The sequence below is a fragment of the Rathayibacter tritici genome, from assembly GCF_001641005.1.
In the GTDB taxonomy this organism is placed as follows: domain Bacteria; phylum Actinomycetota; class Actinomycetes; order Actinomycetales; family Microbacteriaceae; genus Rathayibacter; species Rathayibacter tritici.
In genome coordinates this window covers 2,686,947-2,743,936 of record NZ_CP015515.1, presented here as the reverse complement: position 1 = coordinate 2,743,936, position 56,990 = coordinate 2,686,947, and the positions used below count along the sequence as shown (strand labels likewise).

Genomic DNA, 56,990 nt, shown 5'->3' with positions numbered 1-56,990 from the left:
CTCGGCCGCCGACGGCACGAGCGCCAGCCGCGCGCTGCGCAGCCGCAGAGCCACGGTGTCGCGGTCGGCCGGCCCCTCAATCAGCACGCGGTCGGCCAGCGGAGCCGCGGCGGCGCGCACCGCATCGAGGTACGACTCCCGTCCCGCAGCCGCCCCACCGACCAGCCGCAGCACCGGCCGCTCCGTCGGCGTCATCGCTGCGAGTGCCTGCACCGCGAGCAGCTGCCCCTTGAGCGGCTGGACCCGCCCGACCAGGACGACTCCCGAGCGCTCGCCCCCGCCCGGCCGGAACCGTGCGTCGACCCCCGGCGGCACCACGACCACCCGCGCCGGATCCGCGCCGTACCCGTCGACGACGTCCTTCCGCTCCGAGGCGCCCGCCACCACGATCGCGTCGGCCGCCGCGAGCACCGAGTGTTCCGCGTCAATCCTCTGCGGCGGCTCAGGGACGTCTCCCGGAGCGAGCCGGGCGTTCTTCGCCAGCGAACTGGAGTGCATCGAGTGCACGTGCGGCCGCCCGGTGAGCATCCCGGCGAGCCCGGACACCCAGTAGTGGGAGTGGACCACGTCCGCTCCCGCCGCGGCGCGCGCGAATTCCGGCGCCGTGGAGGCCAGCGCGTACTTGTCGCCCGGCGGCACGGGAACGCCGACCACCCGCACGCCGGGTGCGAGCATCCGCACGCCCTCGCCACGGGTCAGCACCTCGACCTCCCAGCCCAGCGCCGCCAACTCCGGCAGGATCGCCGCCAGGTAGACGTTCATGCCGCCCGCGTCGCCCGTCGAGGGCTGCTCGAGCGGGGAGGTGTGCGCCGAGACGACGGCCAGACGGGGCATTCCTCCATCGTAGGGACGGCCGTGCGTCCTCCGAGATCCCGCCCAGCGGCCCGCCGCGTCCCCGGGATCGGGTTGAATAGGCGGATGCGTTCGTTCGAGCGCGGAGAGCGTGAGGTTCATGGCCCGCCAGAGTCCCCCCGGTGAGGTGCTGCCGTCGGCCGCACCCGGGTCGGTGACCGCCGGCCACGAGCCCTTCTGGGAGCAGGACATCCGCGCACTCGTCGGCACCGCCGCGTTCGAGAAGGGCGCCGCCTACGCCGACGAGGGACGCGTCCGCGAGCTGCAGTGGTTCGGCGGCAGAACGCGCCTCTTCGGCCAGGTCCGCGGATCCGGTCGGCTGCCCTACGCGGTGAGCGTGCAGTTGCGCGACGAGGGCGAGCACTGGAGCCTGCTCGGCGGCGCCTGCAGCTGCCCGGTCAAGCGCGAGTGCAAGCACGTCGCGGCCGTCCTGATCGAGGCCCTGCGCCGCGAGCGCGAGGGCGGAGTGGCCGGCCCGTTCCCGGGTGAGGCCGCCGTCGACGCGGTCCCGGAGTGGCGCAGTGCACTCGCTCCGCTGCTCGCCGGAGCCGACCGCTCGCGGACCGGCATCCCGCTGGGCCTGCAATTCGAGCTGCTGCCCGGCGAGCCCGTGCGCCGCCCGCCCGGCCGCTACAACTCCTACCGCCCGCCGCCCGAGCCGCGCCCGCGCCTCGGCGTCCGCCCGGTGCGGATGGGCGAGCGCGACCGCTGGGTGCGCACCGGCGCGAGCTGGCGCGACCTCGGGTACCTGCATTACAGCCACGACTACGACGAGCGCCAGATCGACGTCGTCCGCGAGATGCAGGGCCTGCTCACCGGCCACAGCGCCTCCAGTTACTACTCGCCCGACACCTGGCTCTACCTCGACCAGTGCCGGAGCGAGGCGATTTGGGCGGCCCTGCACGGCGCCGTCCGCGCGGGCATCGGCCTGGTGATGGGTGATCGCGACCAGACGCCGCTGAAGATCCTCGACACCACGGCCACCGCCTCCATCGACGTCACACGCACCCCTGCGGGCCTCGAGCTGCGCTCGCTCGTCGCGATCGGTGACCACCCGGCCCCCGAGGAGTTCGGTTTCATCGGCGACCCGGCCGTCGGCCTCTACACCTGGGAGGGGGGCGATGAGCTGCGTGCCCGCCCGGTCACCCTCATCCCGTTCGCCGCGCCGCTGCTGTCCTCGGCGCGCACGTTCCTGTGGAGCCGCGAGGCCATCCGCATCCCGATGGCCGAGGAATCGGCCTTCCTCACCGAGCACTACCAGCGGCTGCATCGCCTGTTCGACATCGTCTCCCGCGACGGCTCCTTCGAGGCGCCCGCCGTGCCCGAGCCGCGGCTGGGGCTCACCCTCGAGCACACGGAGGGCGCGGGCCTGCGCGGCTCGTGGTGGTGGCGTTACGCGGTGGAGGGGGCGCGCGGCGTCGACGCCGAGCGGCTGCCGCTCCGGGTCGGCGAGGACGCCGGCTACCGCGACCTCGACGCCGAGCAGCGCATCCTCGACTCCCTCGTCGGCGCGGGCCTGGACCCGGAGTCGACCCCCGCACTGGTCTCGCCGTCGAGCAGGCGCCTACGCCCCACTTTCGACCTGCGCGGCATGCAGACCGTCGGCTTCCTCGCCGGCGAGGTCGAGCGGCTCCACGAGCTCGGCACGGTCGAGATCGAGGAGATCGGCGAGAGAGTCGAGTACCGCGAGGCGCAGACGGCTCCCGTGGTTGCCGTGCAGACCGTCGCTCAGCCCGACAGCCGCGACTGGTTCAACCTCGAGATCTCGGTCACGGTCAACGGTGAGGCGGTCCCGCTCGCCGAGATCTTCCTCGCCCTCGCCCGCGGCGACGAGTACATGGTGCTGCCCAGCGGCGTCTACTTCGCCCTTGACGACGAACGCTTCGGCCGACTTCGCGAGCTGATCGCCGAGGCCCGAGAGCTCTCGGACGACCCCGGCGAGACCCTGCGGATCAGCCGCTTCCAGTCCTCACTCTGGGACGAGCTGGTCGAACTGGGCGTCGTGGAGGCGCAGGCCGCCGCCTGGCGCCGCTCCGTCGAGGGCCTCTCCGGCTTCACCGCGACCGGTGCCCTGGAGCCCCGCGTCCTCCCCGAGGGCTTCGCCGTCGAGCTGCGGCCCTACCAGCAGCTCGGCTACGACTGGCTCTCGTTCCTCTACGACAACCAGCTCGGCGGCGTACTCGCGGACGACATGGGCCTGGGCAAGACCGTGCAGTCCCTCGCTCTGGTCAGCCGGGTGATGCAGGAGCAGCGCGCCGCGGCCCAGGAGGCGGGCACCTCGCCGCGCCCGTTCCTCGTTGTCGCGCCCACCAGCGTCGTGCCCAACTGGGTCGGCGAGGCCAAGCGGTTCGCCCCGGACCTGCGCGTGGTCGGCATCGACGAGACGTCGAAGAAGAAGCGGAAGGCGCTCTCGAGCGTCATCGGCGAGGCGGAGCTGGTGGTCACCTCCTACGCCCTGTTCCGGCTCGACTACGAGTCGTATTCGGGCATCCAGTGGTCGGGGCTCCTCCTCGACGAGGCGCAGTTCGTCAAGAACCGCCAGTCGGCCACGCACCAGCTCGCGCGCCGCCTCGACGTTCCCTTCAAGCTCGCCATCACCGGCACGCCGATGGAGAACAACGTGATGGAGCTGTGGTCGCTCCTGTCGATCGTCGCTCCGGGCCTGTTCCCCTCGCCCGCCGGCTTCGTCGAGTTCTACCAGAAGCCGATCGAGCGCGAGGCCGACAGCGAGAAGCTCTCGCAGCTGCGGCGGCGCATCCGCCCGCTGATGCTGCGGCGCACCAAGGAGCTCGTCGCGAAGGAGCTGCCGCCCAAGCAGGAGCAGACTCTCGAGGTCGAGCTCGGCCCGAAGCAGCGCAAGGTCTACGACACCTATTTAGCGCGGGAGCGGCAGCGGGTGCTCGGCCTGATCGGCGACTTCGAGAAGAACCGTTTCGCGATCTTCCGCGCGCTGACGGTGCTGCGCCAGGTCGCCCTCGACGCGGCGCTGGTCGACGAGGCGCACGAGAGCGTCCCCTCCACCAAGCTCGACCTGCTCGACGAGCTGCTGGGCGACGCGCTCGGCGAGGGTCATCGCGTGCTGGTCTTCAGCCAGTTCACGCGGTTCCTCGGCCGGGTCCGCGGCCGGCTCGACGCGGCCGGCATCGAGTACGCCTACCTCGACGGAGCGACGAAGAAGCGCGACGAGGTCATCGAGCGGTTCCGCTCGGGTGAGGCGGGCGTGTTCCTGATCTCGCTCAAGGCGGGCGGCTTCGGGCTCAACCTCACCGAGGCCGACTACTGCATCCTGCTCGACCCGTGGTGGAACCCGGCCACGGAGTCGCAGGCCGTCGACCGCGCGCACCGCATCGGCCAGACCCGCTCGGTGATGGTCTACCGGCTCGTGGCGAAGGACACGATCGAGGAGAAGGTGATGGCCCTCAAGGAGGCGAAGGCCGCGCTCTTCGCGGCGGTCATGTCCGACGACGGCGCCGCTGCCACGGGCGGGATCACCGCCGAGGACGTGCGCGAGCTGCTGGGCTGAGCGCGGGCGCTACTCCCGCACCTGCTCCAGCAGGGTCGCGACGGCGAAGCGGGTGTCGGAGGCCAGGCGCCCCAAGCGGTGTGCCGCGCGGATCGACACGGGCCGGTGGGGATGCACGAGCCGCCGGGCCGCTGTGCAGGGCAGCGCGAAGGCGGCGACGATCCCCGCGTCGATCCCGTCCAGTCCGCCGTCGTCCCGACCGAACACGAGTTCGCGGCCTTCGCGGGCGAGAGGCTCGGGCAGGTCGGCCTCGCCGATCGGGAGGCGCAGCACGGCCAACAGGCCCGCCGCCAGCACGCGGCGGGGCAGCGGGCGGCCCAGACGTTCCGCCGCGTGCACGGTGAAGAAGTCGGCCTGCCGCTCCAGGACGCCGATGATCGCCTCGGCGAGGCGCTCCATCTCGGGGTGCAGCGAGAGCCGGGCGAGCCGACGGTAGCTGTGCATCGCGATTCGCGCATCCACCGCAAGCGCCAGCGCGATCGGACCAGGGAGGGCGGCCGCGACGCGGTTCACGAGTGGGCGCGACTCGACGGTCGGCTCCGGTGGCCGGACGTCGATGCCGCGGATCTGCGGCGAGGCTGCGAGCACGTCGCCCAGCGCGTCGGCGATCCGGTGCCGCTCGGCCGCCCAGACCGTCGCGAATGAGCGGACCTGGGCGTCGGGATGGGCGCGGGCGATCGGCAGCACCCGGGCGAGAGCGGCGTGCTCGATTGCGTGCAGGTACGCGGTGGCGACGATCGCCTCGCGATCCAGCGGCACCTCCTCGAACTCGCGCACCGAGAAGTGCTCGCGCAGGGTTCCCGGCGCATGACGGCGGTGGTCGTCGAGATCGAACGGTTCCGCGATGCCCACGTCGTGCTCCTCCGCTAGGGTCGTCCTTCCATCCTGGGCCCCTCGCGAGGGAGGCGGAAGAGCACGCGCCTCTCCCCGCGACACTGGGAGCCGGTCCTCAGGCGGACACCCCCGATTCGTCACGAACGGCTGCTCCGAGCCGCCGATCTCTGGTGGGATCGGCCCCTTCTCAACCGTGCGCGTCCTAGGGGAGTAGGTCGCCGTTAACGTCCATGATGTCGTCCGGGTTGATCGGCGCCTTCCCCGTGCTCACCTGCAACGGGATCACCGCGCCCCGCAGAGCCGTTTTGCCGGTACTCGGCGTGGTCGTCAGCACGGAACCCTCGGGGATCTTGGCGGACGCGGCCGGCTCCGTGATGCCGACGACGAAGCCCGCAGCCTCCAGGGTGGCTGACGCATCGGCGACGGTCTTCCCGGTCACATCCGGCACCTCGGCGAGGGTCGCGCCGCGCGGCGAGTTGGCGAGCATCGACGCGGGCGGATCGGCGAAGTTGTCGCCGCCGTATTTCTGATCGAGCGCCGTCATGATCGGCTTCCAAATGGCGTGGCGGGCGTTCGAGGCCTTGATCGATCCCGACTCGCCGGTGATGGTCGTGAAGCGCAGGTTCTGCTTGGTGTGGTTGTCGAAGCCCTTGATGCTGCCCACCCAGACGGCGAGCGAGGCCGCCCTGCTCGCGCCGGCGGTCCAGACGTCGGCCGCCTCGTCCGTCGTCCCCGTCTTGCCGATGTGCTCGATGCCATCGCGGGGGTTCGAGGCGGTGGCGGTACCCGAGGTCATCACTCGCTGCATCGCGTACTGCATACCGCGAGCGACCTCGGGAGTCACCGATGCTCGGCAGTTCGAGTCGGGGGTGGCGACAGCGGCTCCGTCGGAGTCGGTGATCCGGTCGATGACGACGGCGTCGCAGGTCGTGCCATCGTTCGCGATGCCCGCGTACGCGCTCGCCATAGTGAGCGGGGCGATCTCGTTGGTACCCAGGACGGCGGCCGGGCCGCTACTGAGCTCCTTGCCGTTCGCGCCGTGCACTCCGAACGATTCGGCGGTCGTACGGATGTCGCAGAGATCGAGCTTGTTGGCCATGCCCATGAAGCCGGTGTTGATCGAATTGGTCGTGGACTCGAGCGCCGTCATGGAGGAGGAGTCCTCGGACGGATCGTCGTTCCTCGGTGCGAACCGCTCGCCCTGGTAGTAGCCGCTCTCGACATTGCACTTCTTGGCGTAGGAGCCGAACCCCGACGTCGGCGACGGGAACGACTCGTTGATCGTGTGCCCCGCCTTCAGCCACTGCGCCAGCGTGAACACCTTGTAGGTCGATCCGGTCTGGACGCCGGAGCCGCCCCCCATGCTGAGGTCGACGTTGAGGTTGATGGCGCTGTAGCCGGGATTGGCGGTGAGGAACTGCTCGTCCTGGCTGTACTTCGTGTTCTGCACCATCGAGAGCACGCGGCCCGTCTTGGCCTCGACGGAGGCGGCGGTCGCGCCGAGCTGGAAGCGCGGGTCCACCGAGGGAACGTAGGCGTTCAACGCCGCCTGCGAGGCCTGCTGGATGTCGAGGTCGAGGGTTGTCACGACGTCGAAGCCGCCCTGGCGGATGCGCTGGTAGCGCTCATCGTCGCTCGCTCCGAAGACGGTGTCGTTGCGGAGGACGTTGAGCACGTAGTCGCAGAAGTAGGCGGCGTCCCCGGCCGTGGTGCAGCCGGTCGAGGGCTCGGTGATGTTCGGGGTGATCGGTTCGGCGACGGCGGCGTCGTACGCGGCCTGGTCGATTCGGCCGTGCTTGAGCTCCTCCGAGAGGATGTAGTCGCGACGCTCCTTGGTGGCGGCATAGCCGTTCGCGGCGCCGTTCGTCTCATCGCCCGGATTGTCGAAGCTGAACTTCACCGGGTTGTTCACGATCGCGAGCAGCGCCGCCGCCTGGGGGGTGGAGAGCTGGCTCGCGGGGATGCCGTAGTAGTAATTGGCCGCGGCCTCGATGCCGTACACCGTGCCTCCGAAGAGGGCGATGTTGAGGTAGCCGAGCAGGATGTCGTCCTTCGACGCCTCCTTCTCGAGCCCGATCGCGAGCCGCATCTCTTTCAGCTTGCGCTCCGGCGTCGGCGCGGTCGCCTCGTCGTAGGCCTCGGCGCGCTCGGCCTTGTCGGGGATCGACTCCGCCTTCTGCACGAGGACGTTCTTGACGTACTGCTGCGTGATCGACGAACCGCCCTGGAGGTCCTCGCCCGCCAGCGTGACGGCGATCGCGCGGAGCGTCCCCTGGAGGTCGATGCCTCCGTGCTGGTAGAAGCGCGGGTCCTCGCCGGCGACGGCGGCGTCCTTCGCGGACTGCGCAACGTCGTCCCAGCCGACCTCGACGCGGTTCTGGTCGTAGACGGAGGCGAGCAGGGTCGTGCCGTTGCTCGCGTAGATGTTGGTGCGCTGCATCAGATGGCCCACGTCGAGGTAGCCGGGCAGGTTCTGGAACATGCCGATCGTGTTACTCGTGGCGAGGCCCGTCAGCGCGAGGGCCGGAGTGACGCCGACGGTGATCAGGACACCCGCTACAGCACTCATCCCGATGAAGCCCATGACTGCCCGCAGTGACATCCCGAGCGGCCGGACGGAGCGGCGGGATGCAGTGGGGAGCGTCATGGAGGGTCGTCCTTTCGACGCGGCGAGCGGCCGCGGAGATGCAGGGGGGAGGGTGGCGAGAGCCTCGCGAACAGTCGCGCGATCCCCCGCGCTCATGGTACGTGACGCGCGCGCCCGGGCGGCGTCCTCCTCCCGGTGGAGATGCGAGCTGGCGGGCGATGTGCACGAGGGGGCGCGCCCGAGGTGCTGACCTGGAGTCACTGCATCCGTATCGTGGGGGATGCGCCTGCCCGGTGGGCGCTCCAGCACCTGTTCCACCGACGGCTCCGGGGCCCCGGTCGCCCGCCCCAGCAGAAAGCGCACATCATGGCACGCATTCACGACGACGTGACCCAGCTCGTCGGCAGGACACCTCTCGTCCGCATCAACCGCCTCGACGGCGCTGATCGGGCAACGGTCCTGGCGAAGCTCGAGTTCTACAACCCGGCGAACAGCGTGAAGGACCGGATCGGCGTCGCGATCATCGACGCGGCAGAGGCCTCGGGGGAACTGCCTCCCGGCGGGACGATCGTCGAGGGCACAAGCGGCAACACCGGCATCGCCCTCGCGATGGTCGGAGCCGCCCGCGGCTACTCGGTGATCCTCACGATGCCCGAGACGATGTCCGTCGAGCGCCGGGTCCTCCTCCGGGCCTACGGAGCCGAGATCGTGCTGACTCCCGGTAGCGAGGGCATGCGCGGTGCAGTCGAGCGCGCCCGTGCGATCGTCGACAGCACTCCCGGCGCCATCCTCGCCCGCCAGTTCGAGAACGCCGCCAACCCGGAGGTGCACCGCCGCACCACGGCCGAGGAGGTCTGGGAGGACACCGACGGCGAGGTCGACGTCTTCGTGGCCGGTATCGGCACCGGCGGCACCATCACCGGGGTCGGACAGGTGCTCAAGGAGCGCAAACCCGGTGTGCAGATCATCGGAGTGGAGCCGATCGACTCCCCGCTCCTCACCCAGGGGACCGCCGGTCCGCACAAGATCCAGGGCATTGGCGCCAACTTCGTCCCCGCGATCCTCGATCGTGAGGTCTACGACGAGATCATCGACGTCACGCTCGAGGACTCGGTGCGGGTGGCCCGGGAGATGGCCGCACAGGAGGGCATCCTCGGTGGCATCTCCTCCGGCTCGATCATGTGGGCCGCGCTCGAGGTCGCGAAGCGCCCCGAGAACGCCGGCAAGACCATCGTCGCCATCGTCTGCGACTTCGGCGAGCGGTACATCTCTACCGTTCTCTACGAGGACCTCCGCAGCTGAAACCCTCGAACCACGGCAGGACGCCCCGCCCCGGACGGGACCGCCGGCCGGAGCGCCGCGTCCTATCCGGGCCGGAGGCGCCCGGAGTGCTCGCCCGGCTCCGCGAGGACGTCCGCACCGCCCAGGAGCGCGACCCCGCCGCCCGCAGCGCGGTGGAGGTCGTCTTCGCCTACCCGGGCGTGCACGCGATCTGGGTGCACCGTGTCGCGCACGCCTGGTGGCGGCGCGGTCTGCGCCTGCCCGCCCGGCTGCTCAGCCAGGCGGCGCGGGCGGCGACCGGAGTCGAGATCCACCCCGGTGCGACCATCGGTCGGCGCCTTTTCATCGACCACGGCATGGGAGTGGTGATCGGGGAGACCGCGCGGATCGGTGAGGACTGCATGCTGTACCACGGCGTCACGCTGGGCGGGAAGTCGGCCAGGCGCGAGCGCCGGCATCCCACGCTCGGTGATCGAGTGGTCGTGGGGGCGGGCGCGGTCGTTCTTGGCCCGGTCATGCTCGGCTCCGATGTCAGCGTGGGCGCGAACGCCGTCGTGGTCAAGGATGCACCCGACGGAGCGATACTCGTCGGCATTCCTGCCCGCGATCTACGCGCGCAGGGCCGTGCCGAGGACGCGCTCGCCGCGTCGGGCTTTTTCACCGACCCGTCCCTCCAGCTCTGATCTGCGTGGATCAGTCGCCTCCGCGCGGCGTGATGTCGCGTGGAGCCCCCTTGATCTGAGCGAAAGCGTCGAGCGCGTAAGCCCGTGTCTCCTTCAGGTCGACGATCGGTGCAGGGTAGGCGTCAGGACCGCCAGCGAGCGTGTCCTCGAGCGTCCACGGCTCGTGCACGGCGGCGCCCTCCACCTCGCCCAGTTCGGGCACATTGTGGCGGATGTACACCCCGGCCGGATCGAACTTCTTCGACTGGGTGACCGGGTTGAAGACTCGGAAGAACGGCGACGCGTCGGCTCCGGAGCCCGCCACCCATTGCCAGTTCGCGGCATTACTGGCCGGATCCGCGTCGACGAGTGTGTCCCAGAACCAGTCCTCGCCCACCCGCCAGTCGACCAGCAGATTCTTGATCAGGAACGACGCGGTCACCATCCGAACGCGGTTGTGCATGTACCCGGTGCGCCAGAGCTCGCGCATTCCGGCATCGACCAGCGGGTAGCCGGTGCGGCCCTGATGCCAGGCGTCGATCGCCTCTTCGCCGGGGCGGCCCCACGGGAACGAGTCGAATCGGGTGTCGAAGTTCGCGGTCGCCAGGTCCGGCCAGTGGAACAGCAGGTGGTAGCAGAACTCCCGCCAGAGCACCTCGGACAGGAACCGGTCACTCCCATCGCCGCGGTGCAGCCCCTTCGCGTGCGCCTCCTCCAGCGCGTGCCACACCTGGAACGGACTGACCTCGCCCCAGCGCAGGTGCGGCGAGAGATTCGAGGTGGCGTCCTCGGCGGGCTGGTCGCGTCCCTCGGCGTAGTCGTCGAGCTGCTCGGCGAGGAAGGCGCGCAGCCGGTCGGTCGCCGCCTTCTCGCCGGGCGTCCAGCGTTCGCGCAGGCCCTGGGCCCAGTCGGGGTGCGTGGGCAGCAGCTCCCAGTCGTCGAGGGAGTCGGAGGCGACGTCGCCTGCGTAGCCCTCGAGCGAGCGCGGGCGGGGCAGCGGCGCGCGCGGCGTCTGCTTGGCGCGGCAGGCGCGCGCGAAGGGCGTGTAGACGGAGTAGGGGCCGCCCGCGCCGGTCTGCACCGTCCACGGCTCGAACAGCAGGGAGCCCTGGTGGCTCTCGGCCTCGCGTCCGCCGTCGCGGAGCGACTCCTTCACCGCCGCGTCGACGGTGCGTTCGGCCTTTCCGTAGCGACGATTCCAGTGCACGGCTCCGGCACCGATCTCGTCGGCGAGCTGCAGGATGACGGCCTCCGCCGGTCCTCGGCGCAGGATCAGCGTCGCTCCGTGCTCCTGCAGGTCGGCGGCGAGGGCTGCGAGACTGCCGTGCAGCCACCAGCGGGCAGCGCCCCCGAGTGGCCGGATCCCCGCCGACTCTTCGTCGAGCACGTAGCAGACCGCGACCTCGCCGCCCCGGTCGACCGCGGCGCGCAGGGCGGGGTTGTCGGCCAGGCGCAGATCGTCGCGGAGCCAGACGAGGGTGGGGGAGGCGTCACTCATGATGACCCCCATGATCCGCGAATCCCGCGCCCCGGCGAAGACCTGGTCGGGCGCTGCAGCCCGTGCTAGCGAGGCGGATCAGGAGGTGGCGATGCCGTCGCGGAGCTTGTCGCAGAGCGCGGTCAGCTGCCGCAGCTCGTCCTCGTTGAGTGCACCACCGACCTGCTCCGAGATGGTCGTCATGTGGGTGAGCGCGACGCGCCGGAAGAGCGCGTAGCCCTCGTCGGTGATGGTGATGATCGTGCCGCGCGCATCCGCCGGGTCTTCGCTCTTCTCCACGCAGCCGCGGGCGGCGAGCCGGTCGATCAGCCGACTGACGCTGGGCTGGGTCAGCAGGACGTGCCGGTTCAGGTCGCGCAGGCGTGCGCGCCGCTCGGGCTGACGAGTGAGGTTGAAGAGGACGTCGTACTCATTCATCGAGATCTCCCGCGAGGGGAACTCGGTGCTCAGGGCACGCATCACGTGGACCTGGGCGCGGAAGAGCGCCTCCCACGCAGCGACGGCCTCTCTCGACCCCACTGGTCCTCCTTCGTCGCGCCAAGGAAGCGGTTCCCTGACATCCAGACGCCATACAGCCTACGCCGCGGGCATTCAGGCGCAGCTGAGGAGGAGATGGTCGCCCGGGAACGACAGAAGGCCGACCGCTGAGGCGAGCGGCCGGCCTTCCTTCCCTTGCACCAAGAGTGTCCTGCAATCACTTTTCGCGCTTCTCCGCCACAGCAAACGGTTGACGCATCTGAACTATATAACGGCCGGGTAACGGCGCAACCACCTGTTTGCTGGGAGCTCTCTGAGCCCCTCCAGTAGCTGCCCGCCGCGCCGGGGTCGCGTCAGAACAGATCTGGCGACGGCGTCGACGCGTAGCGGATGGCGACGTCCGCGTGGCGATCGAAGCGGTAGCCGACGCCGCGGACGGTGCGGACAATCTCCTCGTAGCGGCCGAGCTTGGCCCGGAGCCGACGGACATGGACGTCGATAGTGCGCTCGTTCGGAGCGTCGTCGTCGGCAGCGCCCCAGAGCGAGGCGATGAGCTCGGCGCGCTCGATGGTGCGGCCCTCGCGGAGCACGAGGTACTGGAGAAGCTCGAACTCCTTGTACGTCAGGGCGGTGGTCTCGTCGTCGAGGATCACGCGCTTGCGCGAGATGTCGATGACGACTCCGCCGGGCGCCCGATCGAGGTCGGGTTCGGCGTCCGCGCGGCGCTTGGCAACGGCGGCCGGATCCTGGAGCGCGAGGCGGACGACGTCGACGTCACGGCCGCCGACGCCCTGCGGGGCGAGAGCAACGGAGGCGTAGGTTTCGGCGTCGGGCGCGAGTTGGGCCGTAATGCGCTTGAGCTCGTCGACCAGGCGGCCGAGGTCGACTCCGGCGGCGCGGGCCTTGGCTTCGTCAATGCCGACGTAGAGGGCGAATCCGCGGGCCTCCGTCCCCTGGGGGACGGCGCGGAGGCGGGGTGCGGCGGGGGGGTCGCCGACTGGCTGGAGGCGGGGAGCGCCTGTGGTGGCGGTGGTGGGGACGGTGCGGGGGTGGAGGAGGGTCATGACGAGTCCTTGGCTGGTCGGATCCGGGACGAGTGTCCGTGGGGGCGGATCCGGGTGTGCGCGATCGAGCCGATCCGCGAAGCGCGGTAACGGCAGAGACGGATGCAGGGCATCCAGGGGATCGTCCGCGCCTGCGACGCTCAGCTGATCGAGAGGATCAGCGGGCGGAGGCGATGCGGGGATCCGGCGAGGTCAGTTCCTCATGCACACATTCGACAGCACATGACGGGGCCACCGGCCATCATCATGCCGGCATTCCCGGAGGCCTCGAGGGAGGTCAGGGCGTGCAGGGTGTCAGTCATGCTCGACAGTAAAGCCCAGGCTGGTGCCGTGCGTCAACACGTCCGTGCGCGGAGGCGGCGCGCCGCGATGCATCGCGACGGCTGTCGCCAGCGCCGATGTACGCGTCATCCTGCGGGTTCCGCGGGTGCGACGGGCTCGAGGGTGTATTTCTTCTTCGGGTCCCAGCGGGGGATGGTGCCTTCGTCTCCGGGGACGACGATTCCGGCGGCGCGTTGCGCGTTGTCCTCCTTGAGCAGGGCGATGGCGTCGCCGGGCGCGCAGCGCGCGACGGCGCCGACCCGATAGGTGTCTTCGGCGGAATGGGTGTCGAAGTCGGCGCGGAGGACGGGGCCGCCTTCTCCGTAGACGGTGGGCCAGGGGGTGGAGTCGGCGATGCGGACGCTCATGCCGAGGGATTCCCAGTAGGTGGCAACCTTTCGGGCGTCGCCGGCGGGATCGGTTTCGCGGGGCGCCCAATGGTCGAAGCTGTAGCTGGCTCCTTTCTCTCCGCCGCCGAGTCCGCAGCTGTCGGGTGCCGCGCCGCCGGACTTGGGCCACCAGCCCGTGATGTCGAGCTGCTGGGTGGTGTCTTTAACGAACGCGATAATCGAAGCTCGTCCCTCGGTAGGTGTCGTGGTGGTCATCGGTGTCGGTTCCTCCGGATTCTCGGCTGCGCAGGCTGACGTCAGGAGCAGGACGACGGCGAGCCCGCCCGTTGCAACGATGCCACTTCTTCTCTCAGCTTTAGTCGCCATCAACAAGCTCTCCTACCCGTTTCTGCAACTCTGTGGGCCCCAGCGGCACGTAGTCAGTCACGGAGTCCAGATCGCCTCGCAAGATCCGGGCAACGTTGTTGAGTGACTCCGTTTTCACGTCGAAGTACCCCGCCCTGTCGCCCGTATCGCTCTCCACCGCCCCGTGGGCCGAGACCGGCCGACCGTTGTCGCCACCGTTCTCGACTCCGAAGACGTGGGCTCCGAACCCCGGCAGGACGGGATTCACATGGTGATCCTCACTCGCCCCCCCGTCCCACATAGGCCAGCTCGTCGCCGCTGCTGTTCTCTCCGGGGAACTTGGGGCGGCCCTGGCCGGCGTAGACGCCGTCGGCGTGAAGATCGGATGCGTTGTCGACAGAGTCGGGGAGCCCCGCGGAGCCGAGGGTGATCAGGGAGCCGAGCTGCACGTCCGGTCGGGTCGCCGCGACGGCGGCGACGGTGCTGCCGTAGGAGTGCGCGACGACGTTCGGGTGGGGGATCGAGTCCCCGCGGACGGCGGCGAGTCCGCCGAGAGCGGCGGCGAGGCGGGTGGCGCCTGCGACCGCGTCGTCCGTAGTGAGCACCGACATGTCCAGGTCGACGCCGATCGGATTGGGCGGCGTCTCGTAGCCGATCCAGGCGACGACCGCGTGCCCCGGCGGCAGCAGCGACTGCAGGTTCTGCGAGGCTCTCGTCCAGTCGGTCGTCGTCGCGGTCGTCTGCCCCATCCCGGGGACCGCGTAGGTGACGTCGGTCGCGGTGTCGAGGTCGCCGATCGAGACCGCGGCCAGGGGCGGGTCGTCGTCGGTCAGCGAGATCAGGAACCTGGGGTTCCGGCCTTCGAACGACGCCAGGGAATCGTGAATGTTCGCGAGGACGGCGAGTCGTCGCTCGATGTCCGCGAGAGCCGGCCCCACAGCGTCGGCACTGCCCGTGCCCGGAGTGATCGCGCGCAGGGCGTCCCGCTCGGCGGTCAGGCTCGCGAGCTCCGCCTCGAGGCGGAACGCGTTCGCCACCGACCGGGCACCGTAGGGAATGCCCTCGAGATTCCCGATCACCAGCGGCAGCGCCGTCAGCAGCTCGTGCTGGCGGGACGAGAACGGATCGACAGAGTCGGCTGCGGGGTCAAGGCTCTGCCACCACTCGTGTACGACGGCGGGTGGCATTCTCTGGATCTGCGCGGCCAGAGCGGGCGACGCCGCGAGCATCGCCGCGAGGTCTCCCGCGGGGACGGACGCGAGGATGGCGCGCAGCGCCTGATCGGTGGGGGGAGCGAACCGGGTTCGAGCGAGATCGAGACCCGGCGAGGAGAGCGAACCACCCCCGGCCGCGCGGAATGCGTCGGCGATCGCCTCGACCCAACTGGCCTCCTCGCCGTTCACGGTCACGAAGCGCTCGAAGGCGTTCAGGAAGGTGCAGTTCTCGATCGGGACCCAGGAGCACGCGTCCGTGAAAGACGCCCAGGAGGCGCGGACGCTGGTCAGCCGCTCCTGCATCAGCGCGCCGAACGCCCGCGCCGTCGATGCGTAGACGACGAGATCGTCCGGGTCGGCGGAGGTCCTGCCGTGCCCGAGTGGGCCCGAATGCTGCGTCGTCGTTCGCGGCGGCTCCTGGATCGCGAAGCCGGCGTTGATGACCGGCGCAGGAATCCGGTCCTCGGACGGACGCGGATCGACCAGCATCCCCTCGTCGGGCTGGACGCCGAGGCCGGCGAGCGGATGAGAACGTCGGCGCTGCTCCCGCTCGGCCTCGCGCACGTTCCAGGCCTCGAGTGCGGCGATGCGAGCCCGCTCCTTCTGAGCGGCGTACGACGTCTCGCAGATACGGTCGGCCAGGTCCCAGAGCGACCGGGAGAGGCCGACCCGGTTCTCGGAGCCGACGATGCAGGCGGTGCGGAACAGATCGGCGTACGGGCCGGTGAAGTGCTCTACGGCCGTGCCCATCGCGCCGCTCCAGGCGACTCCGTGATCCCTCAGCGAATCGCTGGCGTTGCGCAGAGTCTTCGCCAGGTCGTCGGCCGTCGCGTCGTCGAAACGGAACTCCATCGCGCCTCCTTCGTGAGTGAATGTCACGAGAATAGAGACGCACGGAGGACAGCGATCGATCTGGCGCGGAACGCGGCTCAGGGCTGGGCGAGGGGAACCGGGGCCCGGGCCGCTCGAGCGGAAGGTGCCTGACGCGGGCTCCGCAGCCCGCGGGGTCAGCCCGCCAGACCGTAGAGGCGGTCGCCCGCGTCACCCAAGCCCGGCACGATGTAGCCGAGCTCGTTGAGCTTCTCGTCGAGGGAGCCGAGGACGATGGTCACGTCGCGGTCGCCGAAGGCCTTCTCGACGGCGGCCAGACCCTCGGGGGCGGCGAGGAGGCAGACGGCGGTGACATCCACGGCCCCGCGGTCGAAGAGGAACTGGATGGCGGCAATGAGCGAGCCGCCGGTCGCGAGCATCGGGTCCAGGACGAAGCACTGCCGATTCGACAGGTCCTCGGGCAGTCGCTCGGCGTACGTGGTCGGCTCGAGGGTTTCCTCATTGCGCGCCATGCCCAGGAAGCCGACCTCGGCGGTCGGGATCAGCTTGACCATGCCCTCGAGCATGCCGAGACCTGCGCGGAGGATCGGGACGACGAGCGGCTGCGGGTCGCTGAGCGCGAGGCCGGTGGTCTGCGTCACAGGAGTGTCGATGGTGACGGTGCGGGTGCGGACGCCGCGGGTGGCTTCGTAGGCGAGGAGCGTCATCAGCTCTTCGGCGAGCTGACGGAAAGTAGGGGAGGGAGTGCGCTTGTCACGAAGCACGGTGAGCTTGTGGGTGATCAGCGGGTGGTCGGCTACGTGGACGCGCATAAGCTCAATCTACTGGCCGCGGTCGTACCGACCGGCCCGAGCGGGGCAGCGACCGCGGGAGGGGGGAGCGATGCGCGACAGCGATCTGCGCGTCCCCCCGCACTCCGACGAGTGGATGGGCCTGGCTCTCGACGAGGCGCGTCGGGCCTGCGGTTGGGGAGACGTCCCGGTGGGCGCGGTGGTGCTGGACTCGGAGGGCGCCGTGCTCGGGCTCGGGCGCAACGAGCGGGAGTTGCGCCGGGACCCGACGGCCCATGCCGAGGTGGTCGCGATCCGCGCGGCGGCCCAGGCTCGGGGCGACTGGCATCTCGAGGGCTGCACACTGGTGGTCACCCTGGAGCCGTGTGTGCTCTGCGCAGGTGCGATCCTCGCGGCACGGATCGAGCGGGTCGTGTTCGGAGCATGGGATGAGAAGGCCGGGGCGTCGGGATCGGTGCACGACCTCCTCCGCGACCGCCGGCACAATCACGTGGTCGAGGTATACCCCGGGGTGCGTGCCGAGGAGAGCTCGCGGCTACTGCTCGACTTCTTCGCCTCGCGCCGCTGACGGCGACCGCCCTCCGCTCGGAGCGCGCAGCCACTCGGCGAGTGCGAGCCGCGTCGCCGCGTGCATCCGCTCGAACCGGCCGACCGCGAGGTCGCCAGCGAGAACTGCCGCGTCGTAGCCCGCCGCTCCCGCATACTCCCCGTCGCCCTCGAGCCACTGCGCCGCCATCGCGCCGGTCAGCTCCGGGTGGAACTGCACGGCGAGCAGCCAGTCCTCGACCGCGAACGCCTCCACCTCGCCCGCCGGCGACGAGGCCAGCAGTGCGGCTCCGAGCGGCAGAGCGAAGGTGTCGCCGTGCCACTGCATGACGTCGACAGTGGCGAGGTGGCGCAGCGGGGAGCGCGCGCCCGCCTCCGTGAGCACGATGGAGCGGAAGCCGACCTCGCGGGTCGCTCCGGGGTGCACTGACTCACCGAGGGCCGACGCGATCAGTTGCGCACCGAAGCAGACGCCGAGGGTGGGACGGCGGTGGTGCAGCCGGTCCTGCAGGAGGGCGATCTCGGGGTTGATGAAGGGGTGTCGCGAGGTCTCGTAGACGCCGGCGCTGGAGCCGAGCGTGATGACCAGGTCGGGGGCGAGGATGTCGATCGCGTCGAGATCCGTCCCGGCGATGGCGTCGACCACGAAGCCCTCGGCCGTCAGCATCGGCTCGAGCGCGCCGAGCCCGGCACCGCGCTCGTTGACGATCGCCAGTGCCCGCCGCACGTCAGGCGCTCTCGTGCGGTGCCGGCGCGGTGGCAGCCGGCGGCGCGGCGGTCGGAGTCGCGGCGCTCGACTCGGCCGGTCGGGACGGCACCGTCGCCGTCCGCCCGAGGTCGACGTCCGGTTCGAGGTAGATCGTCGTCGCCGCGGGGACCGCCTCGCGGACGCGCTGCTCCGCCGCGTCGATCCCGGCGGCGACGTGCCCGAGGGTGTCGGCGGCCGGGAACGCGAGTTTCGCGGCGACGAGGATCTCGTCGGGCCCGAGGTGCAGGGTGCGCATGTGGATCACGCGCTCGACATCGTGCCCAGCCTCGAGCGCGGCGCGGATCGAAGCGACGTTGGCGGAAGTCGCCCCCTCGCCGACCACGAGGCTCTTCGTCTCGACGCCGAGGACGATCGCCACCACGATCAACAGGGTGCCGATCATGATCGTGCCGATCGCGTCGTAGACCGAATCGCCCGTGATCACGCTCAGCCCGACTCCGAGCAGCGCGAACGTCAGGCCGGTGAGCGCGGCGACGTCCTCGAGTAGCACGACCGGCAGCTCGGGCGCCTTCGCGCGGCGGATGAACGGGAGCCACGACTGCGAGCCGCGGACCCGGTTCGACTCCTTCACTCCGGTGCGCAAGGAGTAGCCCTCGAGGCAGATCGAGATCACCAGGACCAGGATCGGCAGCCAGGCGTTGTCGAGCTCGTGCGGCTCGGCGATCTTCTCGATGCCCTCGTACAGCGAGAAGACGCCGCCGACCGAGAACAGGATGATCGAGACGACGAAGGCGTAGACGTAGCGCTCGCGTCCGTAGCCGAACGGGTGCTCCTCGTCGGCGACTCTCCTGGATCGACGGCCGCCGAGCAGCAGGAGCAGCTGGTTGGCGGAGTCGGCGAGCGAATGCACCCCCTCCGCCAGCATCGAGGCGGATCCGGAGAAGAACCAGGCGATGAACTTCGTCAGAGCGATGCCGAGGTTGGCCGCGAGTGCCGCGATGATCGCGGTGCCGCCTCCGGATGCGCTCACGTGGTCTCCTCGGGCTCGCCGCTGGATGGTCGGGCCATCCTACGAGGCCCGGACCGGCCCCGGACCCCCTTGCTCGCGGGGCTGTTCGTAGGATGAGCGGCGTGATCGATGCGCCCGTGCTGCTCCCGTCCATCGCCGTCCTCGGCCTCGGCTCGATGGGGGGCGCGATCCTGACGGGCCTGCTGGATCCCGGCGTGCGCGTCGAGGGGGGCGTGCGGGTGACCAACCGCGACTCCGCGAAGGCCGCCGCCTGGGACGGCCACCCCGTGGTCACCGCGTTCGCCACCGGCGACGACACCGAGGCCAACCGGCGCGCGGTCGAGGGTGCGGCGATCGTGCTCGTGGCCGTCAAGCCGCACCTGGTGCCCGATCTGCTCGACGACATTGCGGACGCGCTCGCTCCGGGCGCCGTGGTGGTCAGCGTCGCGGCCGGAGTGACGGTGGCGACGTTCGAGCGGCACCTTCCCGCGTCGGTTGCCGTGCTCCGCTCGATGCCGAACACTCCCGCGGTCGTCGGCCGTGCCGTCACGGGACTCAGCGCGGGAACTCGGTCGAGCGACGAGGACCTGGCGCTCGTGCGCCGCCTGTTCGAGACGGTCGGCGAGGTGGTCGAGGTGCCGGAGTCGCAGCTCGACGCGCTCTCGACACTCTCGGGATCAGGGCCGGCCTACGTGTTCCTGCTGATCGAGGAGCTGATCGCCGCCGCGCTCGCGAAGGGCTTCACGTCGGAGCAGGCGTCGACTCTGGTGATCGGCACGTTCCGCGGCGCCGTCGAGTTGCTCGCCCACTCCGGCGAGGAGCCCGCTGAGCTGCGCCGCCGTGTTACGAGCCCGAAGGGCACCACCGAGCGGGCCGTCGCGGTCCTGCAGGAGGCGGACCTCGCCGCGCTCTTCACCCGCGCGACCGACGCCGCCCTGGCCCGCGCCCGCGAGCTCGCCGCCTCCTGACCCCGCTCCTTTGCCCTCCGCCCCTCCCCGCGAGATGCCACTTGTGAGGGCGACACGCCGGAGGAGGCGTGCGTAAGTGGCATCTCGCGGAGGGGGAGGGGAGGGGGCTAGGAGCCGAGGGCGGCGAAGCGCTCGATGTCGCTGGGGGTGCCGCTGACGACGATGAGGTCGTGGTTGGAGACGACGGTCTGCTCGGTCGCGTAGGTGAACGGCTTGCCGGGGCTCTTGACGCCGACGACGGTGACGCGGTGCTTGCGGCGCACGCCCGACTCGGTGAGGGTGAGACCGCGGATCGGCTTGGGCGGGTACATCTTCGCGAGCACGAAGTCGTCGTCGAACTCGATGAAATCGAGCATGCGCCCCGAGACCAGGTGCGCCACGCGCTCGCCCGCCTCCGCCTCGGGGTAGATCACGTGGTTCGCGCCGATCCGCTCGAGGATCTTGCCGTGCGAGCGCGAGATCGCTTTCGCCCAGATCTGCGGGATCTTGAGGTCGACGAGGTTCGCGGTGATCAGCACGGAGGCCTCGATCGAGGAGCCGACCGCGACGACGGCGACCTGGAAGTCCTGCGCGCCGATCTGCGCGAGAGCGTCAAGGGAGCGTGCGTCAGCCTGCACCGCGTGGGTGACCCGCTCCGACCACTTCTGCACGAGCCCGGCGTCGGCGTCGATGGCGAGGACCTCGCGGTCGAGACGGTCGAGCTGGCCGGCCGTGGCTGCTCCGAAGCGCCCAAGGCCGATCACCAGCACCGGGGCGTCGTACCTGATGCGGTCAACCAACGATGGGCCTCTCTTCCGGTCGTCTGAACAACTGCCTCCGCTGGCTGGCGGCGAGCGCAGCGGCGAGAGTCACGGTACCAACGCGGCCCATGAACATCGTCAGCGCCAGGATGTACGCCCCGGACGGCGGCAGCTCGGCCGTCAGCCCTGTCGACAGTCCGGAGGTGGCGAAGGCGGAGATGACGTCGAAGAGCACGTGATCGAGCGAGGCCTTCGTGATGTGCAGGATCAGGACCGAGGACACGGCGACCGTCGTCGCTCCCCACAGGACGACCGAGACGGCCAGGCGCAACACGTCGTTGGGGATCCGACGCCCGAATGCCTCCATATCGTTGTTGCCGCGCGCCTCGGCGAAGGCGGCCAGGAACAGGATCGCGAGGGTGGTGACCTTGATCCCGCCCGCGGTCGAGGCCGACCCGCCGCCGATGAACATCAGCATGTCGGTCACGAGCAGGCTGGACCCGTTGAGGTCGGGCACCGAGATCGTCGAGAACCCGCCCGAGCGCGTCATCGTCGAGAGGAAGAAGGACTGGAAGACGGTGTCTCCCGCGTCCAAGCTGCCGAAGGTCTTCGGGTTGTCGAACTCGAGCACGATGTAGAGGACTGCGCCGGCCACGAGCAGGATCACGGAGGTGACCAGCGTCAGCTTGACGTGCACCGACCACTTGCGCGGGCGTCTCCAGCCGCGCGAGAAGGCGTAGATCACAGGGAAACCGATGGCGCCGAGGAAAACGCCGACCATCAGGATCCCCAGAAACCAGTAGTCGTCCTCGAACGGTGTCAGGCCCGCGGCGTTGGGCGCGAAGCCGGTGTTGGTGAAGGCCATTGCAGAGTAGTAGAAGGAGTGCCAGACGGCCTCGCCGATCGGGATGCCGTCGATCAGCATCCGCGGGAACAGCAGCAGCGCGACGACGATTTCGATCGCGGCGGCGCTGATCGCGACGGTGGCGAGCAGGCCGCCGATCTCGCCCAGGCGCACGGCCTGGCCCTCGGCGACCGGCCCAGAGTGGATCCGCAGCGGGTTGGAGTCGCTGGCGACCATGAGCTTCGCGCGCAGTCCGAGGCGGCGTGAGATCGCCAGGCCCATGATCGAGGCGAGGGTCAGGACACCGAGCGCACCGATATTGACGCCGATGAAGATGATCGAGTGCCCGAACGCCGACCAGTGCGTCGCCATGTCCACCGTCGCGAGCCCGGTCACGCAGATCACCGACATCGCGGTGAAGAAGGCGTCGTGCAGCGGAGTGACGGTGTCGGTGGTGCTCGACACGGGGAGCGAGAACAGCAGGGTGAACACGAGCACGAGTGCCGAGAAGATGAGGATCGCGAAGCGGGACGGTGAGCGTCCGGCGAAGTCGTCGATCAGGTCGCGGGCCCGCTCGAATCCCGACCAGGGGGAGACGGGCGAGACGCCCACGGGGCTGCGGAACTGCTGCCGAACCACCACGGCGGATCCTCCACTCGATCGCGGCCATGCTACCCGCTCGGTGCCGCGTGACCGCGGCGCTGACTAGCCTGGGGGCATGGCTGACATCTTCGGGGTGATCGCGGACGGCACGCGCCGCGACATCCTCGCCCTGCTGCTCGAGCAGCGGCGCGAGGGCGCAACCGAGGGCATGAGTGTCTCGCGGATCGTTGCGCGTCTCGAACTGAGTCAGCCCACCGTCTCGAAACACCTCAAGGTGCTGCGCGAGTCCGGGCTCGTGACAGTGCGCGAGAGCGGCCAGCACCGCTTTTATACGCTCGAGTACGGGCCGCTGGCGGATGTGGAGGACTGGCTGCTGCCCTTCCTCGCCGAAGACGAGGCGGCCGGCGCGCTGCTTGACGCCCCGACCGCGGCCCGAGCGGAGTCGCTGGGCCGTGCCCTCGCCGAGCGGACGCACCAGGTCAGCACGGTGGTGCAGGACATTCAGCGCGGGGTCAGCGAGGGTGCGACGAAGGTGGCGGAGGCGTTGCGCCTGCGCAAGTGATGGGCGCGACGGGCCGGGACTTGCCCGGCGCTGCGTCGTGTAAGCTCGCGGGAGCCAGTTTTTCGTAAGCGGCCGCCCGTCGGGCGGTCGACCCCCTGAACGTTGTGAGGTCTTCGTGGGTTCTGTCATCAAGAAGCGTCGCAAGCGTATGGCGAAGAAGAAGCACCGCAAGCTGCTTCGCAAGACTCGCCACCAGCGTCGCAACAAGAAGTAGGCTCGCGCCTCTTCCGTCTCGAGCGTCCGCCCTTCCGGGGTCGGGCGCTCGTCTGCGTCTGCGTACCTCTCGGAGCCGTCGCCGTACACTGACCGTATGGTGGACGTGGAGCTGACGCTCGTGGGTAAGCCGGGCTGTCATCTCTGCGACGACGCACGGACCGTTATCGAGCAGGTCCTGGCCGACCTGGGCGACGAGGTCGCGGTGGCCGTCTCGGAGGTGTCGATCCTCGATGACTCGGAGCTGCACGAGCGCTATATGGAGGAGATCCCGGTGGTGCTGATCGACGGGCGCGTGCACACGTTCTGGCGGGTGGATCCGGAGCGTCTGCGCCGGGCGTTGCGTGCAATCGGGTGAGCGTCCGCTGAGCTGAGCGGAGGGGAGCGCGGCTGCGACGTACCTCTGATGGGGGACAGGAATCCTCGCGATAGCTCGCCTCTGGCCCGTACCCTCGTTACGGGGGGAGCGCATTCCTCCGTGCGCGGACGCAGATCGTCGCCCGCGGAGGAAGGACCCGCCATGTCGTCACCCCGCCGACTCGCCCTGCCCGTTCTCGCTCTCGCGGCGCTCGTCCTCGGTCTGGCCCTGCCCGGTGCGGCGGTCGCGGCGCCCTCCGGCTCGACGGTCTCGACCACCGTCGAGCAGCCTGCTGGGACGACGGTCCCGGGAGTGCCCGAGGACCCCGAGGAGCCGGGAGACGGCAGCTCCGATCCGATCCCCGGAGTGCCCGAGGAGCAGCCCGTGCCCGGCGTGCCCGAGGGGCCGACGGAGCCGGAGCAGCCCGCCCCCGTCGATCCCGCGCCTCAGGACCCCGCGCCCGTCGATCCGGCACCGGTCCAGCCCGCGCCCGTCGATCCGGCACCCGTCCAACCCGAGCAGCCGGCGCCTGTGCAGACGAGCCGGCCCTCCACGGGCGGAACGACGGGCGGCGGTCAGCAGGGCGGCTCGGGCGGCACCACCTCCGGCAGTGGTACCACCTCCGGCAGTGGTACCACCTCCGGCAGTGGTACCTCGGGCACCACCACGTCCGGCGGCACCGCCAGCGGCACCACCACGTCCGGCGGCACCGCCTCCGCCGACGCGGGCAGCGCCGCTCCCACCGCCTCCGCCCCGGGACGCACCGCGCTCGCCAGCTCCACCGAGGGCGCGCAGCCCGCGGCGGCCGGAGTCGCCTCGGCCTCCGTGTTCCTCACGCGCGCGACCGATGTCGATCCGGAGTCGCTCACCGTCGAGCTCGCTCGCTTCTACGGCGTCGGCTTCTCGTACACCGGTTTCGCGAGTGGCGAGAGCGTCTCGGCGGTCCTCCGCGATCCGAACGGCACCAAGACACCAGTGACGCTCGAGGCCGGGAGCGGCACCGCCACCATTCCGACCGCGCTGATCACCAAGTCTGGAGCCTTCACCGTCGACCTCAGCGGTGACCGGGGCTCCTTCGCCAAGGTCGGTTTCCGGCTCGCGACCTCCTCCGGTAACGGCCTCCTGCTCGAGCCTCGCGACCTCGGCGACGGCAGCACGGAGGCGCCGCGCGGCGCGGTCTGGGGCTTCGAGCCGGACGAGGAGGTCGCCGTGGGTGCCTTCCGAACGACGGGCGACCGCGCCGATCTGGCCGCGGGAGACGTCGCCGTCCAGACCGATTCCCTCGGCTGGGCCGAGCTGGCCCTGGGCGAGACGGTCGTCGCCGATCCGGATCCCTCCGTCTACTGCATGGTCGCCTTCGGCCGCGAGTCGCACCGCACGGCGGCCGTGACGCTCTCGTACCGCCCCAGCGGCGCCACGGCCGCGCCGTGGGAGGCGCAGCAGGTCTGCGGCACCGCTATCAGCGCGGCGCGCAATACGTTCATCACCACGGTCGCCTCGGCCGGACCGGCCGGCATCACGCCGACCACCGCGCTGATGATCGGCGGCGGCGCCGTCGCCGCATCGCTCGTCGCCTGCGCAGTCGTCCTGTTCGTGCTGCGCCGCCGTCGACAGAACACCGATCTCTTCATCGGTGGACCGCTGACGCACACGCAGGGCGACTGACCGGCCTCGCGGTAGTCGCCTCCGCCGTTGACGCGAGGGAACCCTGAACCGTCGAGGGAACCAGGTGTTTCTGGCGGTCTCGACTGTGAAGTCTCGGGACATGGGTGACGGTTCTGTCTCAGGACATCGGTGACGGTTTGGCGGATTTGGTGGTGACGGTTCTTTCGGTCGTGATCGTGGGATGGCTGCTGTCACCCCGATCTCCTCGTCCGTTCGTCTCGCTATCGTTCAGTGGCCACAGGACGCTCCGCGGGGCGCGGTGACAGCGTTCTGCGCGGAGTGCGGGATCAGCCGGAAATCGTTTTACGCGATCCGCGCGAGCGTGTCTGATGGTGTGTGTAAGGAGTGGGCCTCCTGATGGAAGGAATGACTCTGTTGGCTATCGATAGGGTGTCACGTGAAGCGCGGCGCAGGACCCAGGAGGCGGGCGCTGCGCGTTTGGTCGAGTCGGGCGTGATGGATGACCTGTTCGCGAAGATCGACGCGGGCGAGATCGAGTTGGAGGGCGCTGGAGGGCTGATCCAGCAGCTGATCAAGTCCGGGCTCGAGCGGGGGTTGCAGACGGAGCTGACCGAGCACGTCGGATACGAGAAGGGCGACCCGGACGCGGCGTTTCACGAGAACTCCCGGAACGGGTCGTTCCCGAAGACCGTCGCCACGAACGTCGGCGACGTTGAGCTGCGGATCCCGCGGGATCGCAAGGGAACGTTCACGCCTCGGCTGGTCCCGACGGGCAGCCGGCGGTTGTCGCAGTTGGACGAGATGATCGTGTCGCTGTATGCCGGTGGGATGACTGTCCGCGATATCGAGCATCACCTCGCCGCGACGGTGGGCACGGAGCTCTCGCGCGAGACGATCTCGAAGATCGTCGATGAGATCTCCGACGAGGTCCTCGCCTGGCAGTCGCGGCCGTTGGAGGCGTTCTATCCGGTGATCTACCTCGACGCTCTGATCGTGAAGGTCCGCGACGGCGGGCACGTGCGCAACAAGGCCGCGCACCTCGCGGTCGGCGTTGACATGGACGGCATCAAGCATGTTCTCGGGATCTGGGTCCAGCAGGCCGAGGGCGCGAAGTTCTGGGCGTCGGTCTGCGCGGAACTCGCGAACCGCGGCGTCCGTGACGTGCTCATCGTCTGCTGCGACGGGCTGACGGGGTTCCCGGAAGCGATCGAGGCGACCTGGCCGGACTCGATGGTCCAGACCTGCGTCGTGCACCTGATCCGCAATGCCGTGCGGTTCGTCGCCTACGGGCAGCGCAAGGCCGTCGCCGCCGCATTGAAGCCGGTCTATCAAGCGCCGACCGCGGACGCCGCCAGGACCGCGCTGGAGGCGTTCACGACGTCAGAGCTGGGGCGCGCGAACCCGCACGCGGCAGCGGTGTTCGAGAGCGCGTGGGAGCGGTTCACGCCGTTCCTCGCGTTCCCGCCCGAGGTGCGCCGGGTGATCTATACGACCAACGCGATCGAGTCGCTGAACTTCCAGCTGCGCAAAGTCACGAAGAACCGCGGACACTTCCCCAACGACGCGGCCGTGATCAAGCTGCTCTGGCTCGCGATCTGCGACATCGAAGACAAACGCGCCCGCGACCGAGCCCGCGACCGAGGACGCCCCGCCGCCGAACGTCGAGCTGAGGGACGCCTCGTCGAAGGACAAGTCGTCACGAATTGGAAGAAGGCTCTCGAGCAGCTCTCGATCGCGTTTCCCGAACGAATCCACCGCTACCTCTAAACCCCCGAGGACCACGCACTTACACACACAACTTGACAGGCTCATCCGCGCGCATGCTCGGGACGAGGGCCCGGTCCAGGCGCTCGCCCCGCGCTCGCGTCGACCCCGGACATCGCCCACGAGAACAGGGGAAGCTGTGATCGAGCAAGCGATTCGCGTGCGGGCATCGCTGGAGCAGTCAGGGCTGGACCACGGTCCGATCAGCGTCCACGACCGGATGGTGCAGCTGGGTCTTGCAGCGCCGTCGCGGGCAGCCCTCGCGCGAGCGTTCCAGGCGGCCGGAGTGATCGTGCCCGAGCCGAAGAAGAAGCCCCGTTCCGCGTATCGCCGATTCGTGTATCCGGCGCCGAACTGCCTCTGGCAACTCGACGCCACCCAATACGCGCTCACGGGCGGCCGGACGTGTGTGATCTTCCAACTCATCGATGACCACTCTCGCGTCGCTGTCGCCTCCCACGTCGCGTCCGGTGAAACCACGGAAGGCGCGCTGGCCGTGGTCCGCAAAGGGATCGCTGCGCGCGGAGTACCCCGGAAACTCCTCTCCGATAACGGTGCCGCGCTGAACCCGACCCGGCGCGGCGTCCGCGGCCAACTCGTCGACTACGTCACCGCGCTGGGCGTCGAAGCGATCACCGGGAAACCCGGGAAACCAACCACGCAGGGCAAGAACGAACGCTTCCACCAGACCCTGTTCCGTTGGCTCGACAAACAGCCCCTCGCCGCAACCCTCGACCAGCTACAGACGCAGGTCGATGAGTTCGATGACATCTACAACACCCAGCGCGGACACCAAGCCCTTCCCGGCCGGATCACCCCGCAACAGGCATGGAACGCGACCGACCCCATCGAACCGCCCCGACCCGCTCCCGCCCCCGACCTTCCCCAGCCGCTCACGAACACCTCGGGAACCGCGACCAGAACCGTCACCGCGAACGGCGTCATCGGAGTGGCCAGCACCCACGTCAAAATCGGCAAAGCCCACGCCAGAACGACCGTCCACGTCACCTGGAACCTCGACGCCATCACCGTCACCGACGCCCACGGCACCCACCTCGGGACCTTCCCCCGACCCCCCAAAGGCACCCGCTACATCGGCAACGGCAAACCCCGCGGCTTCATGGCCACCCACACACCGTCACCGATGTCCCGAGACACCAACCGTCACCCATGTCCCGAGACACAACCGTCACCCATGTCCTGAGACATCACATCTGGCGGTCTCGACGGGTCGGGGTTCCCTCGGTCGATGCTGCCTAGGGCAGCAGGCGGGTCGGGCCGCGGAAGAGGTAGGTGACCTCGCGGAGGTTCGCCTGGTTGAGCATCAGCATGATCACGCGCGAAAGACCCATGCCGAAGCCGCCGTGCGGCGGGACTCCATAGCGGAAGAAGTCGAGGTAGAACTCGATCTCCTCGGGGTCGAGCCCCTTATCGCGCGCTTGCTCGATCAGGACGTCGACGCGGTGCTCGCGCTGCGCTCCGGTCGAGATCTCGACGCCGTTGTAGATGAGGTCGTAGCTGTTGGTGATCGTCCCGTCGCCCTCGCGGCGCATGTGGTAGAAGGGCCGGATGCTCGACGCGTAGTCGGTGAGGAACACGAAGTCGTGCCCGAACTCCTCCTGCACATACGCCGCGATGCGGCGCTCACCCTCCGGGTCCATGTCGTCGTCGGCGCGGGGCACCTCGTAGCCGCGCTCGGCGACGATCCGCTTGGCCTCCGCGAGCGGAATGCGCGGGAACGGTGTCGTCGGGACCGTCAGGTCGATGTCGAAGAGCGCCTTCACCTCGGCGCCGTGCTTCTCGACGACGGCGGTGAGGCCGGCGACCATCAGCTGCTCGTGCAGCTCCATGACATCCTCGTGCGAGTCGATCCAGGAGACCTCGGCGTCGACACTCGTGAATTCGGTCGCGTGCCGGGAGGTGAAGCTCGGGTCGGCACGGAAGGCGGGCCCGACCTCGAAGACCCTGCCGAAGCCCGCCGGCTGCGCCATCTGCTTGAAGAACTGCGGGCTCTGCGAGAGGTACGCCTTCGTCTCGAAATACTCGACCTCGAAGAGCTCGGCCCGCGACTCCGAGGCGCTCGCCATGAGCTTCGGAGTGTGGATCTCGATGAAGTCGTGCTCGATCCAGTAGGTGCGCAGTGCGTGCTCGAAGGTGGTCTGCACGCGGGCGATCAGGTTCTGCTCGGGGCGGCGCAGGTCGAGGAAGCGCCAGTCCATCCGCTTGTCGATGCCCGAGTCGGGCGCGATCGGCGCCTCGGGGATCGAGGCGGTGACGACCTCCAGGGTCTCCAGCTTGACCTCGATGCCGCCGAGCTTGACGCGCTCGTCGTGCTTGAGCGCGCCCGTGACGGTGACGAAGGATCCCTGGGCCAGGCCCGAGATCGCCTCGGTGATCGCGAGGCGCTCGGCCGACGCGTCATCGCCCGCGACTGCCTCGCGCACGGCCGGATTCACCAGCTGAACGGCGCCGGACTCGTCGCGCAGGACGACGAACTGCACCTTCTTCTGGTCGCGCACGGTCTCGACCCAGCCGGAGACGCGGACGGGTCCGTCCTCGAGCGCAGCGAGCTTCTTGACGGTGGTTCGGGGGAGGCGGGTCTCGTCGGTCACGGTAGGGGAGTCTACTCGCGGGCTGTAGGGCGGGCGCGGGGTCGGCGACCGGGCGCGGGTCGACGCGGCCGGGGTGTGATCTGCAGGGGACGGTGCGATCTGCAGGGGATCCGCGCTCCGGTCGCGATTCTGCTCGACGATCCCACCGGAGGCGGGTCGATCCCCTGCGAATCGCACGTTCTCCTGCGAATCGCACGTTCTCCTGCGAATCGCACGTTCTCCTGCGAATCGCACGTTCTCCTGCGAATCGCACGGGCCCCGTCTGGTCGAGCGGCGGCGGGTAGCGTCGCAGCATGAGCACCGCACTGATCACCGGCGCGTCCTCCGGCATCGGGCTCGCCTTCGCTCGGGCGTTCGCGCGCCGCGGCTGGAGCCTCGTCCTCGTCGCCCGCAGCGAGCAGCGCCTCCGGGAGGCGGCGGCGGGCCTGCACGCGCTCGGCGCCGCAGCCGTCGAGGTCCTGCCTGCCGACCTCGGCGACCGCGGGCAGGTGGAGCACGTGCGCGCACGGCTCGTCGACCCGGCGCGGCCCGTCCGCGTCCTCGTCAACAACGCCGGCTTCGGGATCGACGGGACGTTCTCCGAGCCGAACGTCGCCGCGCAGGACCACGCGTTCGAGGTGATGGTGCGCGCGGTCGCTGTGCTCTCGGGCGCGGCCGCGGAGGCGATGACGGCACGAGGCCGCGGCGCGATTCTCACCGTGTCGAGTGTCGCGGGCTTCGTGCATCTCGGCCCCTACTCCGCGGTGAAGGCGTGGGCGACCGCGTTCGCGCAGTCGCTGGCCGTCGAGTTGCGCGGGACCGGCGTCCGCTCGGCCGCGCTCTGCCCGGGCTGGGTGCGCACCGAGTTCCACGAGCGGGCGGCGATGGACACCTCCTCCATCCCTTCCTTCCTCTGGCTCGACGCCGATGCAGTGGTGGAGGAGTTCCTCCGCGACGTCGCGCGCGGGGTGGTGGTCTCGGTGCCGTCGTGGCGGTTCGCCATCCCGATGGCGCTCGTGCGGCACCTGCCTGGACCTCTCGTGCGGGGGCTTTCGGCGGCGGTGTCTGCGCGCCGGTGAGCCGCCGCTCGGGAGCGGCCCAGGCGACCCTTTCCCGGCGCGCCCCCACGCCGCGTTCCGTACACTTGACGCTCGTGGTTGCCGATCAGATCCATCTCGTGCGGCACGGCGAGGTGTTCAACCCCGACCGGGTCCTCTACGGGCGACTCCCGAACTTCCGGCTCTCGGATCTCGGCCACCGCATGGCCCGCTCCGCCGCCGACGATCTGCTCGAGCGCAAGCGTCCGATCACTGCGCTGATCGCCTCGCCCCTCCAGCGCACGCAGGAGTCAGCTCAGCCGATCTCACAGGCGTTCGAACTCCTGATCCGTACTGATGAGCGCGTGATCGAGCCGAGCAACCTCTTCGAGGGCACGTCTCTCTCCGCCCGCAACTCCGCCCTGCGGAACCCCCAGCACTGGCCGTGGCTCCGCAACCCCTTCGAGCCCAGCTGGGGCGAGCCCTACCTTTCCATCTCGGCGCGGATGTACGCCGCGATCGAGTCGGCGTGGGAGAGCACCGCCGAGGGCGACGCCGCGATCGTCAGCCACCAGCTCCCCATTTGGACCGTGCACCGCGCCCTCGCGGGCGAGCGTCTGTTCCACGATCCGCGCAAGCGCCGCTGCTCCCTGTCGAGCATCACCACGCTCGAACGCCGCGGCGATGGCTTCATCGAAGTCGGCTACGCCGACCCCGCCGCCGGCCTGCAGGGCCTGGCCACCGATGTCGGAGCCGTCTGATGCGGCGGACGAAGCGCCTGCGTGCCGCGGGTGCCGTCGCGCTGGTCGCCGCGCTCGCGCTGACGGGCTGCACCAAGGATCCGCTCGCCGAGCAGTACCGCAACGGCAGCAACAAGGGCTACATCTCGGGCGACGGCACCGTCACGGAGATCGCCGTCGCTGACCGCGACGATCCCATCGTTTTCTCGGGTACTGACGAGACCGGTGCCAGCATCGAGTCCGCCGATCTCGTCGGGCGGGTCGTCGTCGTCAACTTCTGGTACGCCAGCTGCGCCCCGTGCCGCGCCGAGGCGGCCGACCTCGGTACGGTGAACACCGATTTCGCCGACAAGGGCGTCTCGTTCGTCGGCGTCAACGTGCGCGACCAGGCGCCCACCGCGGCTGCCTTCGCCGAGACCTTCGGGCTCGGCTACCCCTCGATCGTCGATACCGACTCCTCGGTGCAGCTCGCCTTCACCGGCACCGTCCCGCCCAACGCCGTTCCCACGACGCTCGTCCTCGACAAGGAGGGCCGCGTCGCGTCGCGCATCCTGGGCCAGCTTCAGGAGGCGTCCATCCTCTCGACGCTCGTGGGCGACACTCTCGCCGAGGGAGAGTAGCGGCGTGGGCGAGATCGTCCTCAGCGGACAGCTTCTGCTGGCCGTGCCGATCGCGTTGCTGGCCGGACTGGTGTCGTTCGCGTCGCCCTGCGTCCTCCCACTGGTGCCCGGCTACCTCGCCTACGTCGGCGGCTTCACCGACGCCGACGAGCGCGCCGCCCGCGGCCGCCGCCGGGTCGTCCTCGGCGTGCTGCTGTTCGTGCTCGGCTTCTCGCTCGTCTTCGTGCTGTACGGAGCGGCGGCGGGTACGGTCGGCTTCTGGTTGACGCAGTACACCGACCTGATCACCCGCGTCCTCGGCCTCGTCGTGATCGCGATGGGGCTGGTCTTCATCGGGCAGTTCTCGTTCTTGCAGCGCACACTCCGCCCGGGCATCCGCCCCGCGACCGGGCTGATCGGGGCGCCGCTGCTCGGCATTGTCTTCGGGGTCGGCTGGACGCCCTGCCTCGGCCCGACGCTGAGTTCGATCCTCGCCCTCAGCTATGGCGTCGGCTCGCCCTGGCGCGGCGCGCTCCTCGCCCTGGTCTACTGCCTCGGACTCGGCATCCCCTTCCTCCTCGTCGCCTTCGGCTTCAGCTGGGTGACCAGCACGCTCGCTTTCGTGAAGCGCCACATCCGCGTGATCAATATCCTCGGCGGCGCCGCCCTCGTCCTGATCGGAGTCCTGATGGTCACGGGCATCTGGAACACTCTCGTCTACGGCTCCCTCTCGGCGGTGATCGATGGCTTCCAGCCGGCGATCTGAGTCCGGGGAGAGCACGCGCCGCCCGGATGAGGCGACGCAGGAGAAGACCGACGCGTCGTTCCGTCCCGCTGACCACTACGACTCCGACGGCACCGTCACGCAGCCCGCGCTCGGCGTCACCGGGTGGCTGCGCTGGATGTGGCGCCAGCTCACCAGCATGCGCACCGCGCTGTTCCTGCTGCTGCTGCTCGCGATCGCGGCGGTGCCCGGATCGCTCGTGCCGCAGCGCTCCTCCGACCCCAATGGAGTGACGCAGTACTTCGTTGACAACCCGGATCTGGCGCCCGTGCTCGATAAGGTGCAGGCGTTCGACACCTACACCTCGGCCTGGTTCTCGAGCATCTACCTGCTGCTGTTCATCTCGTTGATCGGCTGCATCGTCCCGCGCACCCGCCACCACTTCCAGGCGATGCGCTCGCGGCCGCCGCGCACCCCCGCGCGCCTGCAGCGCCTCGCCGGTTACACCATCCGCGAGGTGGAGGGCGCGACAGAGGAGGACGCCGTCGCCTCCGCCCACGCGGTGTTGCGTCGCGCGGGCTACCGCGTCGAGCGCTACAACGACCCGCGAGGCCGGTGGTCGAGTGTCTCGGCCGAGCGCGGCTACCTCCGCGAGACGGGCAACCTGGTCTTCCACTCCGCTCTGGTCGGCATCCTCGTCGCCGTCGGCGTCGGAGGCGGGTTCGGCTACAGCGGGCAGCGGGTGCTGGTCGAGGGCTCGCAGGGCTTCGCCAACAACCTCGCGGCCTACGACTCGTTCAACCCCGGCCGCTTCTTCGACTCCAGCCAGCTCGACCCGTACCAGCTGACCCTCGACAGCCTCGACGTGAGGTACGAGGAGCAGAACCAGTCGGCGCTCGGCCAGCCTGTCGACTTCACGGCGAACGTCACGACGTCCGAACGCGGCGGGGCCACCGAGGGGCGCACCATCAAGGTGAACGACCCGCTCGGCATCGGCGGCACCAACGTCTACCTGCTCGGCAACGGCTACGCCCCGACGATCACCGTCCGCGATCCCTCCGGCCGCGCGATCTTCACCGACTCCGTGCCCTTCCTCCCGCAGGATGCCAATCTCACCTCGGTCGGAGTGGTCAAGGTGCCGGACGGGCTCTCGGAGCAGTTGGGCCTCACCGGCTTCTTCTACCCGACGGAGGACACTCTGGCCTCCGGGGCGTCGACCTCGATCTTCCCCGACCTGCAGTACCCCGTTCTCTCGTTGAACGTCTTCGCGGGCGACCTCGGCCTCGACAGGGGAGTGCCGACCTCCGTTTACGTGCTCAACACGGACTCGTTGACCCGGCTCACCGGCGGTACCACCGGAGTCGCGCCGATCACGCTCAAGCCCGGTGACACGGCCGAGCTCCCGAACGGGCTCGGCAGCGTGACCTTCGAGAACACGGGCGCTGACCCGACGCGCATCGGCACCGACAGCGTGAAGCGCTTCGCCTCCTTCGACATCCACCACGACGCGACCCAGGGCTGGGTGCTGCTTTTCGCGATCCTTGTGCTCGCGGGCCTGCTCACCTCGCTGTTCGTGCCGCGCCGCCGCGTGTGGGTGAAGGCGACGAGGCAGGAGGACGGCGGGCTGCTCCTCGAATACGCCGGGCTCGCCCGCGGCGAGGATCCGCAGCTCGTGCGCGCCGTGCGGACGGTCGCCGATCGGCACGCGCCGCTCGACTGAGCGTCCCTCCGGGCGGGAGGTCACATCCTCCTCCACAGGCGCTCGCGGCTGGGCAGGGACCGAGTCTGTGCAACCGCGAAGGGGCGGGGGAGGCCGCGAGCGATTAGCCTGGGGAGGTGATCGCGACCCTCTCGCAGTATTCGGTGCTGTGCCTCTCCTCCGCCATGGGTATCTACGCGATGGCGTTCGTCTTCTTCGCGATCGACCTCGCTCGTCGCGCCTCCCTGGCCGACGGCGAGTCGAATGAGGTCGTGCAGGAAGCGGAGCGCGTCGCTTCCGCGGCCGCCGCCGATCGCGGCGCCAGCGGTAAGGCCACCATCGCCTCCGGACGCACCGCGACCCTCTCCCGCATCGGCACCCGAGTCGAGGACGAGGTCCACCGAGCCCCCGAGCGCTCCACGACCCTGCGCATCGGGTTCTCCCTCACCCTCCTCGCCTTCGTGCTGCACCTCGCCGCAACCGTCCTCCGCGGCGTCGCCGCAGGACGCGTCCCGTGGGCGAACATGTACGAGTTCTCGATGACCGGGACGCTCATCATCATCGGCGTCTTCCTCGTGGTGCAGCTGCGCTGGGACCTCCGCTTCCTCGGCGCGTTCATCACCGGACTCGTCCTGGTGCTCCTCGGAGTCGCGACCGTCAACTACTACGTCGCCGTCGTCCCGCTCCCGCCGGCACTCCAGTCGTACTGGCTCGTGATCCACGTGCTCGTCGCCATCCTCGGCACCGCGTTCTTCGCCCTCGGCTTCGCGCTCTCGGTCACCCAGCTCCTCCAGGCCCGCCGCGAAACGGCCGGCGACAGCCCCCGCTCCCTCCTGAGCTTCCTGCGCACACTGCCCAGCTCCGCCACACTCGAGAACCTCGCCTACCGCGTCACGATCATCGGCTTCATCCTCTGGACCTTCACCCTCATCGCCGGCGCCGTCTGGGCCGAGAAGGCCTGGGGCCGCTACTGGGGGTGGGACACCAAGGAGGTCTGGACCTTCATCATCTGGACCATCTACGCCGGCTACATCCACGCCCGCGCCACCCGCGGCTGGCGTGGTACCCCCTCCGCCTGGCTCGCCATCGTCGGCTTCGCCGCCGTCATGTTCAACTTCGGCGTCGTCAATGTGTTCTTCAAGGGGCTCCACGCCTACTCCGGCCTCGACACCGGCATGTAATCGGCGGGGCCTGGTGGGGCCGCTCGCGGCGTTGTCGGCGACGACCGTAGCGCTGCTACGCCCGACGGCCCCACCAGGCCCCGCCGACCAATGAGGGAGACGTTTTTCGCTCGGTGGAGGGCTTCGGTTCGCGGTCGGGCGGGGCGGGGTGGTTCGCCGGAGCGTGCTGATCGAGGTCTCGGTGGCCGGATGAGGGGGGAGACGGCGAGGCCGGACGTGCGGGGAAACCGCCCACGTGACAGTCGAAGCAGTAGTCCAGCGCCTGCCCGACAGCCCGGGCGAGCGGGTCGGACGACGAGAGCAGCACGGGGCGGTGCTCCTCCGGCATCAGGTGGCGCCTCGTTGAGTCCAGCGGCACGAGCGTGAGGTCCCCGTCGGCCGCGACGACCTCGGTCGCGGCTGTCAGATCGTGCCAGGCGGTGGCCTCCGCGACGGCGGTGACGTTACCGGGGACCAGCGCGGCGGTCGGTGAATCCATTCTGCCGCTCGCCCGCTACGGCGTCCGACACCGGCCCTCAGAGCAGCGCGTGAGCGTCGCGGAGCCGAGCACGCCACCAGGCGAGGCGCTCCGGCGACACCGCGTACCGAGCCAGGAGCGCCTCCGAGACCTCGACGCGGCCGACGGGGATGCCGCCGTCGACCGGCCGCAGCGGCCGCTCCGTCACGTCCGCCGCGAGCAGGGAGGCCGTGCCGAGGCCGCAGTCGAAGGGCAGCTCGGGGAGAGCTGCGGCGAGGGCAGCGCCCATCGCGAGTCCGACCGAGCTGTCGATCGCACTGGAGACGACCGCGGGCAGGCCGGCCTCGGCGACGATCGCGAGCGCACGCCGGGTGCCACCGAGGGGCTGCGCCTTCACCACCAGCAGGTCCGCAGCGCCCGCCCGAGAGACCGCGAGCGGATCCGCGGCCTTCCGGACGCTCTCGTCGGCGGCGATCGGGATGCCCATGTACTTCACGCGATATCTCAGCTCGGCCAGTTCATCGACGCTCGCGCACGGCTGCTCGACGTACTCGAGATCGGATTCGGCGAGGGCGTGGACGGCGTGCTCCGCCTCATCCAGGTTCCAGCCGCCGTTCGCGTCCACGCGGAGGCGTCCCTCCGGGCCGAGCAGGCGGCGCACCTCGACGACCCGCGCCACATCGTCGGCGAGTGTCTGGCCGCGCTCGGCGACCTTCACCTTCGCGGTACGGCAGCCGTGGTAGCTCTCGAGTACCGCTGCGACCTCGTCGGGCGCGACGGCCGGGACCGTCGCATTGACGGGGATGCGGTCCCGGAGCGCGGCGGGCTGCTCGCTCCAGCCGTAGTCGATCGCGGCGCGGAGCCAGACGGCAGACTCTTCGGCGCCGTACTCGAGGAAGGGTGAGAACTCCGTCCAGCCCTCCGGGCCGCGCACGAGCGCGATCTCGCGGTGGTCGACGCCGCGGAAGCGGGTGCGCAGCGGCAGGGCGACGACGCGGAGTCCCGCATCGATCTCGCCGAGGGAGGGGAGCGGGGAGGCGGGCACGACATCGTCCATCCGGATATTGTCCACCGGCCGGCCGTGCGCACGTGCACGCATCCGACACCGCTGCACCGGCGGCCCGCAGAGGTGACAGACTGACGGGGCTGCCGTTGGAGCCCCAAGGAGTGCGATGAGCCAGATGCTGATGAGCCCGCCGCCGGCGCCCGCCCCGGGCCCGACGCAGGGCTCCGTGCCCTCCCACCGCCCGCTCGGCACCGGTGCCTGGATCGCGCTCGGCACGAGCATCCTCGTGGGCGTCGTCTACACCGGCGTGCTGGGCACTCTCCTCGCCATCGGAGTGGGCAGCGCATTCGACTCCGCCTCCGGCAGTGAGTCGCCGAGCGTTCCCGCCAAGCCGTTCGGCGATTCGTCGGACGACCCCTTCGGCAGCGGTGACCCGTCCGATCCTCTCTACGACTACCCGGGGTACCAGGACGGGGACGCCGCGACGATCCTCGGGCAGCCTTCTGCCGAGAAGGTTCGTGCCAGCGCTGAGCAAGCTGTCGCGGCCGTCGAGAGCGCCGTCCCCGAGGAGTGGACCTCGGCCGACGACGAGTACTACGAGCAGTCGCAGAACGCGTACGGCGGCCGCTCGCTCCTTTACGACTACATTTCGGCCACCGAGTACTCTGTCGCTGACGTCTCCACCGACGCCGACAAGCAGGCCGTGGTCGACCGTTTCGCCGCGGCGCTCGCGCCTCTCGGCTTCGACGAGATCGAGATCGCCGACACCCCTGATGAGTGGTCGGACGTGGGCTACGAGTTCGACGGCGATCTCTCCAACGAGGAGGCCTCGGCCGCCCTCTGGGTGGTCACCGCACGCTCGTCCGCCGACCTCGTGCCGGCGATCGAGCTGGGCCTGGTGGACCTCGACGCCGACCCCAGCGGTCGGGTGGCCGACATGCTGGACGGAGTCGGCCTCTCGCCGGAGCCGCAGGGCGCGTTCCTCGCGGGGTACGCGAACGGGATCCTCGAGGACGGCGATCGCGGCGCGTTCACCGACCGCCTCGCGAAGTACGGCGGCGTCGCAACGACCTGAGCGCGCGTTACAAGCAAGCCCGTCCGCCCGCAAGCCCACATCCGGGTACCGCCTGCGCTCTACGGTGAAGGAATGGCTGCACCCCGCTCGACCAGGCCCCTGCGCGACTACGCCGCGATCGGAGACGGGCGGACGGTCGCCCTGATCGCGAAGGACGGCAGTGTCGACTGGATGCCCGTCCCGGACCTCGGCTCCACTCCGGCTTTCGCCGCGCTGATCGACGCCGAATCCGGCGGCTGCGTAGAACTCGCCCCCGAGGCGCCTGCAGAGGTCTCGCGCACCTACATCCCCGATACGAACGTCCTGGAGACCACCTTCACCACCGAGTTCGGCACGGTCCGCGTCACCGACGCGCTCGTCACCGGGATCGCCGGCCGGCTCCCGTGGGCCGAGCTGGCCCGCCGCGTGGACGGCGTCGACGGCGAGGTGCGGATGCGCTGGGCGGTGCGCCCCGGGACCGGTCTCGGCCGGTTCTCCCCGTGGATCCAGAACGCCGACGGCCGCTCGCTCATCCGCGCCGGCGACATCACCATCGGCGTGACCGGCCTGGAGCACGGGCCGGACGGCGAGGAAGCGCCCTCCGGTGCCGGCGATGAGCTGACCGGATCCTTCGTGGTGACCGCGGGCAAGGACGCCGTGCGGCACGTTCTCGTCGTCTCGGCCACGCACGATGAGCCGCTGCACTTCCCGGTCGCGAAGAACGTCGACCGCGGTATCGACCGCACCATCCGCAGCTGGCAGGACTGGTCGGGGGAGTTCTCCTACGACGGTCCGTGGTCCGAGGCGGTCCAGCGCAGCGCCCTCGCGCTCAAATTGCTGATCTACTCGCCCACCGGGGCGATCGCGGCGGCCGCGACCACGTCGCTCCCGGAGTCGCCCAACGGCGGGAAGAACTGGGACTACCGCTTCGCCTGGGTGCGCGATGCCGCCTACACGGTGCATGCGCTGGTCCGCTTCGGCCTGCGCGAGGAGACGCACGCCGCGCTCTCCTGGCTCCTGCGCACGATCAAAGACCACGGCCCGGACCTGCACATCTTCTACGGTCTGGACGGCTCGATGCCGACCGAGCTGGAGGAGTTCGACGTCCCGGGATACGCCGGTATCGCCCCGGTCGTCTCCGGCAACGGGGCGCAGAGCCAGCTGCAGCTGGGCGTGTTCGGCGATCTCTTCGACATCTGCCGCATCTACGTCGACGAGGGCAACGTCCTCGACATCCAGACCGGACGCCTCCTCGCCCGCGTCGCCGACACCACCTGCGACCTGTGGCGCAATCGCGACGCCGGCATGTGGGAGCTGAAGGAGGAGCGGCACTACACCTCCTCGAAGATGGGCTGCTGGCAGGCGTTGGACGCGGCCGTACACCTCGCCGAGCTCGGCCAGGTGGCGGGCAGCCCCGACCGGTGGCGCTTCGAGCGCGACCGCATCCGCGAGTGGATCGAGGAGCACTGCTGGTCCCAGGAGCTCGGCTCCTACGTGATGTACCCGGGCAGTGAGGAGTTGGACGCCTCGGTGCTCCTGCACGCGCCGAGCGGGTACGAGCGCGGCGAGCGGATGATCTCGACCATTGACGCCCTGGTGACGGAGCTGGGCCGCGGCGCGCTGCTGTTCCGCTACTCCGGGATGGAGGGCGAGGAGCATCCGTTCGTCGCCTGTTCGTTCTGGCTCGCCTCGGCCCTGGCCTGCGTCGGCCGCCACGAGGAGTCGGTCGCTCTGATGGACGAGCTCGTGGCCACCGTGCCCAACGACGTCGGCATCATGTCCGAGATGATCGCCGTCGACGACCTCGCCTTCTGGGGCAACCTGCCGCAGGGACTCAGTCATCTCGCGCTGATCAACGCGGCCATCACCATCGAGGAGCTGGCGCCGGAGAAGGTCGGCCGCACGTAACCCCGGCCGCGGTCTCCGCGCAACCCGTTGAGGGTCGGAGCCGGGGAGCGTAGACCGGAGGCATCCCCTCGAACCGTACCCGTCCCTCGAACCGTACCCACCAGGAGCACCTCAGCATGGACCTCGGAATCACCGGCCGCACCGCCCTCGTCACGGGAGGCGACTCCGGAATCGGCTGGACCACCGCGAAGCTCCTGATCGCCGAGGGTGCGACCGTCGTGATCTCCGATCAGGACCAGGCGACTCTGGACGAGGCAGCGGCCCGGCTCGATGCTCCGGAGGGGCGCGTGCACGCCTTCGCCGCCGACGTCACCAGGACCGATCAGCTCGCCGAGCTGCACCGCCGGGTCGCCGAGTCGGTCGGCGAGATCGACATTCTTGTGCAGTGCGCCGGAGTGACGGGGGCGCAGGGCCTTTTCCACGAGATCGACGACGAGGGCTGGACCAGCACCCTCGAGGTCGACCTGCTCGGGCCCGTGCGGCTGGTGCGTGAGTTCCTCCCCGACCTCCGCTCCGGAGGCTGGGGCCGCCTGGTGCTCACCGCCTCCGAGGACGCCGTGCAGCCCTACGACGACGAACTGCCTTACTGCGCCGCGAAGGCGGGCGTCCTCGCCTTCGCCAAGGGCCTCTCGCGCTCCTACGCGCAGGAGGGCCTGCTGGTGAACACGGTCTCGCCGGCGTTCATCCGCACTCCGATGACCGACGCGATGATGAGCCGGCGCGCCGACCAGAGGGGTACCTCTCTCGACGAGGCGATCGCCTCGTTCCTCGACGAGGAACGGCCGTACCTGGAGCTCAAGCGCCGGGGCGAGGCGGAGGAGGTCGCTGCCGTGATCGCGTTCCTCTGCTCCGACCGCGCCTCCTTCGTGAACGGCTCGAACTACCGCGTCGACTCTGGATCCGTCGCCACGATCTGATCCCCGAACCACGGACCCCGTCCAGCGCACGTACCTCGCGCGTGCGGACGCCGTCCAGCCGAAGAAGCCAGACTCGGGGACGGGACACCGTCCCCGGCACTGCAAGAGAAAGGAACGGTCCATGACCACCACCCTCGAACGCCATGTCGAAGCCCCTGCGGGCTCCGGTGCCAAGACCAGCCGCCGTCAGAACGCCGAGAAGGGCTTCAAGGCCTCGAAGGAGCTGCTCGACAGCCTCCAGATCGTCCTCGTCGACCTGATCGAGCTCCACGTCCAGGGCAAGCAGGCCCACTGGAACGTCGTCGGTAAGAACTTCCGCGACCTCCACCTGCAGCTCGACGAGATCATTGAAGCCGCACGTGAATTCAGCGACGACATCGCTGAGCGTATGCGCGCCCTGCACGGGATCCCGGATGGACGCAGCGACACCGTCGCCGCGACCACCACGCTCCCCGAGTACCCCCACGGCGAGATCGACACGGCCGAGACGGTCGACCTGGTCACGATTCGCCTCGAGAACACCGCCGCCACCATGCGCGAGGTGCACGACCAGGTCGACGAGGAAGACCCGACCAGCGCGGACCTTTTGCACTCAATCATCCAGAGCCTGGAACAGTACGCCTGGATGGTGTCGGCTGAGAACCGCACCACCTCTGCCGCGAAGTAACAGCACCACTGCGAGAGGGGCTCCGCTGACGCGGGGTCCCTTTCCGCGTGTCCGGAGGGAGGAGGGAGGTGAGGGAGTCGAAACGCCCGACGGCCCGGATCGGTGCGGTCCGGATCGGTGCGGTCCGGATCGGTGCGGTCCGGATCGGTGCGGCCCGGATCGGTGCGGTCCGGATCAGTAGGGTCGAGGCATGAGCACGCAGGTCTCCGAACTGTTCGACGCGCACCGCTGGGCGGCCGTCGACGGCTTCGACGCACTCGAGGACATTACCTACCACCACGACCGCTCCGGCCGCATCGCGCGCGTTGCGTTCGATCGGCCCGAGGTGCGCAATGCGTTCCGGCCGCGCACGGTCGACGAGCTGTTTCGCGCTCTCGAGGACGCCCGGACGAACCCGCGCATCGGCGTCGTGATCCTCACCGGCAACGGCCCGAGCCCGCGCGACGGCGGCTGGGCGTTCTGCTCCGGCGGTGACCAGCGGATTCGCGGCCGCGACGGCTACCGGTACTCCGACGGCGAGACCGCGGAGGGCATCGACTCCGCACGGAACGGCCGCCTGCACATCCTCGAGGTGCAGCGCCTCATCCGCTTCATGCCGAAGGTGGTCATCGCGGCCGTCCCCGGCTGGGCCGCGGGAGGCGGGCACTCGCTGCACGTGGTCTGCGACCTCACGCTCGCCTCCGCCGAGCACGGGCGCTTCAAACAGACGGATGCCGACGTCGGGTCCTTCGACGCCGGCTACGGCTCCGCCTATTTCGCCCGCCAGATCGGGCAGAAGGCCGCCCGCGAGGTGTTCTTCCTCGCGCGGGAGTACTCCGCGCAGCGGGCTTACGAGATGGGCGCGGTGAACGCGGTCGTGCCGCACGCCGAGCTCGAGACGACGGCGGTGGAATGGGCTGAGACGATCCTCACCAAGTCGCCGACGGCCATCCGGATGCTGAAGTACGCCTTCAACGCGGTGGACGACGGCCTCGTGGGCCAGCAGCTCTTCGCGGGCGAGACCACGCGCCTCGCCTACGGCACCGACGAGGCCGTCGAGGGACGCGACTCCTTCCTCGAGAAACGCGAACCCGACTGGTCGCCGTTCCCGTGGCAGTTCTGAGCCGGGCGGTGCGTCGGTGACCCGCCCGCTGGTCGGGGTCGATGCGGGTCCCGAGGCTGTGCTCATCGCACTCCGCGCGGCCCTCGACGGCAGCGGACCGGCTCTTCGCCTCTCCGCTCCGGGCGCGGCCCCCGCCTCGACCGACGCTGTCGTGCCGCAGCGCATCGCCGTGGTCGTCGAGACCTCCGGCTCGTCGGGCCCACCGAAGCGGGTCGCCCTCTCGACCGCCGCTCTGCTCACCAGCGCCTCCGCGACCCTCACCGAGCTGGGCGGCCCGGGGCGGTGGCTGCTCTGTCTGCCGACGCACTACGTCGCGGGGCTGCAGGTCCTGGTCCGGTCGCTGACGGCGGAGGCGGACCCGGTGGTCCTCCCGGCCGGCGGCTTCGACGCGGCCGCCTTCCTCGCGCTCGCTCGGACGATGCCGGCGGGGGAGCGGCGCTACTCCTCGCTGGTGCCCGTGCAGCTCGCGCGACTGCTGGACGTGGCCGAACGCGATGCCGCCGCGGCCGAGGCGCTCCGCTCGTTCGACGCCCTCCTGATCGGCGGCCAGGCGACGCCGCAGCCGCTCCGAGACCGGGCAGCTGCGCTCGGCGCGCACATCCGCCTGACCTACGGCTCGAGCGAGACCTCGGGCGGCTGCGTCTACGACGGCCTCCCGCTGCACGACGTTCGGATGCGGGTCGACGACGGGCAGGTGCTGCTCGGAGGCCCAACCCTCGCCGAGGGCTACCTCGCCGACGACGGTACTGTCGACCACGAGCGGAGCGCGGCAGCCTTCGTTGACCGCGACGCACAGCGCTGGTACCGCACTGGCGACGCCGGCACGATGATCGACGGACGCCTCCAGGTGACCGGACGACTCGATCGCGTGATCGTCTCGGGCGGGGAGAAGATCTCTCTCGACGCCGTCGAGGCGGTGCTGCGTGAGGCTGCCGTGGCCGACGCGGTCGTCGTGCGCCGCACCGACGCGCAGTGGGGCGAGGTCCCGGTCGTGGTCACCGCGGAGCAGGCACCTGCGCTCGCGGATCTGCGGACCCTCGTCACGGGCCACCTGGGTCGCGCCGCCGCCCCCGCTGCAGTGCTGCCGGTCGCGGCCATCCCCCTCCTCGCCTCGGGCAAACCCGACCGCCGCGCCCTCGAGCGGCTCGCCGCGCAGCTCTGACGCACTCCGGGCGTTGATGAGCCGGTGGGTAGGATTCCCTCCGTGTCGAGTACGAGTCGCAAGAAGAAGTCCCGCAGCGGCCGCCCCGGGGGGAACCCGCGCGCCGTCGTTGTGAAGCCCGCAGGGCCCCGCGAGTGGATCGCCGGCGCCCGGCTCCGGACGCTCCCGCTGGCCGTCGCTCCCGTGCTGATCGGCACCGGAGCGACGCAGGTGGTCGATGAGGGCTGGCACTGGGTGCGCGCCCTGCTCTGCCTGGCTGTGTCGCTCGCACTCCAGATCGGCGTCAACTACGCCAACGACTACTCCGATGGTGTTCGCGGCACCGACGCCAACCGCGTCGGCCCCTCACGGCTGACCGGCTCGGGAGCGGCGAAGCCGAAGCAGGTACTCACCGTCGCCCTCGTCTTCTTCGGAATCGCCGCCGTCGCAGGCCTCGTGCTGACCGTTCTCTCCGGACACTGGTGGTTCCTCATCGTCGGCGCGGCCGCGATCGCCGCCGCCTGGTTCTACACCGGCGGTCGCCGACCCTACGGCTACCTCGGATTCGGCGAGCTCTTCGTCTTCGTCTTCTTCGGGCTGGTCGCCACGGTCGGCACCACCTTCGTGCAGATCGGCCGCACCAACCAGGAGGCTTGGCTCGGCGCGGTCGCGGCCGGACTCTTCGCCTGCGCGGTCCTGATGGTCAACAACATCCGCGACATCCCGACCGACCGCCTCTCGGGAAAGCGCACCCTCGCGGTCCTCGCCGGGCCCGCAGTCTCTCGGGCGATCTACACCGGGTTCGTGCTGATCCCGTTCGCAATCGCGGTGATCCTCGCGCTGTTCTACCCGCTGGCGTGGCTCACGCTGTTCGTGCTGCTGATGATCCTGCCGTCCATCCTGATCACGCTGACGGCGAAGACGGCGAAGGAACTCATCCTGGCGCTGCAGCTGACCAGCCTGGGCGGGCTCGCCTACGCGGTGATCCTCGGGGCGGCGCTCGCGTTCTAGAGGGTCAGCGCCGGTCAGCGCTCATCGCGAGACGCATCGACCGCGGCGTCCTCGATGTCGTCGTCGGTCGGAGTGCGAGGGGCGTCCTTGCGGCGCTCGTAGATCGCCTCCGCGATGCGCTCGCGCGGCTTCCGCAGCAGGATGTAGGACAGGGACAGACTCGCGATCGCGGCGACGAAGCCCGCGGTGACCGCGGCGGTCAGCTCCGAATCGACGAACGTCCGCGCCGGCAGGTACACCAGCACGAAGACGGCGGCGAACATCGCCAGGCGCAGGAGCGAGTAGACGAGGACCGCGCGGCTCAGTTTCACCGAGACAGTGTACGTCGGCCCCTCCACACAGTTCCGTGAGCACCGTGGGAGCCTCCTGTCCAGCATCCGTGCAGGCCCTCCCCGACGGGGGTACCGGACGTAGACTCAATCCCATGATCCGCCTCGTCATCGGCCTGCTCGTGGCCCTCGCCGTCTTCACGGTCTACACCGTGATCGACGTCGCCCTGAGCAACCGGCACGCCGTGCGGGCGATTCCGAAGTGGTCCTGGCTCCTGGTCGTCCTGATCCTCCCCGTCGTCGGTGCCGGCCTGTGGTTCTGGATCGGCCGGCCACGCAAGCAGCGCGCCGCCGGCCGCCGCTACACGGCCCCGGACGACGACCCCGACTTCCTCGGCACTCTCCGCACCGAGCGCGACCCCGAGGAGGAGCGCCTGCAGGCCGAGCGCATCGCTCAACTCGAGCGCGACCTCGCCGACATGGACGAGCAGGGCGAGGCCGACGGCCCCGGCCGCCGGGATGCCTGAGCACAGGCCGGTCGCCCCCTCCACCCGATTCGCGGTCGACCTTCTCACCCGCTTCGTCGCGCTCGGCGTCCACGACATCGTCCTGGCCCCGGGCTCCCGCTCCCAAGCACTCGCCCTGGTCGCGGCCGAGCTGGAGACTCGCGGTGACGTGCGCCTGCACGTGCGGATCGACGAACGCTCCGCGGGGTTCCTCGCCCTGGGACTCGCCCTCGAGTCGGGGCTGCCCGCGCTCGTCATCACCACCTCCGGCACCGCCACCGCGAACCTGCACCCGGCCGTTCTGGAGGCCGACGCCTCGGACGTGCCGATGATCGTGCTGACGGCTGACCGACCCGTCGAGCTCCGCGGTATCCGCTCGAACCAGACCACGGAGCAGCGCGAGCTCTACGGGCGCGCGGTGCGGCTCTTCGAGGACGTCGCTGCTCCGGGCGAAGCGATGAAGCGCGAGGAGACACACTCACTCGCCGACCGGGCCGTTACGGCCGCGCGGCGCGGGCCGGTCCACCTGAACCTCGCGTTCCGCGACCCGCTCTCCTCCGCCCTGCCGGACATCTCTCCAATCGAGCCGGTCGCACTGCCGTCCTCCCGCCAGGCGACCGTTTCGGCTGTCCTCACGGCTGGACCCGACGAACCACTCACGGTCGTCATCGCAGGCGATAAAGCCGGCGAGCAGGCCGAGGAGATCGCCCGCGCAGGCGACTGGCCGCTGCTTGCCGAGGTGTCCTCGGGAGCGCGCTTCGGACCGCAGCTCGTGGTCGCCTGGCAGCGCCTGCTCGGCGAGCCGGACTTCGGCGGACGGATCCGCCGGGCGATCGTCCTCGGGCACCCGACGCTCTCCCGCGAGGTGCCGGAACTGCTGCGCCGCGATGACGTCGAGGTGATCGTTGTGGATCCTTCGCGCGAACAGTTCTACAACCCGGGCCGACGCGCGCGCCGGGTCAGGGGCATCGACGTCACGCGCGCCGAGGATGCGCCGCGCCCCGAGCGACGCGAACGCGCCTGGGCCGGATCGTGGGTGGCGGCGAGCCGCGCTCTCCTGGCCGATCCGGACGCGCTGGACGAGGTGCCCGACTCCGGATCGACGTCGCTGAAGGACCGGCGAGGCTATGCGCGCAACGCTCTGGCCGCCGTCCGTGCTCCCCTCACCCGCGAATTTGTCGTCGCCGCCGTCTGGAGGGTCACCTGGCCGCACGACCGGCTCCTGTTCGGCGCCTCCCGGCTGATCCGCCTCGCCGACCGGACCCTGCCCGGGAAGCGCATCACCGTACACTCCAACCGCGGCCTCGCGGGCATCGACGGCACGGTTTCGACCGCTCTCGGCATCGCGGTCGCCTCCCAGTCCGGCGCGCAGGGAGCAGTCGGCGTCACCCGTGCCGTTCTCGGCGATCTCACCCTGCTCCACGAGGCCGGCGGGCTCCTCCTCCCGCCGGGGGAGCTGCGGCCGCGAGTGCAGCTCGTCGTCGTGAACGACGGCGGCGGCACCATCTTCGACGGACTCGAAGTCGCCTTGAGTTCACACCCCGACGCGTTCGACCGCGTACAGTTCACGCCCCAGAATGCAGACCTCTCAGCGCTCGCCGCAGCCTACGGGTGGCGGCACCGTCGCGTGGCCGCCCGTGGCGAGCTGGAGCAGGCGCTGACCTCGCCGGGCGACGGGCCCGGGATCGTGGAGATCCGGCTCGATCGCTGACGGTCCGAGACGATCGGTGGGCGAGGACGGACGATGCGCCCGGCGGATCGGACGATCCGGCGGAGGCTCCTCCACAGGCGGTCCGCGGGGCGGATTGTCCGGAGAATGCGACGTCCGGAGCCCGGGACCCCGAGACCCTGCTTCGCTCGATACATGGCTGACGAACAGACCGTGCGGGCAGAGGTCCGGACGCTCGGAGACCGCGCGGCAGCGCTCGCCCGCAGCGCCTCGCCCGTGCTCCTGTCCGGGGCGGAGGCGTTGCACGCGGGACACCGCGCAGCTCTCACCTGCCCGGAGGCCTTCGCGCGCGGTTCCACCGCGGTCAGCGCCGATTCGACCGAGCTCGTCGAGCGCTCGGTCCGAGCCGAATTCGCGGTGGCCCTCGGCATCTCCGAGCGGGCCGCCGCCCGAGAACTGCTGCACGCGACACTCCTGATCGAGGAGCTACCCCGCACGCGCACCGCACTCGCCGATGCCCGGATGCGCTGGGAGGCAGGGCAGATGATCTGCGCGGTCGCGGCGTCCCTCCCCGAACGTGCACGGGCGGCCCTCGACGACCGCGCGGTCGACCTCGCCGCCACGATGACGCCGACACAGCTGCGACACGCACTCGCCCGACTACGGGAAGAACTGCACGAGGAACCGATCATAGAGCGCCACGCCCGCGCTCGTGAGGACCGCCGGGTCTGGCTAACACCCGAGATCGACGGGATGGCGACCGTTTGCGCACACGTCCCCGCTCCTCAAGCGATAGGTGCGCTCGCGCGACTGGACCGGATAGCACGAGATCTCCGCGACGCCGGAGGTGGGGACGGTGAGGTGCGGACACTGGCGCAGCTGCGCGCCGACGCGTGGGCCGACCTGCTGTGCAACGGCGACGTAGCCGGAACCACGCCGGAGGAAAGCGGCGTCGGAACCTCCGGGGGAGGAGTCCGCGCCGACGTGCGCCTGACGCTAGCGGCCAGCACCGCTGCGGGGGCCGACGACGCACCCGTCGAGCTGGACGGCTACGGCTCGATCCCCGCAGACGCCGCGCGAGCGCTCATCAATGACGACACGTCCTTCACCCCCGTGCTGACCGACGACACGACGGGAGCCGTCGTGTCCGTCGGACGACGTTACCGCCTCCCGCCACCGAGGATGCGGCAGCTCATCCAGCTCCGCGACCAGACCTGCAGGTTCCCGGGATGCACGCGGTCGGCGTCGTCGACGGAGGCGGACCACACCATCGAATGGCGCAACGGCGGAGAGACCACGCCCGCGAACCTCGCTTCGCTGTGTGTCCCGCACCATCACGTACGACACGGCGACCGATGGACTTACTCTCTGCACCCGGACGGTACCGCCGACTGGACCACACCGACAGGCCGGCGCGTGACGACACGACCACCGGTTCTTCCAGGGCGACCACCGGGGATGCCGGAGAAGCCTGGCGATCCCGCCGGCTAAGTCGAAAGAGGGGCGTGCGGAGCAGGTTCCGCCTGCCCACTGCGTGCGTGACGCGGCGTTCAGCTCAGAGCATCGAGGATCGGACGGAACTTCATGCGCGTCTCGGCAAGCTCGGACTCCGGATCGCTGTCGGCGACGATACCGGCTCCCGCCCAAGCCGTGAGGGAGCCCTTCGCACTGATCTCAGCGCTACGAAGGCCCACAGCCCACTCACCGTCGCCGCTGCCATCGATCCAACCGACCGGCCCCGCATAGCGACCGCGGTCGAATGGCTCAAGCTGGCCGATCAGCGAGAGAGCGTCATCGGTCGGCGTGCCTGCGACCGCTGCGGTCGGATGCAGGGCGCTCACGAGATCCAGGGCGGTCGACGTGTCGCCCAGCACGCCCCGGACGTCGGTTGCCAGATGCCACAGGTTCGGCAGCCGAAGTGGGAAGGGTACAGGGTCGGCGGTGAGCTCGCGTGTGTGCGGCTTCAGCTCGCGCATCAGGCTGGCGAGCGCGAACGCGTGCTCGGAGCGGTCTTTCGTGCTTGCGACGAGCGCGGCTGCTACTGCGTCGTCGGCGTTCGCGTCAGTTGCGCGCGCCGCAGTACCAGCGAGCACCCTCGCCGAAACCGTTCCCCGGTCGACAGCCACGAGGGTTTCCGGGCTCGCTCCTAGGAATCCGTCCACCGCGAATGTCCAGCACTCCGGATATCCGTCGGCAAGAGATCCCAGTAGCCGCCGTAGATCCGCCTCAGCAGGAAGCTGGCCCCGAAGGTCGCGCGCAATCACCACCTTCGACAGCTCACCCGCTCGGATCGCCGCCACGGCGCTCCTCACGGCCGCACGGTAGCTGTCCGGCGTCATCGCGCCGGGCGCCAGCGGCACCCGGTAGTCCTCCCCCGACGGCTGTTCGCTGGGTGCCTCGGCGAACGTCGCCCCAGCGACCGCGATCCGAGTCAGCCACGACTGTCCGTCCCGCGTTCCGATCACTGTTCTCGGCACGATGAGCACACTCGTCGCGGTCGATCCCTCCGAAAACGCAAACGCACCGAAGGCGACGAGGCCCGTCCCTGGCAGGCCGACGCCGTCCTGCACGAGCGCCGAGTCGCACAGCATGCGCCATGTCGATGCCGCTTCTCGAAGCCGGTCTGGTCCGGAGAACTCGAGGCGCAGCACTTCGCCTCGTCCGCTGAGTCCTGCGCCTTCGCGCTGCCAGAGCAGGGGCCGTTTCGGGTCGGAGAGGGGGAGGAGCGCCTGCGGGGAGTCCAGCGGCGTTGTTTTCACGTGCAGCGGGAGGGCCCCGGCGCCGATGAGCATCACCTCAGCAGAGTACGCCCGCGCCAGAACGTGAGACGTCCTACGCCTAGTGAGCCGTCGCGGAGGGGTCCATTGCTACCGTAATCCGGTCCGGGGCCGTCTCGCGAGGCGGAGCGGGGCGGCCCCGGCGCTTCCCTGAGGGGAGCGCGTCGACCGGGCGCGGGACGGCGGATGCACAGCCGTCGTTCCGCGTCTCGCCGTACACTTGCGGATCGTGACGAAGGCAGACCTCACCAAGCGGCCCGATGAGGTCGCCTCGATGTTCGACACTGTGGCTCCTGCCTACGACCTGGTGAACGGCCTTCTCTCGGTTGGCAACGACCGGCTCTGGCGGATCGCGACGACTCGGGCGGTTAACCCGGCGCGAGGTGAACGGATCTTGGATGTCGCCGCCGGTACCGGAACGTCCAGCGCTTCGCTTGCGCGGTCGGGGGCTGACGTGGTCGCCGCAGATTTTTCCCCCGGGATGATTGCGGTTGGCCGTCGTCGTCAGGCTGGTCAGGAGCGGATCGACTTCGTACAGGCCGATGCGATGGATCTTCCCTTCGAGGACGAGTCGTTCGACGCCGTCACTATTTCCTTCGGTCTTCGCAATGTTGCCGAGCCGCGGACGGCGCTGGCCGAGTTCCTGCGGGTGCTCAGGCCGGGTGGTCGCGTCGTGGTCTGCGAGTTCTCGACTCCGCCGCTCGCTGTGTTGGCCGCTGCTTACGACTTCTACTTGTCGAGGGTCATGCCCGCGATCGTGCGCCTGGCGTCGTCGAACAATCCCGCGTACGACTACCTCGGTGACTCCATCCGCGCCTGGCCCGAGCAGACCGTTGTCGCGGGTTGGCTGCGCGCTGCCGGATTCGAGAGGGTCGCCTATCGCGACCTGACCGCGGGGATCGTCGCTCTCCACCGCGGCGTCAAGCCGATTGCAGCGAGTCGATGACGGCCGGGGTCCGTACAGCCCGAGACGTTAGAGTTTCCCTGTGAATGCCACTGCGCCTGTCGCTCGTCGCAGCCCGTCGTTGACGGCGCAGCTGGGCCTTTCCGAGCGTATCTTTTCTTCCTCGTCGGATCGTGCGCTCGCGCGGTCGATCGATGCGGGGCTCGAGCAGGTCGAGGCGGGGCTCGTTCGTCAGCTGTCTTTCGCGGATGCCGTGGCCGACGTGTCGACCCGGTACCTTCTCCAGGCGGGGGGGAAGCGTGTCCGTCCGATGCTCACCCTCCTGGCGGCGTCCCTCGGGCGGGGCAATACTCCGCAGGTGTTGCTCGGCGCGCAGGCGATCGAGATCACGCACCTGGCGTCGCTGTATCACGATGACGTCATGGACGAGGCGGAGAAGCGACGCGGTGTTCCGTCGGCGCAGACCGTATGGGGGAACAACGTTGCGATTCTCACGGGCGATCTGCTCTTCGCCCGCGCGAACCAGTTGATGGTTGAGCTCGGGGACAAGGCGATCCGGCTTCAGGCGGATACGTTCGAGCGGCTCGTCCTCGGCCAGTTGCACGAGACCGTCGGTCCTAGCGACGGCGAGGACCCGGTTGAGCACTACCTCTCGGTGCTGGCGGATAAGACGGGTTCGCTCATTGCCGCGGCCGGTCGCACAGGTGTCGCGTTCTCCGAGGCGTCTGAGGAGTACGAGGAGGCCATGCGCGTTTTCGGCGAGAAGATCGGCGTCGCCTTCCAAATCGTCGACGACGTGATCGACCTCTCGCCTCAGCCGGAGGAGACCGGCAAGAACCCAGGCACGGACATCCGCGCGGGTGTGGCGACGCTGCCGATTCTTCGCCTGCGCGAGCGGGCATCGTCGGACCGTGTGGCCGCTGTCCTGCTTGAGCGCATTGAGAGCTATGTCAGCCGCGCGAACGACGAGATTGCGCACACGGAGGAACAGCGCGCCGACATCTCGGACGCCATCGCGCAGCTGCGCGATCATGAGGTCACGGCGCAGACTCTCGCCGAGGCCCACCGGTGGGCCGATGAGGCTGTCGCTGCTCTCGCTCCGCTGCCCGACGGCTCCGTTCGTAGGGCGCTGACGCGTTTCGCTGACACCGTCGTTGAGCGCAACGGCTGACCCTGACGTCGCGGCGCGCCCTGCGCCGCGGGAATGAGACCGGAGTTGCGCGCAGGCGCCCCGGCAGGAGGAACGCAATGACCAAGCTCAGGCTGGCCATCGTCGGCGCGGGGCCCGCGGGCATCTATGCCGCCGACCTCATGATCAAAGCCGAGAAGAAGTACGACGTCTCGATCGACTTGTTCGAGCATCTCCCGGCGCCGTACGGCCTGGTCCGGTATGGCGTTGCGCCTGATCATCCGCGGATCAAGGGGATCATTACGGCTCTGCGGGAGGTGCTCGACCGCGGTGACATCCGGATCTTCGGCAACGTGCATTTCGGGACAGACATCACACTCGAGGATCTGAAGCGCCACTACCACGCCGTGATTTTCGCGACGGGTGCCGTCCGGGATGCCCCTCTCGACGTCCCTGGTGTCGGCCTGGAGGGCTCCTACGGTGCGGCGGACTTCGTCAGCTGGTTTGACGGCCACCCCGATGTGCCGCGCACCTGGCCCCTCGAGGCCTCGTCGGTCGCGGTGATCGGCAACGGCAATGTGGCGCTCGATGTCTCGCGAATGCTGGCGAAGCACGCCGAGGACCTCCTTCCCACCGAGGTGCCACCGAACGTCTATGAGGGCTTGCGGGCGTCGCCTGTCACCGATGTGCACGTCTTCGGCCGCCGCGGCCCCGCGCAGGTGAAGTTCACTCCGCTGGAGCTGCGCGAGTTGGGCGAGTTGCGCGACGTCGACATGATCGTCGCGGACGAGGACTTCGATCTCGACCCCGCTTCGGAGGCGGCGATCGCGACCAACAAGCAGGTGATGGTCATCAATCGGGTGCTGAACCAGTGGCGCACCCGCGAGGTCGGCAGTGCCTCGCGTCGTCTGCACCTGCACTTCTGGGCCAAGCCGCTCGAGTTCGTTGATGACGGATCCGGGCGAGTCGGTGCGATCCGCTACGAGCGCACGGAGCCCGACGGCGAGGGCGGCGTGCGCGGCACGGGTGAGATCCGCGAGGTTCCCGTGCAGGCGGTCTACCGCGCGGTCGGCTACTTCGGTTCACCCTTGGACGGTCTGCCGTTCGACGAGATGCGCGGAGTGATCCCGAACCGTGAGGGGCAGGTCCTGGACGACGAGGACCAGCTGGTCCACGGCGTTTACGCGACCGGTTGGATCAAGCGGGGACCGGTCGGCCTCATCGGGCACACCAAGTCAGATGCAATGGAGACCGTTGCCCACGTCCTCAACGACCAGGCGTCCTGGTGGACGCCCGCGCATCCCGAGGAGGCCGCGGTCGTCGCCCTGCTCGAGGAGCGGGAGATCGCGTACACAGACCTCGACGGCTGGCATCGGCTCGATGAGCACGAGATGGGGCTCGGCGAGCCCGAGGGCCGCGCCCGCGTCAAGGTTGTGCCGCGTGAGGACATGATCGCCATCTCGCGGGCGGAGCCGATCGCCCACTGATCCGCTCGACGTCGGCCCTCCGGAGCAGTTCGGGGGGCCGTTGCCGCCTCGGCGCGGATATCGCGCGTCTCCTCTATGCTTCGGGCACCGCTCAGGATGGAGACAGTATGACCGCGGCCGCACCGCACGACATCATCCGGGTGCGAGGTGCGCGTCAGAACAACCTTCGAGGGATCGATGTCGACATCCCGAAGCGCCGCATCACCGTCTTCACGGGTGTCTCGGGATCGGGCAAGTCGTCGCTGGTCTTCGGCACCATCGCGGCGGAGTCGCAGCGCCTCATCAACGAGACCTATTCCGCTTTTGTGCAGCAGTTCATGGCGTCGCCGGCTCGGCCCGACGTGGAGTCGCTCGACGGGCTGTCGGCCACGATCGTCGTCGACCAGGAGCGGATGGGATCGAACGCCCGCTCGACGGTCGGGACGGCGACCGATGCGTACACGATGCTCCGCATCCTCTTCAGTCGGATGGGCGACCCGCACGCAGGCACGAGCGGAGCCTTCTCGTTCAACGTGCCCGAGGGGATGTGCCCGCGCTGCGAGGGCACGGGTCGGGTGTCGAGCATCGACCTGGATGCGCTGATCGACCGCTCGAAGTCGCTCGAGGGCGGGGCTCTCGATGCGATTCCGAACTTCGCCGTGGGCGGGTGGTACTGGAAAGGTCTCGCCGGGTCTGGTCTCTATCCGGCGGATGTGCCCATCGCCGAGTTCACGGCGGAGCAGATGGATGCGTTCCTTCACCGGCCGGCGACACGAATGGCCATCGCCGGCATGACCATGACCTACGAGGGTCTTCTGGTGAAGGTCACTCGGCTGTACCTCGCGAAGGAAGCGGCTCAGCCGCACATTCGGGCCTTCGCTGATCGCGTCGCCACTTTCACCGTCTGCCCCGAGTGCGGAGGCGGGCGCCTCACCCGGGCTGCCCTCGCGTCGCGTATAGCCGGACGTACCATCGCCGAGTGTTCGGCGATGCAGGCGACTGACCTCGCCGGCTGGCTCCGTGGGATGCAAACTCCTTCGGTCGCTCCGATCGTCGAGACGCTCCTCGGCACGCTCGATGCGCTGGTGCAGGTGGGGCTCGGCTACCTGTCGCTCGACCGCGAGTCGGGCACTCTGTCGGGAGGCGAGGCGCAACGAGTCACGATGGTGCGGCACCTCGGATCGAGCCTCACCGATGTAACCTACGTCTTCGATGAGCCGACGGCGGGCCTGCATCCGCACGACGTCTCGCGGATGATCGAACTGCTACGCCGCCTCCGGGACAAGGGCAACACCGTGCTCGTGGTCGAACACAAGCCCGAGATCATCGAGATCGCCGATCACGTCGTCGACCTCGGTCCGCGTGCCGGCGCGCACGGCGGCGAGCTGCGATTCGAGGGGACGGTGGCGGGTCTGCGCGCGTCGGACACGCTGACCGGCCGCCACCTCGGGCACCGTGTACCGCTCAAGGAGTCGGTGCGCCGTCGGACGGGGGCCGTCGAGATCCGCGGCGCTGCGACTCACAACCTCCGCAGCATCGACGTCGACGTCCCGCTCGGCGTGCTCACGGTTGTGACCGGCGTCGCCGGCTCGGGGAAGTCGTCCCTTCTGCACGGCTCGCTCGCGGGTCGACCTGGGGTGGTCGTCGCTGACCAGTCGCCGATCCGAGGCTCGCGGCGCAGCAACCCCGCCACCTACACCGGCGTTCTCGACGCGATCCGTGCGGCGTTCGCGAAGACGAACGGAGTGAAGCCGGCGTTGTTCAGCGCCAACTCCGCTGGCGCCTGCCCGGTGTGCAAGGGCGCCGGGATGATCTTCACCGAGCTGGGTCCCGCTGCGACAGTCTCGTCGGTCTGCGAGGAGTGCGAGGGCAAGCGTTTTACCGCCGAGGTGCTCGAGTACCGTCTGCGTGGGAAGAACATCCACGAGGTGCTCTCGATGCCGATCGTCGACGCCGCGGAGTTCTTCGCGGCCGGGGCGGCGCAGCCCGTGCTCGCCCGCCTCGTCGACGTCGGGCTCGGCTACCTCACGCTCGGCCAGCCGTTGAACACGCTGTCCGGAGGCGAGCGCCAGCGGCTCAAGCTTGCAATCAACATGGCCTCGTCCGGATCGGTGTATCTGCTCGACGAGCCGACAACGGGGCTCCATCTGGCCGACGTCGACACTCTGCTCGGGCTCCTTGATCGCTTGGTCGACTCGGGGAACTCCGTCGTGGTGATCGAGCACCATCGCGCAGTGATGGCCCATGCCGATTGGATCATCGATGTGGGTCCCGGAGCCGGCCATGACGGGGGAACGGTGGTGTTCGAGGGCACTCCGGCCGAGCTGGCGGGGTCCGGAACGCTGACCGGGCGGGCACTCGCCGAGTATGTGCGGTGAGCCTGCCGTCGCTGCAGAGTCGGGAGAACGTCCCGTGGGCGATGAGGTCGCGCAGGAAACGATCGAGTGGACGAGGCCCGCGGGGTCAGCGGGAGAACGGACCGGACAGTGCCGCCCACTGCAGCAACATGATCGTCTTCGCGTCGACGATCTGCACGCCGATCTGAGTGAGTGCCTCATCGAAGGAGAGTTCCACCACCTCGATGTCCTCGCCCTCGTCCGCGAGTCCCGCGAAGGTGCCGTCGCGGCTGCCCGCCCGGTAGCGACCGGCGTAGAAGTGCAGCTTTTCCGTCACCGACCCCGGGCTCATGAACGCGTCGAACACGTGCTCAAGCCGGCCGATCTCGAGACCCGTCTCCTCCGACGCCTCCCGACGCGCGCCCTCCTCGGGTCCGTCCTCGTCGAGGAGGCCGGCGGGAACCTCGAGGAGCATCCCGTCGACATCGCCGTTCACGTAGGCGGGGTAGCGGAACTGCCGGATGAGGACGACCGTGCGCGCCTCCGCGTCGTAGAGCAGGACGGCCGCGCCGTTGCCCCGGTCGTAGGTCTCGCGTTCCTCGCTCGTCCAGCTACCGTCCCGGTGCCGGTACTCGAAGCGGGTGGTGCGGAGGACGTACCAGTGACTCGAGAGGAGGGTCACCTCTTTCACCACGACGTCGGGATTGCCGGTGAGGTCGAAGCCTTCCCGGTCGAGCTCGATGCGGCCGCGTCGGTCCGGCTCGTCGACGCCGACAGTCACGCGCGTGCTCCCGAGTGCGCCATTGCTCAGCGGAAGTTGACGAACTGGAGGTCGAGCTCGAGGTCGGCCCCGCGCAGCAGCGTCATGGTCGCCTGGAGGTCGTCGCGGCTCTTCGAGGAAACGCGGAGCTCGTCGCCCTGGATCTGCGATCTGACCGACTTCGGTGCCTCGTCGCGGATGAGCTTGTTGATCTTCTTCGCGTGCTCCTGATCAATGCCCTCCTTGAGGGTCGCCTCGATCCGGTACTCCTTGCCCGACGCGAACGGCTCTCCCGCGTCGAGGCTCTTCAGGCTGATGCCGCGCTTGATCAGCTTCGACTGGAAGACGTCGAGGATGGCGTTCGCCCGTTCCTCGGTGTTGGCCTTGATCAGGATCTTCTCGCCGCTCCAGGCGATCGACGCGCCGACATTCTTGAAGTCGTAGCGCTGCTCGACCTCCTTGTGGGCCTGGTTCAGTGCGTTGTCCGCCTCCATCTTGTCGATCTTGCTGACGACATCGAATGTTGAATCTGCCATGGCTGCGAGTGTAGCTTTCCGGTTCGGCGGGGCCCCGCCTCAGGCGCAGCTGGTATCCCTGGGGTGTGCGCTGCCTTCCCGTTCTCGTCCTCGTCCCGCTCGTCGGTCTCCTTCTCGCCGGTTGCGGCGAGCGGCCCCCCGCGCTGACGGTCGAGGAGGGGTTGTCCACGGTCCCGCCAGTGGCGGCCGTCCCCGTCGCGGCGGATCCGATCGTCCTGCAGAATCCCGAGCA

General features: G+C 69.7%; 53 protein-coding genes and 1 pseudogene (2 of these 54 cut by a window edge). 33 read left to right on the top strand and 21 right to left on the bottom strand.

Features of this window, described 5'->3' with window-relative positions:
* Positions 1-834: the 5' portion of a glycosyltransferase gene (locus A6122_RS12440; protein WP_068255455.1), read on the bottom strand. It extends 279 nt beyond the left edge of the window; 834 of the gene's 1,113 nt are visible here — the first part of the coding sequence; it begins with the start codon at positions 832-834; its stop codon lies beyond the left edge, outside the window.
* A gap of 118 nt (positions 835-952) precedes the next feature.
* Between A6122_RS12440 and A6122_RS12435 the strand changes: the two genes are divergently transcribed.
* Complete coding sequence (locus tag A6122_RS12435) at positions 953-4,375, top strand: DEAD/DEAH box helicase (RefSeq protein ID WP_068255452.1); 3,423 nt, start codon at positions 953-955, stop codon at positions 4,373-4,375.
* Positions 4,376-4,384: 9 nt separating this feature from the next.
* On the opposite strand, the gene A6122_RS12430 is transcribed toward A6122_RS12435, so the two are convergent.
* Complete coding sequence (locus A6122_RS12430; protein WP_068255450.1) at positions 4,385-5,227, bottom strand: hypothetical protein; 843 nt, start codon at positions 5,225-5,227, stop codon at positions 4,385-4,387.
* Between the two features lie 184 nt (positions 5,228-5,411).
* Positions 5,412-7,856, bottom strand: coding sequence for a transglycosylase domain-containing protein (locus A6122_RS12425; protein ID WP_068255447.1), 2,445 nt, complete (start codon positions 7,854-7,856; stop codon positions 5,412-5,414).
* A 306-nt stretch (positions 7,857-8,162) separates the two neighbouring features.
* Between A6122_RS12425 and cysK the strand changes: the two genes are divergently transcribed.
* Positions 8,163-9,098, top strand: a complete 936-nt coding sequence (gene cysK, locus A6122_RS12420) for a cysteine synthase A (protein ID WP_068255444.1) — start codon at positions 8,163-8,165, stop codon at positions 9,096-9,098.
* 86 nt (positions 9,099-9,184) lie between these two features.
* Positions 9,185-9,760 carry a serine O-acetyltransferase EpsC gene (gene epsC, locus A6122_RS12415; RefSeq protein WP_068255440.1) on the top strand — a complete coding sequence of 192 codons (576 nt, stop codon included), beginning with the start codon at positions 9,185-9,187 and terminating at the stop codon, positions 9,758-9,760.
* A gap of 10 nt (positions 9,761-9,770) precedes the next feature.
* On the opposite strand, the gene A6122_RS12410 is transcribed toward epsC, so the two are convergent.
* The 7 genes from A6122_RS12410 to upp form a co-directional block, all read right to left on the bottom strand.
* Entirely contained in the window at positions 9,771-11,237 is a 1,467-nt protein-coding gene (locus tag A6122_RS12410; RefSeq protein WP_068257632.1) for a cryptochrome/photolyase family protein, read from the bottom strand.
* Between the two features lie 78 nt (positions 11,238-11,315).
* Positions 11,316-11,696 carry a MarR family winged helix-turn-helix transcriptional regulator gene (locus tag A6122_RS12405; protein WP_084416207.1) on the bottom strand — a complete coding sequence of 127 codons (381 nt, stop codon included), beginning with the start codon at positions 11,694-11,696 and terminating at the stop codon, positions 11,316-11,318.
* A gap of 371 nt (positions 11,697-12,067) precedes the next feature.
* On the bottom strand, positions 12,068-12,778 hold the full coding sequence (locus A6122_RS12400; protein WP_068255431.1) for a winged helix-turn-helix domain-containing protein: 711 nt from the start codon (positions 12,776-12,778) through the stop codon (positions 12,068-12,070).
* Positions 12,779-13,185: 407 nt separating this feature from the next.
* Positions 13,186-13,704 (bottom strand): hypothetical protein, encoded by a 519-nt coding sequence (locus A6122_RS12395; protein ID WP_068255429.1) that lies wholly within the window; start codon positions 13,702-13,704, stop codon positions 13,186-13,188.
* A 100-nt stretch (positions 13,705-13,804) separates the two neighbouring features.
* A complete protein-coding gene (locus A6122_RS12390; RefSeq protein WP_146085016.1) occupies positions 13,805-14,062 on the bottom strand; it encodes a hypothetical protein in 258 nt (85 codons plus the stop codon).
* A gap of 10 nt (positions 14,063-14,072) precedes the next feature.
* On the bottom strand, positions 14,073-15,860 hold the full coding sequence (locus tag A6122_RS12385) for an alpha/beta hydrolase (RefSeq protein WP_068255420.1): 1,788 nt from the start codon (positions 15,858-15,860) through the stop codon (positions 14,073-14,075).
* 155 nt (positions 15,861-16,015) lie between these two features.
* The gene (upp, locus tag A6122_RS12380) at positions 16,016-16,651 is read right to left on the bottom strand and encodes a uracil phosphoribosyltransferase (RefSeq protein ID WP_068255419.1); all 636 of its coding nucleotides are present in this window, start codon (positions 16,649-16,651) and stop codon (positions 16,016-16,018) included.
* 70 nt (positions 16,652-16,721) lie between these two features.
* Between upp and A6122_RS12375 the strand changes: the two genes are divergently transcribed.
* Positions 16,722-17,198, top strand: a complete 477-nt coding sequence (locus A6122_RS12375) for a nucleoside deaminase (protein WP_068255418.1) — start codon at positions 16,722-16,724, stop codon at positions 17,196-17,198.
* Here the strand turns inward: A6122_RS12375 and A6122_RS12370 are convergent.
* Positions 17,166-17,903: a glutamine amidotransferase-related protein gene (locus A6122_RS12370; RefSeq protein WP_068255416.1), complete on the bottom strand. Its 738-nt coding sequence runs from the start codon at positions 17,901-17,903 to the stop codon at positions 17,166-17,168. The two genes, A6122_RS12375 and A6122_RS12370, sit on opposite strands and share 33 nt — an antisense overlap.
* A gap of 1 nt (position 17,904) precedes the next feature.
* A complete protein-coding gene (locus A6122_RS12365; protein ID WP_084416034.1) occupies positions 17,905-18,915 on the bottom strand; it encodes a cation diffusion facilitator family transporter in 1,011 nt (336 codons plus the stop codon).
* Positions 18,916-19,007: 92 nt separating this feature from the next.
* Here A6122_RS12365 and proC point away from each other — a divergent pair, with 92 nt between their 5' ends.
* Positions 19,008-19,862, top strand: coding sequence for a pyrroline-5-carboxylate reductase (gene proC / locus A6122_RS12360; protein ID WP_068255413.1), 855 nt, complete (start codon positions 19,008-19,010; stop codon positions 19,860-19,862).
* A 107-nt stretch (positions 19,863-19,969) separates the two neighbouring features.
* Here the strand turns inward: proC and A6122_RS12355 are convergent, their stop codons facing one another.
* Together A6122_RS12355 and A6122_RS12350 are read right to left on the bottom strand one after the other, a co-directional pair.
* Entirely contained in the window at positions 19,970-20,641 is a 672-nt protein-coding gene (locus tag A6122_RS12355; protein ID WP_068255410.1) for a potassium channel family protein, read from the bottom strand.
* Complete coding sequence (locus tag A6122_RS12350; protein ID WP_237358282.1) at positions 20,634-22,007, bottom strand: TrkH family potassium uptake protein; 1,374 nt, start codon at positions 22,005-22,007, stop codon at positions 20,634-20,636. Before A6122_RS12350 ends, A6122_RS12355 begins: the two co-directional genes overlap by 8 nt.
* Before the next feature lie 157 nt (positions 22,008-22,164).
* On the opposite strand from A6122_RS12350, the gene A6122_RS12345 reads away from it, so the two are divergent.
* The 7 genes and pseudogenes from A6122_RS12345 to A6122_RS12325 all read left to right on the top strand — a co-directional run bounded on the left by A6122_RS12345 (position 22,165) and on the right by A6122_RS12325 (position 27,776).
* Entirely contained in the window at positions 22,165-22,611 is a 447-nt protein-coding gene (locus A6122_RS12345) for an ArsR/SmtB family transcription factor (RefSeq protein WP_068255408.1), read from the top strand.
* Positions 22,612-22,726: 115 nt separating this feature from the next.
* Positions 22,727-22,825, top strand: a complete 99-nt coding sequence (locus A6122_RS16035) for a 30S ribosomal protein bS22 (RefSeq protein ID WP_003792170.1) — start codon at positions 22,727-22,729, stop codon at positions 22,823-22,825.
* 96 nt (positions 22,826-22,921) lie between these two features.
* A complete protein-coding gene (locus A6122_RS12340; RefSeq protein ID WP_068255406.1) occupies positions 22,922-23,182 on the top strand; it encodes a glutaredoxin family protein in 261 nt (86 codons plus the stop codon).
* A gap of 162 nt (positions 23,183-23,344) precedes the next feature.
* Positions 23,345-24,847: a hypothetical protein gene (locus tag A6122_RS12335; RefSeq protein ID WP_068255403.1), complete on the top strand. Its 1,503-nt coding sequence runs from the start codon at positions 23,345-23,347 to the stop codon at positions 24,845-24,847.
* Between the two features lie 181 nt (positions 24,848-25,028).
* Positions 25,029-25,163 (top strand): annotated as a pseudogene (locus tag A6122_RS16690) (IS481 family transposase); the annotation flags it as partial.
* A gap of 140 nt (positions 25,164-25,303) precedes the next feature.
* Positions 25,304-26,575: an IS256 family transposase gene (locus A6122_RS12330; protein WP_418320007.1), complete on the top strand. Its 1,272-nt coding sequence runs from the start codon at positions 25,304-25,306 to the stop codon at positions 26,573-26,575.
* Positions 26,576-26,711: 136 nt separating this feature from the next.
* Positions 26,712-27,776, top strand: coding sequence for an integrase core domain-containing protein (locus A6122_RS12325; protein WP_157593817.1), 1,065 nt, complete (start codon positions 26,712-26,714; stop codon positions 27,774-27,776).
* Positions 27,777-27,828: 52 nt separating this feature from the next.
* Here the strand turns inward: A6122_RS12325 and aspS are convergent, their stop codons facing one another.
* Positions 27,829-29,184, bottom strand: coding sequence for an aspartate--tRNA(Asn) ligase (gene aspS / locus A6122_RS12320; protein WP_068255397.1), 1,356 nt, complete (start codon positions 29,182-29,184; stop codon positions 27,829-27,831).
* Positions 29,185-29,477: 293 nt separating this feature from the next.
* Here aspS and A6122_RS12315 point away from each other — a divergent pair, with 293 nt between their 5' ends.
* From A6122_RS12315 to ccsB, 6 genes are all read left to right on the top strand, one after another.
* Entirely contained in the window at positions 29,478-30,242 is a 765-nt protein-coding gene (locus tag A6122_RS12315; RefSeq protein WP_068255395.1) for an SDR family NAD(P)-dependent oxidoreductase, read from the top strand.
* A 74-nt stretch (positions 30,243-30,316) separates the two neighbouring features.
* Complete coding sequence (locus A6122_RS12310) at positions 30,317-30,961, top strand: histidine phosphatase family protein (RefSeq protein WP_068255393.1); 645 nt, start codon at positions 30,317-30,319, stop codon at positions 30,959-30,961.
* On the top strand, positions 30,961-31,560 hold the full coding sequence (locus A6122_RS12305) for a TlpA family protein disulfide reductase (protein WP_068255390.1): 600 nt from the start codon (positions 30,961-30,963) through the stop codon (positions 31,558-31,560). The genes A6122_RS12310 and A6122_RS12305 overlap by 1 nt, the downstream gene beginning before the upstream one ends.
* A gap of 4 nt (positions 31,561-31,564) precedes the next feature.
* Positions 31,565-32,305, top strand: a complete 741-nt coding sequence (locus tag A6122_RS12300; RefSeq protein ID WP_068255388.1) for a cytochrome c biogenesis CcdA family protein — start codon at positions 31,565-31,567, stop codon at positions 32,303-32,305.
* Entirely contained in the window at positions 32,283-33,983 is a 1,701-nt protein-coding gene (gene resB / locus A6122_RS12295; protein WP_084416033.1) for a cytochrome c biogenesis protein ResB, read from the top strand. Before A6122_RS12300 ends, resB begins: the two co-directional genes overlap by 23 nt.
* Positions 33,984-34,147: 164 nt before the next feature.
* Positions 34,148-35,143: a c-type cytochrome biogenesis protein CcsB gene (gene ccsB / locus A6122_RS12290; RefSeq protein ID WP_068257625.1), complete on the top strand. Its 996-nt coding sequence runs from the start codon at positions 34,148-34,150 to the stop codon at positions 35,141-35,143.
* A 55-nt stretch (positions 35,144-35,198) separates the two neighbouring features.
* Here ccsB and A6122_RS12285 read toward each other — a convergent pair whose 3' ends face one another.
* Positions 35,199-35,621 (bottom strand): nucleoside hydrolase, encoded by a 423-nt coding sequence (locus A6122_RS12285; protein ID WP_068255387.1) that lies wholly within the window; start codon positions 35,619-35,621, stop codon positions 35,199-35,201.
* Positions 35,622-35,658: 37 nt separating this feature from the next.
* Complete coding sequence (locus A6122_RS12280; protein ID WP_068255385.1) at positions 35,659-36,657, bottom strand: o-succinylbenzoate synthase; 999 nt, start codon at positions 36,655-36,657, stop codon at positions 35,659-35,661.
* Between the two features lie 115 nt (positions 36,658-36,772).
* Between A6122_RS12280 and A6122_RS12275 the strand changes: the two genes are divergently transcribed.
* The 7 genes from A6122_RS12275 to A6122_RS12245 all read left to right on the top strand — a co-directional run bounded on the left by A6122_RS12275 (position 36,773) and on the right by A6122_RS12245 (position 44,406).
* The gene (locus A6122_RS12275) at positions 36,773-37,681 is read left to right on the top strand and encodes a hypothetical protein (protein ID WP_068255383.1); all 909 of its coding nucleotides are present in this window, start codon (positions 36,773-36,775) and stop codon (positions 37,679-37,681) included.
* A 72-nt stretch (positions 37,682-37,753) separates the two neighbouring features.
* A complete protein-coding gene (locus tag A6122_RS12270) occupies positions 37,754-39,568 on the top strand; it encodes a glycoside hydrolase family 15 protein (protein WP_068255381.1) in 1,815 nt (604 codons plus the stop codon).
* A 116-nt stretch (positions 39,569-39,684) separates the two neighbouring features.
* On the top strand, positions 39,685-40,485 hold the full coding sequence (locus A6122_RS12265) for an SDR family NAD(P)-dependent oxidoreductase (protein WP_068255380.1): 801 nt from the start codon (positions 39,685-39,687) through the stop codon (positions 40,483-40,485).
* Between the two features lie 121 nt (positions 40,486-40,606).
* A complete protein-coding gene (locus tag A6122_RS12260; protein WP_068255376.1) occupies positions 40,607-41,152 on the top strand; it encodes a Dps family protein in 546 nt (181 codons plus the stop codon).
* A 190-nt stretch (positions 41,153-41,342) separates the two neighbouring features.
* Positions 41,343-42,254: a 1,4-dihydroxy-2-naphthoyl-CoA synthase gene (locus tag A6122_RS12255; RefSeq protein WP_068255374.1), complete on the top strand. Its 912-nt coding sequence runs from the start codon at positions 41,343-41,345 to the stop codon at positions 42,252-42,254.
* 16 nt (positions 42,255-42,270) lie between these two features.
* The gene (locus A6122_RS12250; protein WP_068255369.1) at positions 42,271-43,416 is read left to right on the top strand and encodes an AMP-binding protein; all 1,146 of its coding nucleotides are present in this window, start codon (positions 42,271-42,273) and stop codon (positions 43,414-43,416) included.
* A gap of 42 nt (positions 43,417-43,458) precedes the next feature.
* The gene (locus A6122_RS12245) at positions 43,459-44,406 is read left to right on the top strand and encodes a 1,4-dihydroxy-2-naphthoate polyprenyltransferase (RefSeq protein ID WP_068255367.1); all 948 of its coding nucleotides are present in this window, start codon (positions 43,459-43,461) and stop codon (positions 44,404-44,406) included.
* 14 nt (positions 44,407-44,420) lie between these two features.
* Here A6122_RS12245 and A6122_RS12240 read toward each other — a convergent pair whose 3' ends face one another.
* Positions 44,421-44,717: a DUF4229 domain-containing protein gene (locus A6122_RS12240; protein ID WP_167542387.1), complete on the bottom strand. Its 297-nt coding sequence runs from the start codon at positions 44,715-44,717 to the stop codon at positions 44,421-44,423.
* Between the two features lie 113 nt (positions 44,718-44,830).
* Here A6122_RS12240 and A6122_RS12235 point away from each other — a divergent pair, with 113 nt between their 5' ends.
* From A6122_RS12235 to A6122_RS12225, 3 genes are all read left to right on the top strand, one after another.
* Positions 44,831-45,202, top strand: coding sequence for a PLDc N-terminal domain-containing protein (locus A6122_RS12235; RefSeq protein WP_068255363.1), 372 nt, complete (start codon positions 44,831-44,833; stop codon positions 45,200-45,202).
* Positions 45,195-46,892, top strand: a complete 1,698-nt coding sequence (menD, locus tag A6122_RS12230; protein ID WP_068255361.1) for a 2-succinyl-5-enolpyruvyl-6-hydroxy-3-cyclohexene-1-carboxylic-acid synthase — start codon at positions 45,195-45,197, stop codon at positions 46,890-46,892. The genes A6122_RS12235 and menD overlap by 8 nt, the downstream gene beginning before the upstream one ends.
* A gap of 153 nt (positions 46,893-47,045) precedes the next feature.
* Positions 47,046-48,341, top strand: coding sequence for an HNH endonuclease signature motif containing protein (locus tag A6122_RS12225; RefSeq protein WP_068255358.1), 1,296 nt, complete (start codon positions 47,046-47,048; stop codon positions 48,339-48,341).
* A 59-nt stretch (positions 48,342-48,400) separates the two neighbouring features.
* Here A6122_RS12225 and A6122_RS12220 read toward each other — a convergent pair whose 3' ends face one another.
* Positions 48,401-49,642, bottom strand: a complete 1,242-nt coding sequence (locus A6122_RS12220; RefSeq protein ID WP_068257621.1) for an isochorismate synthase — start codon at positions 49,640-49,642, stop codon at positions 48,401-48,403.
* 214 nt (positions 49,643-49,856) lie between these two features.
* Here A6122_RS12220 and ubiE point away from each other — a divergent pair, with 214 nt between their 5' ends.
* The 4 genes from ubiE (at position 49,857) to A6122_RS12200 (ending at position 55,504) form a co-directional block, all read left to right on the top strand.
* On the top strand, positions 49,857-50,573 hold the full coding sequence (gene ubiE, locus A6122_RS12215; protein ID WP_068255356.1) for a bifunctional demethylmenaquinone methyltransferase/2-methoxy-6-polyprenyl-1,4-benzoquinol methylase UbiE: 717 nt from the start codon (positions 49,857-49,859) through the stop codon (positions 50,571-50,573).
* 40 nt (positions 50,574-50,613) lie between these two features.
* Complete coding sequence (locus tag A6122_RS12210) at positions 50,614-51,702, top strand: polyprenyl synthetase family protein (RefSeq protein WP_068255345.1); 1,089 nt, start codon at positions 50,614-50,616, stop codon at positions 51,700-51,702.
* A 77-nt stretch (positions 51,703-51,779) separates the two neighbouring features.
* Positions 51,780-53,147 (top strand): FAD-dependent oxidoreductase, encoded by a 1,368-nt coding sequence (locus A6122_RS12205; RefSeq protein ID WP_068255344.1) that lies wholly within the window; start codon positions 51,780-51,782, stop codon positions 53,145-53,147.
* Between the two features lie 107 nt (positions 53,148-53,254).
* Positions 53,255-55,504, top strand: a complete 2,250-nt coding sequence (locus A6122_RS12200; protein ID WP_068255343.1) for an ATP-binding cassette domain-containing protein — start codon at positions 53,255-53,257, stop codon at positions 55,502-55,504.
* A gap of 85 nt (positions 55,505-55,589) precedes the next feature.
* On the opposite strand, the gene A6122_RS12195 is transcribed toward A6122_RS12200, so the two are convergent.
* Positions 55,590-56,243 (bottom strand): NUDIX domain-containing protein, encoded by a 654-nt coding sequence (locus A6122_RS12195; RefSeq protein ID WP_068255341.1) that lies wholly within the window; start codon positions 56,241-56,243, stop codon positions 55,590-55,592.
* A gap of 26 nt (positions 56,244-56,269) precedes the next feature.
* Complete coding sequence (locus A6122_RS12190; protein WP_068255339.1) at positions 56,270-56,758, bottom strand: YajQ family cyclic di-GMP-binding protein; 489 nt, start codon at positions 56,756-56,758, stop codon at positions 56,270-56,272.
* A gap of 65 nt (positions 56,759-56,823) precedes the next feature.
* On the opposite strand from A6122_RS12190, the gene A6122_RS12185 reads away from it, so the two are divergent.
* A protein-coding gene (locus tag A6122_RS12185; RefSeq protein ID WP_068255337.1) for a lysozyme family protein crosses the window boundary here: on the top strand, positions 56,824-56,990 show its beginning. 568 nt of this gene lie beyond the right edge of the window; the window shows 167 of its 735 coding nt (coding positions 1-167); it begins with the start codon at positions 56,824-56,826; the stop codon falls past the right edge of the window.

Coding starts and splice junctions, on each gene's coding strand:
- A6122_RS12435 (WP_068255452.1), top strand. CDS start 953: ATGGCCCGCCAGAGTCCCCCCGGTGAGGTGCTGCCGTCGGCCGCACCC.
- A6122_RS12425 (WP_068255447.1), bottom strand. CDS start 7,856: ATGACGCTCCCCACTGCATCCCGCCGCTCCGTCCGGCCGCTCGGGATG.
- cysK (WP_068255444.1), top strand. CDS start 8,163: ATGGCACGCATTCACGACGACGTGACCCAGCTCGTCGGCAGGACACCT.
- A6122_RS12410 (WP_068257632.1), bottom strand. CDS start 11,237: ATGAGTGACGCCTCCCCCACCCTCGTCTGGCTCCGCGACGATCTGCGC.
- A6122_RS12405 (WP_084416207.1), bottom strand. CDS start 11,696: ATGCGTGCCCTGAGCACCGAGTTCCCCTCGCGGGAGATCTCGATGAAT.
- A6122_RS12400 (WP_068255431.1), bottom strand. CDS start 12,778: ATGACCCTCCTCCACCCCCGCACCGTCCCCACCACCGCCACCACAGGC.
- A6122_RS12395 (WP_068255429.1), bottom strand. CDS start 13,704: ATGACCACCACGACACCTACCGAGGGACGAGCTTCGATTATCGCGTTC.
- A6122_RS12385 (WP_068255420.1), bottom strand. CDS start 15,860: ATGGAGTTCCGTTTCGACGACGCGACGGCCGACGACCTGGCGAAGACT.
- upp (WP_068255419.1), bottom strand. CDS start 16,651: ATGCGCGTCCACGTAGCCGACCACCCGCTGATCACCCACAAGCTCACC.
- A6122_RS12375 (WP_068255418.1), top strand. CDS start 16,722: ATGCGCGACAGCGATCTGCGCGTCCCCCCGCACTCCGACGAGTGGATG.
- proC (WP_068255413.1), top strand. CDS start 19,008: ATGAGCGGCGTGATCGATGCGCCCGTGCTGCTCCCGTCCATCGCCGTC.
- A6122_RS12345 (WP_068255408.1), top strand. CDS start 22,165: ATGGCTGACATCTTCGGGGTGATCGCGGACGGCACGCGCCGCGACATC.
- A6122_RS12340 (WP_068255406.1), top strand. CDS start 22,922: ATGGTGGACGTGGAGCTGACGCTCGTGGGTAAGCCGGGCTGTCATCTC.
- A6122_RS12335 (WP_068255403.1), top strand. CDS start 23,345: ATGTCGTCACCCCGCCGACTCGCCCTGCCCGTTCTCGCTCTCGCGGCG.
- A6122_RS12330 (WP_418320007.1), top strand. CDS start 25,304: ATGGATGACCTGTTCGCGAAGATCGACGCGGGCGAGATCGAGTTGGAG.
- A6122_RS12315 (WP_068255395.1), top strand. CDS start 29,478: ATGAGCACCGCACTGATCACCGGCGCGTCCTCCGGCATCGGGCTCGCC.
- A6122_RS12305 (WP_068255390.1), top strand. CDS start 30,961: ATGCGGCGGACGAAGCGCCTGCGTGCCGCGGGTGCCGTCGCGCTGGTC.
- resB (WP_084416033.1), top strand. CDS start 32,283: ATGGCTTCCAGCCGGCGATCTGAGTCCGGGGAGAGCACGCGCCGCCCG.
- ccsB (WP_068257625.1), top strand. CDS start 34,148: ATGGGTATCTACGCGATGGCGTTCGTCTTCTTCGCGATCGACCTCGCT.
- A6122_RS12285 (WP_068255387.1), bottom strand. CDS start 35,621: ATGGATTCACCGACCGCCGCGCTGGTCCCCGGTAACGTCACCGCCGTC.
- A6122_RS12280 (WP_068255385.1), bottom strand. CDS start 36,657: ATGGACGATGTCGTGCCCGCCTCCCCGCTCCCCTCCCTCGGCGAGATC.
- A6122_RS12275 (WP_068255383.1), top strand. CDS start 36,773: ATGAGCCAGATGCTGATGAGCCCGCCGCCGGCGCCCGCCCCGGGCCCG.
- A6122_RS12270 (WP_068255381.1), top strand. CDS start 37,754: ATGGCTGCACCCCGCTCGACCAGGCCCCTGCGCGACTACGCCGCGATC.
- A6122_RS12265 (WP_068255380.1), top strand. CDS start 39,685: ATGGACCTCGGAATCACCGGCCGCACCGCCCTCGTCACGGGAGGCGAC.
- A6122_RS12260 (WP_068255376.1), top strand. CDS start 40,607: ATGACCACCACCCTCGAACGCCATGTCGAAGCCCCTGCGGGCTCCGGT.
- A6122_RS12255 (WP_068255374.1), top strand. CDS start 41,343: ATGAGCACGCAGGTCTCCGAACTGTTCGACGCGCACCGCTGGGCGGCC.
- A6122_RS12235 (WP_068255363.1), top strand. CDS start 44,831: ATGATCCGCCTCGTCATCGGCCTGCTCGTGGCCCTCGCCGTCTTCACG.
- menD (WP_068255361.1), top strand. CDS start 45,195: ATGCCTGAGCACAGGCCGGTCGCCCCCTCCACCCGATTCGCGGTCGAC.
- A6122_RS12225 (WP_068255358.1), top strand. CDS start 47,046: ATGGCTGACGAACAGACCGTGCGGGCAGAGGTCCGGACGCTCGGAGAC.
- A6122_RS12220 (WP_068257621.1), bottom strand. CDS start 49,642: ATGCTCATCGGCGCCGGGGCCCTCCCGCTGCACGTGAAAACAACGCCG.
- A6122_RS12205 (WP_068255344.1), top strand. CDS start 51,780: ATGACCAAGCTCAGGCTGGCCATCGTCGGCGCGGGGCCCGCGGGCATC.
- A6122_RS12200 (WP_068255343.1), top strand. CDS start 53,255: ATGACCGCGGCCGCACCGCACGACATCATCCGGGTGCGAGGTGCGCGT.
- A6122_RS12190 (WP_068255339.1), bottom strand. CDS start 56,758: ATGGCAGATTCAACATTCGATGTCGTCAGCAAGATCGACAAGATGGAG.